Source organism: Candidatus Venteria ishoeyi (genome assembly GCF_030378065.1).
In the GTDB taxonomy this organism is placed as follows: Bacteria; Pseudomonadota; Gammaproteobacteria; order Beggiatoales; family Beggiatoaceae; genus Venteria; species Venteria ishoeyi.
The window spans coordinates 1-57,671 of sequence record NZ_JAUCGJ010000023.1 but is presented as its reverse complement, the minus strand read 5'-3'; the positions used below and the strand labels follow the sequence as shown (position 1 = coordinate 57,671).

Genomic DNA, 57,671 nt, shown 5'->3' with positions numbered 1-57,671 from the left:
CCAGTCGGCGGTGAGTTTGCCTTCGATGGCTTCTTGTAAGATTTGCTGGCGTAGCTTTTTTAGCAGGGTTTGTTGGTGGGTGAGTTCTTGATTAATAAATTCAGTCGTTTTTGATTTTCTCTCAAAAGAGGTTAGAACTAATTTTTGTTCTTTTATATCAGGAAGGTATATTCCTGTATTTAGAAATTCTTGTTCGTTGAGATATTTTCTGTGAGTAACTCCACTACTTGCTCGTTCACAAATATTATAAAAAGTTGCTGAATTGGTAAAATTATTCAGCCAGCTAATTGAAATGATATTTTCATCAAAATCATATGCCCAAAAGTTACCTGTGATTATTGCCTCATTGACTTCTTCCGGTGCAATTCCAAAAGCTCCGTAACGAGCATCAATTTTTGACAAGACAAATTGTCCAGACTTCAAAATAAATTGCTTTTTTGTACCAATTTTTGCACCTATCTCTGTATTTCTAATCGAGACTCCACCGTGCTTAGTTTTAATGGTTACTCTTTTATAATTCTTTTCGTTTTCTAACAAGATTGGAATTTTAGATCTTTTTAAAAAATCAGAGAATTTATATTTCTTCCATATTCCCATCATTCCACCCTCTCAATCAGCCGTTTCTCCCTTTCAATCTCGGCAATTAACTCCGCTTCAGTGGGTAGGTAGGGCATATACTTACTGGCAAAAAGCTGTTTACTTTCATTCAATACTGAGTATTTGGCGATCATTTTGTCTGTTTCAGTACACAGTAATATACCGATGGTGGGATTATCATTTTCATTTTTTTGAAGATCATCAAACATGCGTACATACATGTCGAGTTGTCCAACATCCGTATGTGTGATGGCATGGGTTTTAAGCTCGATAATTACAAAACATTTTAAGTGATAATTATAAAATACCAAGTCGATATAAAAATCAGACGTTTCTGTTCTGATCAAGCGTTGTCTGGCAACAAAGGCAAACCCTTTCCCTAATTCGAGTAGAAATTTTTGCAGATTATCCAGCAATGCTTTTTCTAGTTTTTTTTCTGTATAACTGGCATTAGCCGGGAGCTCTAAAAACTCTATGACATAGGGATCTTTGATAAAATCAAGGTGGTCAGCTTGCAGTTGAGCGGTCTTTTCCCGCATCTCTTTTTCCACTTCTGCTTTAACTTGTGAGCTAAGCAAGCGTTCATGGTAAAGCGTTTTATAATTTCTTTCTAAAGTTCGATAGCTCCATTGCTGTTCTGCCGCTTCGTTGAGGTAATAGCTACGTGCTTTTTGATTGGATACCCGAATAAGCAAGCGGTAATGGCTCCAACTCAATTCGGGGCGCACTGTGTCCCATTTTGGAAAACAGAGGAAAAACTGTCGAAGACGGCGTAACTCTCGCTCATCCAAACCTTTTCCAAACTCGCTTGACAACACCTGTGCCAGCTTTTTAATAATTTTCTTGCCATATTCTGCTCGTGTTTTGCCCTGTTGCTCTTCTTCTACAATACGTTTACCTATCAGCCAATAGGCTTCAACCATCGCGGAATTGATAGCCGTTTTTGCTTTGCTTCTAGCAGATTGGAGGATTTGCTTTATATCATCATGGAATGCGCTTAATCCTTCCCCCTCCGAGGCGAGTTTTGTTTTTTTGTTCACGACACCAGCTCCTTGCGCAACTGCGCCAACAACTCATCCCCTTTCATAAACGACTGATGCAACATATCCAGCAATTCAGCACTGCTGTGCTGCTGTTCTTCTTCAGGCTGGTGCGGGTTTTTAATGTCGAGGTTGTAGCCATTGTTTTTGATAGCGTCAATATCCACTTGCCATGCGTGTTCGCTTTCTTCGCGTCCTGCTCTATTTTGACCGCCCCACCACTGTTTTAAGCCATCAAATTCAGCTAAGCGTATGGGTTTAGTTTTGGAGTAGGCTTTGTAGTTTTCGGGTAGTTTGTGTTCGTAATACCAGATAGTTTCAGTCGGTTTGCCTTTGGTGAAAAACAGCAAATTGGTGGCGACTGAGGCGTAAGGCTGAAACACGGAATTGGGCAAACGCACGATGGTGTGCAGGTCGCAGTCTTCCAGCAGTTTCTGGCGGATACGTTGCTTGACACCATCACCAGTGAGGGAGCCATCGGGCAGGACAATGGCTGCGCGTCCTTCTTCTTTGAGCAGGTGGATCATGAGAATCAGAAACAGGTCAGCGGATTCTCTGGTACGGTAAGTCTTGGGAAAGTTGTTTTCGTTGTTGTTGGAAACTACGCCGCCAAAAGGGGGATTGGCAATAATCGCGTCTACACGGTGTTTGCGGGTGTATTCGCTTAACGGATGCTGCAATGAATCGCCGTAACGAATATTGGGCGAGGTAATATCATGCAGTATCAGGTTGGTGTTAGCCAGCATATAAGGCAGCGGTTTATACTCCCAGCCGCGCACATTTGCACCGATGGATTCATGTTGCGTACCCGTGCTGGCTTCAGCTTTGAGGTATTCGATTACGGCAGTCAGAAAACCGCCCGTACCACAGGCGGGATCAAGGATGATTTCATCATGCTGCGGATTGAGCATTTCCGTCATGAACTGGGTGACAGCGCGGGGCGTGTAAAATTCGCCCAATGTACCTGCACTTTGCAGTTCGCTTAAAAAAGTTTCGTAAATTTGCCCAAACAGGTGCAGCTTTTTATGGTTGTTAAAATCAATTTCGTTCAGTTTATTGATGACCTGGCGCAGGTGAATACCTGACTTCATATAGTTGTAGTTGTTGGCAAAAACTTCGTGTACCAGGATGGCGCGTTTACCCGCCGTAGCATCGGGGTCGGCGGTGGATAGATCAATATTTGCCAAGGTGGGAAAGAGTTTTTCATCTACAAACTCACGGAGCTTGTCGCCAGTGATACCTTCGTCATCAGCAGCCCAGGTGCTCCAGCGTAGTTCTTCGGGAATGGGTGACTCATAGTCATCCTCCATCATTTCGAGTTCTTCATCTTTGTCGCTGAAAATTTTAAGAAACATCATCCAGCCAAGTTGCAGGATGCGTAGCTCATCACTACCCGTGCCTGTATCCTGACGCATGATGTTACGGGCAGATTTTACGATGCCTGAAATATTACTCATTACTATTGGTTTTCCTGTTTATTATTATGCAGCCGCATAGATAACTTGTTCGAGTTGGTTTACGGCTTTGTTATAACCTACTTTGCCGCCAAAAAGTTTAACAATTTCCATCGGGGTGCCGATTTGGTTAAAGGGGGCAATTTTAAGGACTTTGATGTCTTCAATGTTTTCTATGCCTTCGTTGGCGTATTTATCGAGTAAGGCATTAAGCACTTGTCGTGCTTGCTCACCATATTGGTTGAATACATCACGTTTTTTGACTTGTCTGGCGCGTTCTGTGCGCGTCAGTGGCGGTTGGTCGAAAGCAATATGGCAGATCATATCGAATAAATCCAGGTCTTTGCTAATCGCTTCTTTGAAGTGTTCAAGAATGATACCTTGTTCTTCAAGTTCCTGGATGATGACCTGTTTTTTATCTGCGCTGTTCCATTTATTGAGAAAGTCGTCAAGAGATTGGTAGTGCTGATGGACTTTCTCGCAAGTGTAGTCTTTGAGACTACTGGTGATGAGCTTACCATCACCATCAAGGTATTGTACACGCTCGTTGAGAATGCTGACATTCACGCCGTTGACGTAGTATTTTTGCGGTGCTTCTCTTTGTATATCGCCACTGTCAATAATACCGGGAGGTCTTGGGTCAGAATAATCATCATCTGAGTCAAAATCCACATCTTCATCATTTTCATCGGTAATTGTGGTGTCATCCTGGGCTTCTTCTTCAGGTGTCTCGAAATCATCATATTGGTTTATTTCCTTGACACGCACGGGATCGCCATCGAAATCGGGATCAGCAAAGAGATCAGTGACATTACGGAAATCGAGAATAGTGAAGAAGTGTTTACCGTATTCTTCATTGATGCGTGTGCCACGTCCGATGATTTGTTTGAACTCGGTCATTGAGCCGATATTGCTATCCAGTACGATGACTTTACAGGTTTGGGCATCCACGCCGGTGGTCATGAGTTTGGAAGTTGTAGCAATCACTGGGTAGTCTTGTTCGGGGTCAATAAAGTTGTCCAGTTCACGTTTACCTTCTTCGTTGTCACCGGTGATCTGCATGACGTATTTGGCATTTTTTGCTATTAAGTCGCTGCTGGCATTGGCTAGGGCTGCTCGCATAATTTCGGCATGTGGAATGCCAACACAAAATACAATAGTTTTATCAAAGCGATCTGTTTTTTGTAAAAACTCGGTGATTTTATTGGCTACAGTCTGACTACGTTCATCAATAAATATATTTTTATCATAGTCTTTGGTGTTGTAGAGGCGGTCTTCTACAACTTGTCCGTTTTTGTCGATTTTACCTTTTTCGGGTCGCCAACCTTCCAAATCAATATTGATTCCTACCCGCACGACCTTGTAAGGTGCAAGAAAACCATCTTGAATACCTTGTTTAAGGGAATAGGTGTAGACCGGATCGCCAAAGTAATCGGTACTCGATATGGTTTTGGTTTCTTTGGGGGTCGCGGTCATACCGATGTGGGTGGCACTGCCAAAGTAGCCTAAGATTTCCCGCCATGCGCTGTCATCAGCGGCGCTGCCTCGGTGACATTCATCCACTACGACTAAATCAAAGAATCCACGACTGAATTTTCGGTATGCGTCTTTGTCTTCGTCATAGTTGGTCAAGCCCTGGTATAGTGCCAGATAGATTTCATAGGATTTATCAATTTGCTTGTTTTTGATGACCGTCATTTTGTCTTTGAAGTGCCGAAAGTCACCGCGTTTAGTTTGGTCAATCAGAGCATTGCGGTCGGCTAAAAACAGGATGCGTTGTTTTGCACCTGCTTTCCATAAGCGGTGGATAATTTGGAAAGCAGTGTAGGTTTTACCTGTGCCTGTCGCCATAGTGAGCAAAATACGTGATTGCCCTTTGGTGATAGCTTCAACGGTTCGGTTGATGGCTATTTGTTGATAGTAGCGTGGAGAACGTCCACTACCATCAAAGAAGTAATCTTGGGTGATGATTTGTTCAGCTTCTGGGGTTTTGATACCTTTGTGTTTTTTGTAACGCTGCCACAGTTCTTCAGGGGATGGAAAATTATCTAGTGGTAGTTCACGTTCTATTTGTCCAGTGGCGCAGGTGCGGTCATGTTCGTGAAAAGCATCACCGTTACTACTGTAGACGCTGGGAATGTCGAGTATTTCTGCGTAGTTGATGGCTTGTTGTATACCTGCTTTGACTGTCTTTGTATTTTTTTTAGCTTCGATAATGGCTATCGGGATATTGGGTTTGTGGTAGAGGATGTAGTCAGCACGTTTGCGTTTGCCGCGTGTAGTGAGATTGCCTTTTACATAAATGCGCCCATCAGTAAAACTGACTTCTTCCCGTACCTGTTTATGCAAATCCCAACCTGCTTTTTCGATAGCGGGGGTTATAAATTTAGTGCATATATCGCGTTCTGATAATTCTTTTTTATTAGTCATTTTATATCCGAAGTCAATTACATAATTTGACTAAAGAATACCACGCAACGCCCTAAGAATCCTATTCGCTAATTAAAGGAATTAAAGGGGACACTTCCATACGCCATTTGTTATATGTGGCTTGCACCCGCGCCCGTGAGCATTTGTTGATCACCGCTTTGGAACCGGGTTCTGAGTTTTTGGAGGATTTAGTTTTTGATTAGAGATAAATCTGTTCGCCTGAAAGGTGAGGATTTTAATCTTGTGCATGGAAAATAAAAATCCTGCGCCCGGTTCCTGCACTTATTTCATCCTCACTCCTTACCTTATTCCAGCGTTTCTAACTGGTCGTGTATTTCCAGCCAGGTTTCTTCCAGTGCTTCCAGTTCCACACTGATGTGTTCCCGTTTATCGGCATATTTTTGCGCTTTTTCCCGATCCTCGTACAGCGCCGGGTCAGCCAGTGTATTTTCCAGCTTTTCTTTTTCTATGGTAAGTTTTTCAATTTCCCGTTCCAGCTTTTTAACCTGATTTTCCAGTTGCTTACGCTGCGCCCTGAGTTGCTTGTTTTGTTTTACCCGCGTTTGCTTGTCCTGCGCCTGCGGGTTTGCTGTTGTATTCGCCTGGTTTTGCTGGCGGCTTTCCTGTAATAACCATTGCCGATAATCATCCAGATCGCCATCAAAGATTTCCAGTTTTTGATTCGCCACCAGATAGAGTTGATCAGTGGTAATTTTCAGCAAGTGGCGATCATGGGAGATAATCAACAAAGCGCCAGCGTATGCCTGTAGCGCCACGCCTAAAGCATGACGCATTTCCAAATCCAGGTGATTGGTCGGCTCATCCAATAATAATAAATTGGGTTTTTGCCAGACTAATAAGGCTAATGCCAGGCGCGCTTTTTCACCGCCGGAAAACGGTGCCACGATTTCCGTGGCGCGATCACCAGGAAAACCAAAGCCACCCAGAAAATCCCGCAGTTGTTGTTCTGTGGCCTGTTTATCCAGACGCTGTAAGTGTTCCAGCGGTGTGGATTGCAAATGCAGGTGTTCCAGTTGGTGCTGGGCAAAATAACCAATTTTCAGCCCTGAGTGGGCTTCCAGTTTGCCCTGCATGGGGGCTAAATCACCGGCTAATAACTGGATGAAAGTGGACTTACCCGCACCATTTGCACCTAATAAACCGATACGGGCACCGGGAGGCATCCGCAGATTCAGATTTTTTAAGATCGGTTCATCACCATAACCCGCATCGGCTTGTTCCAGTGTAAATAAAGGATTTGGGCAGGTTTCCGGGGGTTTAAATTGAAACCCAAAAGGTGAGTCTATATGCGCGGCCTGGATGGTTTCCATTTTTTCCAGGGCTTTAATACGGCTTTGTGCTTGCTTGGCTTTGGTGGCTTTGGCGCGAAAGCGGTCGATAAATTGTTGTAAATGCGCTTTCTGGCGTTGCTGTTTGTCAAAAGCGGCCTGCTGTTGTAATAACTGTTCACCGCGCTGGCGTTCAAAAGCACTGTAATTACCGGCATACAAGTGTATGTTTAATTGATGCAACCAGGCAATCTGATCCACGGTATTATCCAGAAAATCCCGATCATGAGAAATCAGCAATAAGGTTCCACGATAGTTTTTCAGCCATTGTTCAAACCACAATAAGGCATCCAAATCCAGGTGGTTGGTTGGCTCATCCAGCAATAATAAATCCGAACGACACATCAAGGCCCGCGCCAGATTCAGGCGCATCCGCCAGCCGCCAGAAAATTGTTTCACGGCATGTTGATGTTGCGCTTCGCTAAACCCCAGGCCATGCAATAAACGTCCGGCGCGAGCATGGGCGCTATAGGCATCAATATGCGCCAACTGCTCATGCAATTGCGCGCTTTTCATACCATCATCTGTTTGCGTTGCCTGTGCCAGTTGTTTTTCCAGATCCCGCAGTTCAACATCACCATCCAGGACATAATCCAGCGCTGAGCGTTCCAAGGCCGGGGTTTCCTGTGCAACATGGGCAATCACCCAGTTTGATGGTAGCTGCAAGTTACCGCTGTCGGCTTGTAATTCACCCAGTAATAAACTGAACACAGAGGATTTACCGCTGCCGTTTGCACCGGTAATACCGACTTTCCAGCCCGGATAAATGCGTAAATTAACATCCTGAAGTAAGGGTTTATAACCGCGTTGCAGGGAAAGTTCTTGAAATGCAATCATGAATAAAGTCTTTTTAATTGGGGAATGAGTTCAAGCAGGTAATCTTGCTGTAGATAAAACCATATAATAAACGGGGTTAAGCCGGGTAAAATAAGGCTGCTGAATTGATTGATTAAGGCCAGTATATTACGCCCGGTTTCGCTGTCAGTTACCTGCATGGCAACGCTAACGGGCATTTCAAAAACCAGCGTATGTAATATCGCCATCACCACGCCAAACACTTGTATGGGTAATAACAGGCATAACCAGACCCAAAATAAATTACCCAGCGGGCCGGGGTTCAGGCCAGCCAGCATCAGCGCGACCAGTAGTGGTATTCCATAACCGTATAACAGCGGGTTCACCGTTAACACCAGCAAACCCTGGTTTGAAACATCAATATGCTGGCTATCAATCCGGGTTATCACGTCCAGGGTGTAAACTTGTTGTACGACTTCGGCAATCAAATCCGGGTAAAACAGTTTTAACAGGCCATCACTTAACCAGGCGACCGGTGCCAGCAGCGGCAGAGATAATAAAAACCACAAACCAAAGCAGAAGGGCAGCAGTAGTAAAATCCGTAATACAAAGGCATCAATACGGGGTTGGGCAGCTATTTTCTGAGGTTTGGGCATAATTTTTCAAAAGACCTTCCAGGTTTTTAAAAACCTGGAAGGTCTCCACAAGGCTACGAATTTTTATAACCTGGATAATATCCATGCCTTGTCTTCCTTATATCGATTGAATTTTAGAAGTTTTATGCAAAAGATTGTACACCAACCTGAAACAAGCTAAACAAAATGTTCCATATATTTCAGATAATCGGCTCTGGACAGAACTTTGCCCGGATCAATATATAAATTAAAGGGCGGTTCTCCCAGGCGTTGGATTAAGCTGTGTTGCCAACGAGGCAAGGGCGAGTGGCTGTGTTTAACCGAGGCTTGCGCGTTTTGTTTGCGAATTGCGGCAAGGCTGAAGTGGCTGGCTTCATAATTCTGTAAACCTTCTATGGGCATGTCCTGATAAATCCGCAATTGAAAAGAGTGAGTGCCTTCTAATAAATGCACGCCTTGCAAATTCAGATAAATCAGTGAAGTGGCAGAACTGCCCAGTTGCGCAAGTCCGGTTAAATCACGCTGATCAAACTGGGTACGGATATAGTTTTCCGCCTGTTTGCCCAGTAATAAACGTGATTCCACAATCAAACCCTGTGCCTGCAAACCTTCCAGAAAACGCTTTCGGGCTGGAAACATACGTAATAAATCAGCGCGGTTGTGGGTGTGTGCCACATCCTCCAGAATGTTGAGAAACAGTTTTAAGTCCAGTTGCGACAACCAGTTGCGCATGGCGGCGGTATATTTATTGTCCAGCCGCCCCCACCAGGTTTGAAAGCGCGGCGCAGCACGCGGCACGCGGGGATCACCGAGTATGCCTAAAATCGTGTGCCGCCAGTTTTCCGGCAGTGCCAGACCATTATCCAATACCTTGTCCATCAGAATTTTAGCGGCATGATGTCCCAGTAATAACTGTTCTTCCATCATGGAATTTTTAACCGCATCCTGCTGCAAGACTTGAAACAGATGTAATGTTTTACCGACATCTTCCACCTGCAAAGCTTCAAGTGGTTGCAAATAATAAAGACGTTTAATGTGCTGTGCAAAACGTCCGGTTTCCGGGACATGCCAACGCTTGAGCAGGGGCAGAACATCGGCTTGCAGTGCTTGTGTCGCCTGTATAAAAGCCGCGCCGGGATCGGGAGTGAACAAAATCTCACTTTGCTGGCGATAGATTTGTAATTCCGCTGACTCACTGCGGCGCGGTGGCAAACTTTGGCATAAATCGGATAACCAACTTGCCAAGGCTTGATGGGCAGGCAGTTGATCCCAGACTTCAAAATAGAGTTGAATTAGTTGCCAGAACAGCAGACGTGAAGGGGGATCGAGTTGCTGGCGCAGTACGTTTAATAATGCCTTATCCAAAGGCAGATGTTGCAAAAATTCTGGCTTTTCCCGCCATAAACGTATCATTAAACGAATATCACCGGGGCCTTGTAAAAAATGGCTGGGCTTTTCTCCTGCCAGAATTTGTTTAATCAGGAATTCACGGCGTTGCTGCCAGCGCGGGTTATCATCGAAGGTTCCAGACTCCGCCAGGGATTTCAGTTGCGCGCTGAGTTCAGAAAACAACTCGATATGCTGCAAGCCACAATCTTCCGGCAGTTCCAGTTGCAACGGTGCAAACAATTTGCGACGGCGCTTACTGGTTTTTTTTAGTGATTTTGTTTTTGCTTCAGCCACGTATATTTAAAACGAACATAAGGTTTTTAAAAAAATAGCGTGAGGTGGAAGCGGCTTTCAGCAGCTTTCGCGCTGAATGAAGCTTACGCCGAACTCAGGTTTATTAACGATCCACTTCCGGCGGACAGGCATCCAGCGAGAACATAATTTGCGCAACATCTTCAATACGCGCTCCAGTACACATTTTTTCCAGCACCTGCACCGCATGCATACTGGAAGGCCCGCGTACATGTACGCGATAAGGTTTAGTGCCGCCGTTAGAGACAACAAAAAAGCCCAGCTCACCTTTGGAGGATTCGGTACGGGCATAGGCGCTGCCTTCGGGAATATTCCAGGCCAGCGGATTTGGCAATGGACAGCGAATCGGCCCTTTGATGTCCGGCAGGCGTTGAATCACCTGGCGCAAAATACGAATGGATTGAGTGATTTCAGCGCGGCGTACCTGGGTGCGGGCATAAATATCCCCTGCACTTTCTGTCACCACATCAAAATCCAGTTCCTGATAAACCAAATACGGATCATCACGGCGCAGATCAGATTGGAAGCCACAGGCACGCAGGTTAGGGCCGGTTACACCCCACTCTAATGCCTGTTGTTGCGTCATCGCGCCCACATTTTGAGCGCGGCGCTGAAATACCGGATTGTCAAAAAATAAATCGTCATATTCCGGCAAACCCGCTTCAATTCTATCCAGCACGGTGCTTAAGCGTTGCAGAACGCCATCTGGCAGGTCGCGGCGCACACCACCGGGGGTGATATACATATGATAAATACGCCCCCCCGCGATTTCTTCAAACAAATCCAGCATTAAGTCACGATCTGCCACGCCCCAGAACATGGTGCTGTATTGTCCGATAGTGGCGGAGTTGCCGCCAACAGTGAAAATATGTGCACAAATACGCGACATTTCCAGCATCAGCACCCGTATCCACTGCGCGCGCTCCGGTACTTCCAGGCCGCCCAGCATTTCTACAGCGCGGGCATAGGTTTCTTCCATCGGCACCGGATCCGGCACACAAATACGTGGTACCAGCGCCACGTTTTGTATCCATAAACGTGTTTCCATCAGCTTTTCAAAGCCACGATGCAAATACCCGCCATCAGCGCGTGCAGAGATGATGTGATCACCGGTAATCCGTAATTGCAGCGCATAATTACCCTCAATCCCCGGATGATTGGGGCCAAAGTATAATTCATACTCATGGCTGGGGGCTTGTTCAACAGGTTGGTAGTTTTCAGGATACATCCACGTCTCCAATTCAAACTAAAATTTTACAGGCCGCTATCTAATGCAATAACCTGAATGACAGGTCACGCAATGGGATACAGGTATTTGTTCATTCTCAGGCTTCTGCTACGCCGTCAACTTTATAATGGCGGGTGTGCCTTAGCGAGACCTTCCAGGTTTTCAAAACCCGGAAGGTCTAATACAGGTCAAAACAAGACTGATGCTGTACTGCTTAAATAAGTTGCAGACTTAATATGCCTTCCATTTTTTCCGCTGTTTCTGATTTACCAGTACGACTATCACCCACCAGTGCAACGGTAATACTGACTTGATCAATCTTGCCGCCGGAACGCTTGCGCTTATCCAGTGCTTTTTCCTTGATCAGACCAATTAAGTCTTCCGCCAAACGCACTGGTGCTTTTTGCTCGACCTCTTCCCGGTTGGCATAACCGCAGCGGGTGATGTCTTCATCGCCATTGTCTTTATAAGCGCCCGCCATTAATTGACTATAAGCAACGCCCAGTATCATTTCTTTATTATTAACCCGGTTTTTCATTTCCGCAATAAAGAGGGTTTCATTTTCCTGGAATTTTTCATATAAATCAGGATGCAGCACCTTACCATCACCGTCTTGTAACAAGGGGAAAGGATTGGCCCAGTAGCTGCTTTCCTTGCTGCCGCGATGGGTTTGGGTACTGCCCGCAGCAACGCGCTCACCCAGGCGGAAGCTGTCTATCGCTTCATCCACGCTCATGTCAATGCTAATGGTACAACCATCTTCTTCGATCAGCGTGAAGTTATTCATGTATAACAGGATGTCCAGTACGTCGCCGTCCTGCACTTCTTTAGCTTCCGCAACCGGTACAATCTGTCGGGCATTGGAGCCGGTTGCCTGATTATAACCAACTTCCCGGCCTTGCATTAACAGCTTGGCCTGTTCACTAAAACCGTCCAGACAGGCAAAAGCACCAGTTTCCGTGCCGTAAAAAATCGGGCGCACGGTATCTTTTTCATCGGTTTCCAAAACAACGCGGCCCATATCATCGGCTTTGACCAACATATCCGCAATATAAGGAGCACCGCTTTTTTCGCCAAAGCGCATCACATAGCGGGTACAACCGCAGTGCAAGGGGATTTCACCATTACGAATTGCCAACACATTATGCAAAGTCAGAATCGGTTTTTTCGCGTAACCAAAGTATTTCAGCGGATCGCGGTTGGGTACAGTGCCAACCAGTAGTTGATTCTCATCATCCCAGTAATAACCTAAATCTTCATCCCTGGCATTGGGATCGCCAAAAATAAACACACCATCCGGGCGACGTCCCTGTTGCAATTCTTCAATATTGCCAAAGGGGAACAGGTTTAATAAACCCGCTTCCATTTCAATGCAGCCGCGTGATTTATGCAGGTAAGCCACAATTAATGATGCACCAACCTGCAAGGCCACTGAAACCCATTGTTCCGGATCAAATTCGCTGCTCTTAAAGGGATTATGCGCTAATTCATAAAATGGCAAAGCACGTTTATTAGAAGGGGTATTGTAATTAACGCCGGTTTGAATATCGGCGGCAATTGTTAATGGCACATAAGCCAGAGAAACATAATCAGCAGGCAGGTTCAGATAATGCCCGGAAATTTCTCCAGCAGTGACGTTAGGCGGAACCGTCATACTCTGAGTACGGCGCACGCCCATATCCAGGCCCACTTTTTGTAACATGCGGCGACGGGTTTTTAAGATCAGTTTGGATAAACGTTGCGCCTTGCGGGTGATTTTATCTTTAACGCTCTCAGGGGTATCCTTGCCATTTGCGACTACGCTATTTTGCAGACGCACCAAACGCGAATAAGCGCTACCCCGGTAGTGATGAAAAGCGCCATCCAGGAAACGCACTAAATCCCGATCCCGCTCATTTTTAGCGCGCGTATTTTTTCCGCTATGATCGAGAATCGCGACAATCTCCCGCATTTTAACACTTTTAATAAACTCGATTTTAGGCTGAGCCTCATGCTGGCGACTGGCTGGACGCGATTCCAGGTTCTTAATGAAAGTCGTTTTATAGATTTTTAAGTAACGGGCAAAAGTCAGACTTTTTAATAGCTGCTCAGGGGTGCTACAGCCGTCACGAATTTCCAGAATTTCTTCCATGTGGATGGTACTCTTTCTTATGGGTTTAGCTGATAAAGCTGAGTTTCAGGTGGCTATCCGAAATAGAAAGCACACCATTCTAACTGCTGGCAGTATTCCTTACGCTGCCAGCAAGCCGAATGTCACGACAAATCTGCCGCACTCAGATGGATAAAAAATGCCGAAGAGTATAACAGGAGGAAGCATTGAGTCCAAATTGTGATGGGCTAAGGCAAGTTTATTATGATACCGCTTCCTCATCCAGATTAAACTGGCTGTGCAGCGTTCTTACCGCCAATTCCAGGTATTTTTCATCCACCACCACGGAAATTTTAATTTCCGAGGTTGCAATCATTTTAATATTGATGCCTTCTTCTGCCAATGCCTGGAACATTTCACTGGCAATGCCTGCATGGGAACGCATACCCACACCCACCATGGAAATTTTGACAATTTTGTTATCAAATGTGGCTTCTTTAGCCCCCAGGCTGGTAACCAGTTGATTCAGAATTTCCTTAGCCTGCGGGTAATCATTACGATGCACCGTAAAGGTAAAGTCAGTGGTGTTATTATCCGCCCCCATATTTTGAATAATCATATCCACTTCAATATTCGCATCGGCAACAGGACCCAGTATTTTATAGGCCACCCCCGGCTGATCCGGTACGCCTTGCAAGGTCAGTTTAGCTTCATCGCGGTTAAATGCAATTCCGGAAATTAAAGCCTGTTCCATTTTGTTATCTTCCTCTTCTTCTGCGGCAATTAAAGTGCTGTTTTGACTCCCAGGCTCATCAAACGATGATAACACCCGCAGAGGTACATTATATTTACTGGCAAATTCAACAGCGCGAATCTGTAACACCTTAGCGCCCAGACTGGCCAGTTCCAGCATTTCTTCAAAAGTAATTTTATCCAGACGACGGGCTTCAGCTACGATACGGGGATCGGTGGTATAGACGCCATCAACATCGGTGTAAATCTGGCATTCATCGGCTTTTAAGGCGGCTGCCAGTGCTACGGCTGTGGTATCGGAACCGCCGCGACCCAAAGTCGTGATATTGCCTTTGGCATCCACCCCCTGAAAACCGGCAACAATCACCACGCGCCCAGCATCCAGATCAGTGCGCATATACTGGTTATCAATGTCCAGAATCCGGGCTTTATTATGCGCGCTGTCGGTCAGAATATGTACCTGGCTACCGGTATAAGAGCGTGCGGAATAACCTCTGGACTCTAGCGCCATCGCCAGCAGTGCAATCGTAACCTGCTCACCGGTAGAGAGTAATACATCAAATTCACGGGGTGTGGGCGGGTCGGAAATTTCTTTAGCCAGAGTGATTAGTTTATTGGTTTCTCCGCTCATTGCAGAAACCACAACCACCAAATCATGCCCGGCATCACGGAACTGGATAATCCGCTCCGCAACATTTTGAATCCGCTCAGTCGTGCCAACGGAAGTACCGCCATATTTTTGTACAATTAATGCCATGTGGAAACTTATCCTGAGTTAAAAAAAAAGGGTGCTGCTGACCCAGCCGGGTATTATCCGCTGTTTTGCATGATTTTTAAATGTAGAAGCTTGGTAATATTCAAAATTATTTGATAAAAAGTGGTACATCACCATCATGACAGGGATAGCTGCTATACTTCGGTTTTTTAAATAAAAGCATTAGAGATTAACTTTATGTTCGAATCTGAGTCTGTTTTATATGATTTTCCTATACCAGACCCCATCCCGGCAGACGATGCCTCAATTGGTGAATTATCTTCATTTCTGGAGCGTTACGGCGATGCGCTGCTGGATGTGGTTGATCCTCAGACCAGCCGCCGTAGTGGTGTCAATCTGTTTGATCACATGGAACGTGATTTTTCTCAGCGCCCTGTTTTATTAAAACGTCTGCGCTCCATCTTATAAGCGGTGTTACGTAAAAGCTTCTTTTTTGCAGGTTTTAAAGACTTGCAATGCGAAAAAACCGCTTTTACTTCACGCTGATTTTTAGAAGCGAAGGTTACGCAAAGGCTTCTTTTTCGCAGGTTTTGAAGATTTGAATGCGAAAAAACCGCTTTTGTTCCATGCTGGTTTTTATTTCAAACTACATTATGATGAAAAAACATGTCTAATCAAAACTGGATAGAACGCGATCTTTCGGTGTTGTGGCACCCCTGCACCCAGATGAAAGATCATGAAAACACCCTGCCGCTGATTCCGATTAAACGCGGGGAAGGCATCTGGCTGGAAGATTTTGAAGGCCAGCGTTATCTGGATGCGATCAGTTCCTGGTGGGTCAATTTATTTGGTCATGCCAATCCACAGATTAACGCTGCGCTAAAAACTCAGTTAGACACGCTAGAACATGTGTTACTGGCGGGTTTCACGCATGAACCTGCCCTCGCCCTGGCTGAGCAATTGGTCAAAATTACCCCACCGGGTTTGGATCGCTGTTTTTACGCAGATAATGGTTCCGCTGGTGTTGAAGTGGCGCTGAAAATGAGTTTTCATTACTGGCGCAACCAGGGTAAAACTCAAAAAACCCGTTTTATCACCCTGGAAAACAGTTATCACGGCGAAACCCTCGGCGCACTGGCCGTAGGCAATGTCGAGCTGTATAAGGAGACTTACGCGCCCTTATTGATGGAAACCCTGGTCGCGCCTTCCCCGGATTGTTTTAATCGGGAAACGGGCGAATCCTGCGCGGCTTATGCTTTGCGCCAGTTGGAAAAAATGCGTCAACTGCTGGAGCAACACGCGGAAGAAGTTTGCGCCGTGATTGTGGAGCCACTGGTGCAATGTGCAGGTTACATGCGCATGTATGACCCGGAATATTTACGCGGCTTGCGCAAGCTGTGTGATGAATATCAAGTACATTTAATCGCCGATGAAATTGCCGTAGGTTTTGGTCGCACCGGCACCCTGTTTGCCTGTGAGCAGGCTGAGATTACACCGGATTTTATGTGTTTATCGAAAGGGCTGACTGCCGGTTATCTGCCGTTATGCGCGGTCATGACCACGGAAGATATGTATCAGGCGTTTTACGACGATTACACCAAGCTCAATGCCTTTTTACATTCCCACAGTTATACTGGCAATCCTCTGGCCTGCCGCGCCGGATTGGCAACTATGGAGATTTTTGAGCAGCAAAACGTCATTGCCAATAATCAAAAATTAGCTGAAGTCATGCGCCAAAGCTGCGCCCATCTCAATGATCACCCCCATGTTGCAGAAGTGCGTCAGCACGGCATGATTTTAGCCATTGAAATGGTTCAGGATAAAGCCAGCAAAACCCCCTACCCCTGGCAACAAAGACGTGGTCTGCATGTTTATCGCCATGCCTTAAAAAATAATATGTTATTGCGCCCATTAGGCAATGTTATTTATTTCATGCCACCTTATATCATCACACCCGAGCAAATCCAGGATTTAGCCAGGATTGCCACTGAAGGCATTGATATAGCCACTTCAGAGGCATAGCTAATCAGCACTAAACCAAAGCGCCATCATGCAGGCGAATCAAACGTTTAGAATAATTCATCACCAGCGGATCATGGGTTGAAAACAGAAAGGTCATGCCATGCTGCTCATTCATGCTTTGCAATAACTGCATTAATGATTCAGCAGTTTGTGAATCCAGATTAGCGGTGGGTTCATCAGCCAGAATTAATTCGGGTTTGGAAGCGATGGCGCGGGCGACAGCAACGCGCTGTTGTTGACCGCCGGAAAGATCGGCGGGGCGACGCTGCTCCAGGCCTTCCAAACCCACTTCCGCCAATACGCTGTTGGCTTGTTGCCGACATTGTTTGGCAGGCACGCCCTGCAATTGCATGATTAACTCAACATTTTCCCGCGCACTGAGTACCGGCACCAGATTATAAGCCTGAAACACAAAGCCGATACGGTGCAAACGTAAATCAGAAAGCTGGGTTTTGGATAATTGATCCAGGCGCGTGCCGCCAATCCGTACCTGCCCTGTGGTTGGCTGATCCAGGCCACTGATTAAATTCAGCAGAGTGCTTTTACCCGAACCCGATGGCCCGGATAAACACACAAAATCCCCTTTAGGAATATTAAGCTGCACCCCTTTCAGGGCAGGAATCTCCTGATTGCCCTGATAATAGGTTTTACCTAAATCGATACATTGAATGGCACCTGACATTTTTTTATTTTCCATGCACAAGGTTAAAACCTTCGCCTTTCAGGCGAACAGATTTATCTCTGATGTTTAACGGTAAAACTTAAAATATGGGTTTTAGCACTAACACCCCAAAGGGGTATTTTAATATAGCTTGGGGCAACGCCCCAAGGTAGAGAATGACACGTTTACGCCCTGAAAGGGCAGGTTAAAATGATTGCAATATTTTAATTTGCCCTTTCAGGGCGTGAATGGCACGGATACAATTCCAGGGGTGTTACCCCTGGCTATATTAATGCGCCCCGTTGGGGCTAAACAACAGGGCTTGTCCGCCCTGTATCTCGGCTTTCAGCCGCCAAATGCTCTAATCCACCCGTCTTTTAGCGGGTGGTTGTTTAGTCTTTTAAAGTTGATGTTATCTCATTATCTCATTACGAGATATAATTTAAAAATCAGGCGAGATGCCTGATGTTAGTCATTTTCAGGTGAGGCACCTGATGTTGCATACTACAAAGGAAATACACAATATTGCAGCAATTCACTATAATTCTAAAAAAGTTTTCGTCCGGCATATTTTAACGCATTCAGAATATGATCGGGGTAAATGGAAACAGGAATGCCAGCGAATAAGACACTGAGAACCAGAATGACTAAAATATTACAAGATGCATCCCGGCAATGGGCAAATTTTTCTGTTCTGTTGTCTGTTCCGCAAAATGAACAGGCATACCAACAGCAATCTGCCTGGATTGATGAATTAGTGGATGAGATTGGCGAGGATACAAATCACCCCTTGGCAGAATTGCTCAATACACTCGGCACATTATTACATGCCTATGAATTAGAACACTACCCGGAACCACAGGCAGAACCGGCAGATATATTACGCTTACTGATGTCTGAACATGATCTGAAACAAAGTGATTTACCGGAAATTGGCAGCCAAGGCGTAGTTTCCGAAATTCTTAATGGAAAACGGCAATTAAATATTCGCCAAATCCAGCGACTGAGTAAAAAATTTCATATTTCTGCTGCAACTTTTTTACCCTGAGAAGCTGTTGGTAAAACGTCATGAGCGAAGGCAGAGCAAGGCGCAGCCAGTACGAAAAACCGGAGTGTACATGAAGTACATGAGGATTTTTTGTACTGGCTGCAACGCCGCTATGTCAAGCGCAATAGGTTTACCAACAGCTTCTGATGTCAATCAGGGTAATGATGCACATCCCCGGCTTTCAATATGCCGTAAAACATATTGTCTGGGATTTCCGGTGGCTGATCATAATGATATAACAGGCATTTTTTCTGAATATCCGCATCCATATCATGAATAAGATTGGAAATATGTGGATGCACCCCCGTTGGAAACGGACTGGTTTCACAATCCATATAAATGCGATCAGCTTTACGATAATGCGAAACCAATTGTTGTGGAATCATATGCTGGGTATCGGTGGGCATTAACACGGTATAACCATTGCTATATTCCAGACTGATACCATAGCTGGGCATTTCTTCAGAACTGGAAATCACATGCATGGCAAAAATTGGGGTCATTTTCCAACGCCCTTCACCATCTTTGAAAAAATGCGTTGTAGTGGTACCGTCTTCCTGTTTGCCTACGGTATGCACATCAAAATAAGTATCAATAGTGACATCAGGCACGCCCTGTACGGTATCCATACCGGGGCCTACCGCACGCTTTAACGGCTCTAATACTTTTTTATGTACAAATAAATCCGGTTTGGCGCTGGCAGGAGGAATTGTCCATAGATTCTGCTCTAAAAATAGCTTTTCGGCAATAAACTGCTCGCCTAACCAGGCTTTTTTATTCGGCGTGTAATAGGGATTAAATAGAGTGGTTAAAGCCAGATATTCCATGCCACCAATATGATCGGCATGGGGATGGGAAATATAAACCCCGTCAATATCTGCCGAAGTTAAGTCAATGGCTTTTAAGGCATGGCGAATATCACCACCGGCATCCACCAATAAACGATAAGTTTCTCCCCCGCGTTTATTGGGCATATCAAATTCCAATAAAAAATTGGAATGCCAGCGCGGTTGATAGCGCAATTCACTGATAGCTTGTAACTGCGAGCGAATATCCGCTTCTGACAATTGTTTGCTATCCGCATCCTGATACAGTTTAAGGAATAACGCGCTCGCCTTCTCAACGGAGACGCAGTCTTGATAATCCCCGGTTGAAAATGCAGCATTTACGCCAATGGCAGTGATTTTCATTATCGTGCCTTTACTATTTTTTTATACTGAATTTAGATTAAATATATCAGAAAATAAAGATAAATGTTACAACACAGAAAGACCTTCCAGGTTTTCAAAATCTGGAAGGTCTGAAACCCTGCCAAAAAAAGTATATCCGTGTTACTTTGCCAAAACCCCATTTAGCCCTGCAAAAAACCAAAAAAATCATTCAGCATTTGCAGACGTTGCTCAAATTCTGCCAAATCCTGATTAATACGCAAATTATTATCACTGTCCAGACTGAAAACATGGGGCTGCTGTTGTATCAGTTGAATCACTTTCATGGGGTCAACCGGGGGTTCCGGCACAAATTGAATTCTGCCGCCACTGTCACCCAGTTCGATTTTACGCACACCTAAAGGTGAAGCCTGAAGTTTAACACCACTTAGCTTAAACAGATTTTTAGTCACTTGCGGTAATAAGCCAAAGCGGTCAATCAGTTCAGCCTGCAATTCACGCAACTCACTCTCATCACTGACATTGGCAATGCGTTTATATAAAATCAAACGATTATGCACATCGGGCAGATAATCTTCCGGCAGCAATGCAGGCACTTTTAAGTCAATTTCTACGCCATGATCCAGCGGTTTATCCAGGGATGGCTCCTTGCCTTGTTTCAAGGATTCCACAGCGCGTTCCAACAACTCGGTATATAAGTTATAACCGATTTCCTGCAAATGTCCGCTTTGCTCATCACCGAGCATTTCGCCAGCACCGCGAATTTCCAGATCGTGGGTTGCCAGGGTGAAACCCACGCCCAATTCTTCCAGCGAGCTTAAGGCATCCAGACGTTTTGCCGCGTCTTTAGTCATGGATTTTTTTGACGGCGTGATTAAATAAGCGTAAGCGCGATGATGCGAGCGCCCGACCCGTCCGCGCAACTGGTATAACTGCGCCAAGCCAAAACGGTCGGCACGGTTGATGATAATGGTGTTGGCGGTGGGGATGTCGATGCCGGTTTCGATAATCGTGGTACATACCAGCACATTAAAACGGCGATGATAAAAGTCCTGCATCACCCGCTCCAGATCGCGCTCCGGCATTTGCCCGTGGGCGATGTCCACCCGTGCTTCCGGTACCAGTTCCGCCAGTTCCCGCGCAGTTTTTTCGATGCTGTCCACCGCGTTATGCAGGAAATAAATCTGTCCGCCACGGCGCAGTTCACGGTGTATGGCTTCGCTGATCACGGGTGCGCGCCATTCCTGGATGAAAGTTTTCACCGCCAGACGCTTCAATGGCGCGGTGGCAATAATTGATAAATCACGTAAATCTGCCAGCGCCATGTTTAAGGAGCGAGGTATCGGTGTTGCGGTCAGCGTTAAAATATCCACTTCACTGCGCAGGGATTTAAAGCGTTCTTTCTGGCGCACGCCAAAGCGGTGTTCTTCATCAATAATCACCAGCCCCAGGCGTTTGAACTTAATATCGCCCTGAATCAGCTTGTGAGTGCCAATGACAATATCCACATCACCACTTTCCAGCCCAGCCAAGGCGGTATTCACTTGTTTGCCACTACGAAAACGCGACAATTGCTCGACTTTCACCGGCCAATCGGCAAAACGATCCAAAAAATTCTGATAATGTTGTTGTGCCAGTAAGGTGGTGGGTACTAACACGGCAACCTGCTTGCCATCTTGCACCGCAACAAAAGCCGCACGCATCGCCACTTCAGTCTTGCCAAAGCCCACATCGCCACAAATCAGGCGATCCATCGGGCGTGGGCTGTGCATATCCGCCATCACCGCATCAATCGCCGCCTGCTGATCGGGGGTTTCTTCAAAGGGGAATGCCCCGGAAAACACCTGATAAGCTTCCGGGTCATGCTGGAACACATGACCTTTACGCGCTGCTCTGCGGGCATACACATCCAGCAGTTCCGCTGCAACATCGCGCACCCGCTCTGCGGCTTTGCGTTTGGCCTTATCCCATTGCGGACTGCCGAGACGGTGTAACGGCGCATGTTCGGGATCAACGCCGGTAAAACGGCTGATTAAATGCAGGGAAGTGACTGGCACGTAAAGCTTATCGCCACGCGCATATTCCAGATATAAAAATTCCATGGGAATATCGCCCATGTCCAACGTGACCAAGCCATGATAACGCCCCACGCCATGATCTTCATGCACCACTGGCGCGCCAAGATCCAATTCGGTGAGATTGCGAATCACTGCATCCGGGTCTTTGGATGCCGCTGAACGCCGTCGCCGCTGTGCAACCCTGTCCCCGAATAACTGCGCTTCACAAATCAGGTGAATGCTCTGGTGAGCATCGGCATCTTCCAGCACCAGCCCCTGCTCTAAAGGCGCAATGGTCATGCCTAACACAACTTTACTGCGTAAAAACGCGGCCCAGTCATCAAATAACTTGGGTTTAACTCCGTGCTTACCCAGCACTTCCAGCAGGGTTTCGCGCCGCCCGGTGGTTTCTGCGGTAATTAACACCCGCCCCGGCGTTTTTGCCAGAAATTCTTTAAGCCGTGCCAGCGGCTCTTCGGCACGGGCATTGACCGGAATTACCGGCGGTACATGGGTGGCAAAATTAAATACCCCGGCTTTTTGTTCTATTTCGCTGTGACTGAGTTGTAATAAGGCATGTTGTTTAATGCCGCCAAACACCTGATCCACCGTCAGAAAAATATCGGCAGGTGGCAATAAAGGACGCTCAATATCATGTCGCAGTTCTTCATAACGGCTGTTGATTTCTTCCCAATATTCGGTACAGGTCGGCATTAAGTCACCCACACTGGCAATCAGGGTGTTTGCCGGCAAATAATCGAACAGGGTCTGCACCTGCTCAAAAAACAGGGGTAAAAAATATTCCGCGCCCGGTGGCGCAATTTGATGAGTGGCATCCTGGTAAACGCTGCAACGTCTGGGATCATTATCAAAGCGGTTACACCATTGCTCACGAAAAAAGTTAACTGCATTTTTATCCAGTGGATATTCCCGCGCCGGCAATAAACGCACCTGCTCCACTTCACCACGAGAGCGCTGGGTTTCCGGGTTGAGTACGCGCAAGCTGTCAATGTCATCGTCTAATAAATCAATACGATAAGCATTGACGCTGCCCATCGGGAATAAATCCATAATCGAGCCACGTATAGAAAACTCGCCATGCTCCATCACCTGATTCACCGCCCGATAACCACTGCGCTCCAGACGCAGGCGCAGTTTTTCCCGATCCAGTCGCTGACCCCGTTCCAGCAGCAGACTGTTAGCCTGCACATAAGTCTGCGGCGGCAGGCGTTGCATCAAGGTGGTGACAGGCAGTAATAACACCGCCTGCTGACTGTCCGGCAGTTGATACAAACTTGCCAGACGCTCAGACACGATATCCTGATGCGGGGAAAAAGCATCATAAGGCAGGGTTTCCCAGTCGGGGAAACTCAATAATTCTACTTTATCAGCGCTGAAAAAACGTAATTCATCCGCCAGCCGCTGCGCGCTTAAGGTGTCTTTGGTCAACACCATCAGCAGACCCTGATGCCGAGATAAAACCTGACTGAGCGCCAAGGCTGCGCTGCAACCTTGTAACTGTCCCCAGCTATGACGTAATCCTGGTTTCTGAGGAAAAGCAGGGGAAAAGATAGTGTTATTTTGTGACATGGAAAATCCGGTTGTTGCGTATTGTTTGTTTCTTACTTGCTATCCAGGCTCCACCAGCATTGATAAATCGGGACATGGAAACCGGGCTAAATAGTCTAAAAAAATAAGTGAAAAACAGGCCTTGTGAACAGCGTTTATTCAGTATACTGGAATATAAGGCTGTATACACGACTTGGTAATTTTTTATACCTCCCGCAGAGGCACAGAGGTGTGGAGAAAAAATGATTCTAAAATCTCTTAGGAGTGAGGATAAAATAAATACAGAAACTGGGTGCAGGATTTTTATTCATTTTCAAGGCGTGAAAACAGGCGCATAGCAAGCTATGTAACTGTTTTCGCAACGCAGAAAATGGAGAAAAAGACCAGCCAGGTTGCTGAAGTTATAAAATTCTCGCTCCTTAGGAGTGAGGATAAAATAAATACAGAAACTGGGTGCAGGATTTTTATTCATTTTCAAGGCGTGAAAACAGGCGCATAGCAAGCTATGTAACTGTTTTCACAACGCAGAAAATGGAGAAAAAGACCAGCCAGGTTGCTGAAGTTATAAAATTCTCACTCCTTATTGGCAAAGGTATGGTGATATGAATCAAGATAAGGTGCAGGGTCTGCTGTTGGGGCTGGCTTTAGGCGATGCTCTGGGTTTACCGGCTGAAGGTTTGTCCCGCAAAACTTTACAAAGGCGCTGGTCGGGGCGTTGGCGGCATCGCCTGTTGTTGTCTTGCGGCTGGTTTAGCGATGATACCGAACAGGCTTTTTTTGTAACGCAGGCATTATTGACACACCCTGATAATGTGGATGCCTTTGCAAGGCGTTTGGCCTGGAGTTTGCGAGGCTGGTTCCTGGGCTTGCCTGCGGGGATTGGGTTTGCCACCTTACGCGCCATTCTCAAGCTGTGGCTGGGTTTTTCACCCAGGCATAGCGGTGTGTTTTCAGCAGGAAACGGCGCAGCAATGCGGGTTGCACCAATTGCTGCGGCTTTTGCCAGGAATAAAAAGCAGCGCCAATCCTATGTTTTAGCCGCTTCGCGTTTAACTCATAGCGATCCAAAAGCTGGCGTTGCCGCACTGGCGATAGTGGAAATCTGCGCCTGGATGCTGCGTGAGGCAGAAAATACGCCACACCTGCAAAAACCGGAAGCAAGTGAATTGTTATTGTGTTTACGCAGCTTAGCGGATGTTGATGCCGCTTGGCTGGACTGTATCACACACATGGAAACGGCAATACAACAACAGGATTGCGTGAGTGATTTTGCAGATCGCCTGGGGCAACATCAGGGGGTTAGTGGTTACAGCTATCATAGCGTACCCGTTGCCATTTATGCCTGGTATCATCATTTTGGCGATTTTGAACAGACCTTAAGCGCCGTGTTTCGTTGTGGCGGGGATACCGATACGGTGGGGGCGATGGCAGGCGCAATGGCGGGTTGCGTGTGTGGTTATAGCGCCCTGCCCGATGACTGGCTTGCAGGTTTGTGTGACTGGCCGCGCAGCCATCATTTATTATTAAAAGCTGGCGCTAATCTGGCGCAACAACAGCCGGGGCAGCGTTTACCAGCCTTATCTTATGCCTGGTGGTTTTTGCCCCTGCGTAATTTTCTGTTTTTGCTGGTGGTGCTGGGGCATGGTTTTTTACGTCTATGGCGCTGGTAGTTTAAGCCGCAAGGGTTGAAACACCCGCCCCTGTCCGCTGAAAAACCGCGTAAAACCTTCGTAATATTCCAAACGCAAGACTTGAATCAGCACCACTGCACCTTCCAGCACCAAAATAAACAAATTGCCTAAGACCACCGCCAGCCAATAACCCGTACTTTCCATACCCTGGGCGATGGTAAACACTGCCAGGGCTAGTGCCGCGTGATTTAAGCTGAAAGCAGCAACACGCATGAAAGATAAGGTATTGGAAAAAAAGCCAATCAAGCTTTCCAGGCTTTCCACGATTACGCTGATTAAACGCTCGGTGAAATCCACAGATTTTAGCTCAAGCCACTGATAAATAAATAATATTGATAAGGGCAATGCCATCCATAACACATCCTGGTTATGCAAGTTGGCCTGAAAATATTGATACACCAGATTAATGCCTGCCAGATATAACAACATGCCGTTTAAGCCCTGTGTATCAAACAGGGCTTTTTTGTATTCCTTAAACAGCAGCAGGTTATAAATTTTCAGGCTACAGGCCAGCAGGATAAATGTAATCCCCCAGAATAAAGCCACAACCAGCATCAGCACAGGATTGCTTAAGGGGGAAATCCACAGCGCAGGCAACAGGTGCTCATTACTGAAAACGCTGCCGTATAAAAAACCAAAAAACAAGGAAGACAGGCCAATGCTAATCGCCAGCGCGCTGAATTGTTTGAGCAGCCTGCGTCCATAAAATCCAGCCAGCATGAGTAGCGCGCCATGCCCAACATCACCAAACATCATGCCAAACATTAAGGTAAAAGTCACAGTGAAGATTAAAGTGGGATCAAGTTCACCATAACGTGGTACACCAAAATTTTTAATCAGCGCTTCTGAAGCCTGGAAAATACGCGGATGCTGCAACAGGCTGGGTACCTGTTCACGTTCGCTGTCAGTGGGATTGCGGCTGCTGAGTTGAAAACAGTCACCTAATTTTTCCCGTAACTTGTGTTGCAGAGCTGGTACTGCTTTACGTGGCATCCAACCTTCCAGCAAGCTCAGTGAACCCGCGCCTGAACGTAATATATCGGCAATACCCGCATAGGGCGCAGCATAACAGAGTTGTAATTCATAGCTTTGCAGCGTTTGTTGATAACATTGCGCAGTTTTTTGTATTTCTTGTTCCAGTGCCTCAATCTGAAGTTGTTGATATTGATTTTGCTGCATCAGATTCATACGGATTTTATGCGGACGTTCAGAAAATTCTGCTGGCAATTCCAGTGCATGAAAATTTGCCGTGCTTAATAACTTCAAGGGTTTATTATCTGTTTGTACCGGCCCGGCCAACATAATGTACGCCTTATCTTTACTGCGATAAAACGTTTTCATGAAATACAAAGATTCTATAGAAACTGCTGTTTCAAAGCGTTTGAGGTCGGTCAGTGGCAAACTACCCACATGTAAATCCAGAAAATTTCCCGACTTTTTCAAATAGGATAAATCTATATCCAGATCAGAAAAGATTTCCAGCAATTGCCATAAATGTTTAATTTGTTGCTGGGTTTCCAACCAGTTCTGGCGTTTTTCTTCCAATACGGAAAAACTACGCCAGATTTTTTCCAGATGTTGATTAATTGCCTGCAATTTATCCAGGCTGGGCAAAAACGGAATTTGTATCGCCTGCACAGTTTCATCAGTCGGTGTGTCTAAGCGCAGCAAATAAGGCTTTATTTTATCAAAGCGGGTTTGTGCACTGCGGTAGATTTTTTGATAAGGCGCTGCCGGATATTCCGGCAGAATATGCGTGGGCAAATCTGCCTGTTCAGGATTAAACAAGCCTGATTCCAGCAATACAAAAAGTGCATCAGGAATGTCTTTTTTCATCAGTTTCAGGCTGACACGTTGCATAGGGGCTGGCCTGAACATGGGGAAACTCCTTCTATAATTTGTGTTCGCTGCAGTAAGTAGGGATAACCCCCCTTCAAGGGGTGTTATCTCTCGTACAGCACAAAGCATCTTGTATACTTTGTGGACTGAGCTTGAGGGTATGGCCTTTATATAAGGTCAGAATATTTTTCATCTGATATTCATATAAAATCAGATAAGCCAAAGCGCGGGACAAAGGCGACTGACTGCGCCTGATTCTGTGTTTAATATGCTTTTGCACCTTCTCATGCATCGCTTTTTCAATACACACAATATCTTCACAGTCTTTAAGTGTTATCGGTTCTTGTAATTGCTCAAGCACAGCACTGATGCTGTTAAGTCCTGCCAGTTCACGCCACGGTCTTTTTAACAGCCATTGGTACGCACAGGGGATCAGCAGAAAATAGGTCTCAGAAGCGGAGCGTTGATAGACAAAACGATAACGTAATAACCAGATCAGATTAATGCCACTGAGTATTTGATTGACCAGCGATACCAAAGCTTCACGCTCAGATTTGGACACTGCCAGGGCATGTTCCAGCACGCCCGCATAATAACGACGCTCCAGAGTCATTTCCAGGGAAAAATACTGGTGCTTTTTTTCATAAGCGGCATAAGAGTGAAACGCAATATTGGCAAAAATACGCGAGTGCTGCTCTAAAATATGCAAGGTTTCGGCAATACTTTCAGCATGTAATAAATCATCAACCGGCAGTGCGGTAAATTGATTCAAATCTAACAACCAGGGTGTGGTTTTTTTACTGTCCTGATGACCTAATTTTCCGCGTAAAATGGCTTTGAGATTATTCACATCGTGCTTATACAGCCAATACAGCAGAAAAGCCCGATCAGTATTACGCAAAGGCCGTAATAAAATGACAAAATGTGCCAGCAATTGATTAAATAAATGCTGTTGCACATGGTTTTGTTGAATATTTTTTGAATAACCGGCTAATGCGGGTACCACCTCAAACAAGGCTTCAACGGGTTTATCAACCAGCCCCTGAATATCTTCTGAGGACAGCAAATTCTGTAGAAACAGATGAATGCGTGTATTCAGGTAAGGTTTAATTGCAGATAAACTCATGACTCACCATTGCCTTTAAGCATAAAGGCAATTGCCGCATCCAGCGCCTCCTGCTCATGCGCCTGACTGATCGCTTGCAATTGCTCAACACGCTCAGTATAACGGCGTTGCATTTCGGCAATTTTCTGCTTTGCGTTGGTTTTTGCCTTGTGTAAAAACTCAGCCTCAAGCTCCGGTACATGCGCCATGAAATGTGCTTCATCTTTTTTGCTTTGTTCTATCGCGTGTTTAATGGCCTGTTCGCGCGTGGCTTTGGATTTTGCCAGCAAGGCTTCGGCTTTGGCTTCCGTTTCCAGCAGTTTTTTCAACACCGTATCCATGATATTGATTCTCTTTGAGCTTGGGAAGGTGAAGAAAAAGCAGTTTTTTGCGTTTTATACTTTCAAAACCTGCAAAAAATAAGCTTTTACGTAACACCCGTTTATAAGTAACAGCTTATCTTTAAGTATAGTCAATAATACGAATAAAGTTGTTATGGCTGTTTGTCCACTGTTGATAAGGCCATGCGGGTCACGCCAGCAAGCCGTACCTGATCCATGACCGCGCTGAGTTGACCGGTGCGGGTTGCTTTATCAGCCTGGATAATCACCTGACTATCGGGTTGTTCATGATGTAATAAGCTCATTTTACTGCGCAGGCTGCGCAAATCAACCACTTGTTTTTCCAGCCATATTTCCCCCTGGGCATTAATTGCGACCAGAATATGACTGGCTTCTATGGGGCTGGCGCTACTGGCAGCCGGACGATTGATTTCAATACCACTTTGTTTTTCAAATGAAGCACTGAGTATGAAAAAAATTAATAAAATAAACACCACATCTATCATGGGTGTCAGATTAATATCCAGGCGTTGTTCCTGAGTGTTGCTGTGATTACGTCGCATAATGTGTTTAACCTGGATTCGATGTAAGTTTAGAAGCTGTTTGCTGAATTTGACTCGTTTTCATTGAACACGCACCACGCGAAAACCCAGTTCATTACTGCGCGCAGTGGGTGGATAATGTTTGCGCCGGGTTAAGCGTAAATCGCGTTTTGAGGTTCGGTAAGAACCACCGCGTACAGCACGTTTAGTACAATTCCCTCCCTCATAAATATGGCCTTGTGGTGGGGCTTGCCGATAATTATCATGCTGACAAGTCAGCGTCCACTCCAGGATATTGCCCTGCATATCGTGCAGTGAAAATGCATTCGCTGCAAAGCGCCCCACGGGGGCGGGTTGTTTGCCATCCCATTGACTACCGCAAGATGCGCAATTAGCCTGATTTTTACCGATTTTTTTACCCCACCAATAAGCTGTGCTGACACCTGCTGAAGCGGCATATTCCCATTCTCTTTCACTGGGCAGGCGGTATTGATGTCCCGTTTGCGCAGACAGCCATTGGGTATAAGCCTGAGCATCGTTCCAGGAAACGTTAATCACCGGTTGCAGGCCACGTCCCCAGTCATTATCTTTAGGGATTTTTCTATTGGTATCCATTGCAAACTGTTGATACTCAGTGAAAGTAATTTCATAGACGGAAATTGAAAAACTTTTTAATATCACACGAAACTGTACATGTTCATTTGGATAAGGTTTGCTGGCAGGGCTGCCCATGTTAAAGCTACCTGCTGGCAGTTGTGCCATGAAGGGGGCATTTTGTCCATTATTCAGCTTGTCCTGAAAAATACGCAAAGCGCGCGCGGTATCAGGATTAATTAATGGTACTGTTAATTTTTCAGGTGTTTGTGGCGGTTCGCTTTTTGCTTCAGGGAGTGAGCTTGATAGCTCTGTGACCGGTGTTTCTGGCTGCTTTATTGGTGTGTTGGATTTTGTCAGTAATAAGGGGTTGTCTGGCCACAGAAAAAAAGCCAACACGGCAATACCAACAAATATCAAGCCACCGCCAAATAACCAACCCGATAGATGGGAATGTACAAAATGATCATGCCTGGATTGTTCCAGTTGTTGATTGATTAAAGCATCTTTTTCTTGCGCCGTGGCAACAGCGCGTGCTGCCTGCAACTGTACTTTTAATAATTCTGCCTCCGTTTCAGCGTGTTCCCGTGCTTTTTTTGCAGCCTGCTCACGTTGTTGACGTTCTTGTTTTTCCCGACTCAAACGCTCATCTAATAGTGCTTGCTGTTTTTCTATTTCAACATGAGTTTGCTCTTTAACTTCTGCTATCTGTGCTTTGAGTTGTGACTTGAACAACTGATGCAACTGCCGTCTTTCATCCTGCTTTTTCTTATCAAAATGATTTTGTACCTCTTGAAGGCGGTGTTCTTGTTCGGCTTTGAGTTGCTGTTCTAACTGTTCACGTTCTTTGCGCACCGTTGCCAGGTGACGTACTTCTTCTTCTGCCTGCTCCAGCAGTTGCGCAGAATGTTTTAACATCGCATCCTGCTGTACCTGTTCCGGGGTTTTTGGAGGCAGGATTTTTTTATTGACCGTCGCGAAATGCTTGCTATGTTTTTGCTGATGCGTTAATTCAACGGGTAAAACGCTTAAACCACCTTTTAGGGCGCTGGCTGCAATCCCTTGCTCCAATAAGCGAAAGACTGCTGCTTTGGATCGGTTTTCATGATTGGAATAAACCAATATGGTTTTATCAAAACGCAGTTTCTTAAAATGTTTTTGCAAACGCGCAACAGGCACATGTAAAAATGGCAAGGGTACATTCAAGCTGTCAACCAGGTGGCCCTTATGATATTCCTTGGGCAAACGCACATCAAGCCATTGCGTATGTCCTTCTGCCACGGCTGCCATGCCTTGAGGATAGGTAATACTTTTTAATTTCAGTGGTGCCAGCACCCAGGCCATAAAATTCTCTGACGATAAACGCATGACCTCGCCAGGTGCTGACATTAAAACACTGGCAGAATAAGGCGTGCCTGATAGCAAGGCCATACCGCCAAAACAATCCCCCGACTGCATCCGGTCATAAATTTGATTGCCTTTGCTATCTTTACGCAGCACAACGGCCTGTCCCTGCCGCAAAATAAACCAATATTTAGCCTCATGGCCCTGTTGCACGATGAGTTTGCCTTTAATTAAAGGGACAGGTTCCAGCGTACTTAATATTTTTTCAATTTGCTCATCCGGCAATTGTCGGAACAAAGGGGAAGGTAACAGGCGGGATAACCAGAAATTAGGATCGGTGTTATGACCTTTAGTCTTCAAGCTCAGTAACTTGCTTAATGCCACTTGCAAGTAGGAACTGCCGGTCTCGGCACGAAACGCCAAACTATTTTGATAAGGGCGATTAAGCGCATAACGCGCATCAAAATCATCTTCATCAATTTGATCGACGACCTTATTATCCGCCAGAATAGAAATTTTACCCTTCAGTAAATAATATTTTTCATCCGTTTCATTGAGTGAAACGACCTGACCAGCCGGCAGGAAACCCACTTGGCTGTATTGCGCAAGGTATTCCAATTGCGTATCCGACAGCGTATCCAGCGGCACAAATTGCCGCAACTGGAGTGGGTTAATCGCATCAACAGGATTGCTCATAAAAAATATCTAAAAAATTTGATAGGTTATAAAAATTTTCCACCATAAAACCACTTGATGTGCAATTCAAAGTATACAATATAGCGCCTTTTCACACACTACTTGAATCTGTCTTATGCACTTTACTGAAATTACATATTTAGCGGCTTTTCTCACCGGCTTATTAGGTTCGGTGCATTGCATTGGCATGTGCGGCGGTATTGTTGGCGCGCTGACGCTGCAACTACCGAAAGTAAATCACCAGCAAACGCTGTTCCAACTTTTACCCTGGCTGCTTAACTACAACGCCGGACGTTTATTCAGTTATGCAGTGGCAGGTGCCCTGGCAGGCTGGTTTGGTGGACAGTTTCGTGCCGTATTACCCCAACCGCATATTCTGGGCATGATTTTCGCGGGTGGCTTTATGATGCTGCTGGGTTTATATCTGGCAGGCTGGTGGCCGGGTTTGGTACACCTGGAACGTTTTGGTGGTCTATTATGGAAACGCCTGGAACCGGTGGGCCGGATTTTTTTACCAGTACGCCATCCCATGCAGGCTTTGGGCCTGGGTCTCATCTGGGGCTGGCTGCCCTGTGGTCTGGTCTATACCGCCTTGGTCATGGCGATAGTTTCTTCCGATCCACTGCGCGGTGCTTTACTGATGCTGGCTTTTGGTATCGGTACCCTGCCCATGTTATTAAGCCTGGGAACTGCCGCCAGCAGTTTGCGGGAGATTACTCGTAACCCCACGGTGCGTAAAACTGTGGGCTTGATTATTTTATTGCTAGGCGCTTACACCTTGTTTGGCCCATTGTATTATCAACAAACCGGTTTGCAGGTGCCGGGGCTGTGTGTTGCGCCAACGCTCTAAAAATCAATGTGAAGAAGTGTTTGCGTAACACCCCAATCATATATCAGCGTGAAGCAAAGGCGATTTTTTTGTGTTTCAAAACTTCAAAACCTGCGAAAAAGAAGCGTTTGCGTAACACCTCTTTAACTGACGCGCAGCAGTTCTTCTATGCTGGTATCACCTTGCAGCACCCGGCGCACGCCATCCTGTTGAATTGGCATTGCCTGTTGATGTGCATATAAGGCCATATCCTGCTGACTGGCACCATCATGAATCATACTGCGCAGGCGCTCGTCAATTTCAATAAATTCATAAATACCGGTACGCCCTTTATAACCAATTTGATTACATTGCTCACAGCCCTGCGCGGCATATAAAGCCTGTGGCTGTTCTTTGCTCAAACCCAGAATTTCAGTTTCATTGGCATCCGCGCGATAGGCTTGCCGACAACTGGGGCATAGCAAACGCACCAGCCTTTGCGCCATGACCCCAATTAAACTGGAGGCCAGTAAAAATGGCTCTATGCCCATATCCCGCAAGCGGGTAATTGCGCCAATGGCGGTATTGGTATGCAGCGTGGATAAGACCAAATGACCCGTTAAACTGGCCTGCACGGCAATCTGTGCAGTTTCCAGATCACGAATTTCACCCACCATCACCACATCCGGGTCTTGTCTTAAAATCGCCCGCAAGCCTCTGGCAAAACTCATGTTCACCTTGCTGTTGACCTGCGTCTGGCTGATGCCGTCCAGATAATATTCAATGGGGTCTTCCACTGTCATGATATTACGCTGGCGGTTATTCAGATGATTGAGCATGGCGTATAAACTGGTGGTTTTACCAGAGCCGGTTGGCCCGGTAACCAATAAGATGCCATGTGCTTGTTGTAATTGCCCGCGCAAGGCCGTCAAAGCCGAGTCTTCCATGCCCAGGTTATCCAGATTTAAATGTCCGGCCTGCTTGTCCAGCAAACGTAACACCACGCGCTCGCCCTGACCGCTGGGAATGGTGGAAACGCGCACATCCACAGCGCGTCCGGCGATGCGCAAAGAAATACGACCATCCTGGGGCAGACGTTTTTCAGCAATATCCAGTTTTGCCATGACCTTAATGCGTGAGGCCAACAAGGGGGCTAATACCCGTTTTGGTTGCAATACTTCCCGCAGTACGCCATCCACCCGAAAACGTACGACCAGGCGGGTTTCATAGGGTTCAATGTGAATATCTGAGGCATTTTCCTTAATCGCTTCAGATAACAGGGCATTAATCAGACGGATAATCGGCGCATCATCCTCGCTTTCTAACAAATCTTCCGGCTCTGAAGAGAGTTGCTGCGCGACTTCAAACAAATCCAGGTGCTCATCCAGGCCTTCCATCATTTGCATGGAAGGATGTGCGCTGGCTTCATACTGCGCGGTTAAACGCTGGTCAAAATCATGACTGGAAATCTCTTCCAGTTCCAGTGGTATGCCCAGATAACGCCGGATTTCGTTTAAAGCTTGTAATTGCACACCGGGACGATAGCCAAGACGAACAGACTGGCTCTGGTGCTCCAGTAATAAAATACCGTGACGTTTGGCAAATCCAAAGGGTAAATTACCCGCTAAAACAATTTCAGGTTCTGTGGTGACGGCTTTATCCTGCACAGTTTGTTGCAAATTCAGCGCGCGCGCCGTTTCATCCATTGCTGTTTTGCCTTTGCATCTGATTGATGTGAATTGTGGAATAAGGATGAATAATACCTATAGTTTGACCAACCCGGAAAATCCCATAAACGCCATAGACATAATGCCCGCAGTGATGAGATTAATCGGCGCACCCTGAAATAAGTCCGGTACATCAGCAACGCTGATACGTTCGCGCATGGCTGCAAATAAGGTCAGTACCAGGGAAAAACCAATGGCGGCACCAAAGCCAAATACCGCAGATTCCAGCAAGCTGTGACTGGCTTGTACATTTAACAGGGCAACCCCTAATACGGCGCAATTTGTGGTGATTAATGGCAGAAAAATACCTAACACCTGATGCAACATGGGGCTGGTCTTTTTAACCACAGTTTCGGTAAATTGCACCACGGCTGCAATGACCAGAATAAAACTAATCGTGCGTAAATATTCCAGCGCAAAAGGTTCCAGCAAATATTGATTGACTAAATAACTGCAAATAGAAGATAAGGTCAGTACAAAACTGGTAGCCAAGCCCATGCCCATCGCAGTTTCCAGGCGGGTGGAAACGCTCATAAACGGACACAGACCCAAAAATTTTACCAGTACAAAGTTATTTACCAGTACTGTACTGATAAAAATCAATACATATTCAGTCATTGCATACCTTCACTTTTTAATTCGATATCACATATTGAAAGACCTTCCAGAATTTTTAAATCCTGAAAGGTCTGATTCCATAAAAATAGCTTTGATGCGGTGCCAGATTTCAACAACCAATATTGGCACTTAAGCCCAAACTGGGTAAAGCGGGTAAGCTCAGACCCAGATTTGCATTGGCACTTAAGCCTAAACTGGGTAACGTGGGCAGCCCTAAACTGGCGCTGGCATTTAAGCCTAAACTTGGGAGTGCGGGCAAACCCAGGCCGAGATTGGCATTTAAGCCTAAACTTGGGAGTGCGGGCAAACTCAGGCCGAGATTGGCATTTAAGCCTAAACTTGGAAGTGTCGGCAAACTCAGGCCGAGATTGGCATTTAATCCCAGGCTGGGTAGTGCGGGTAAGCAACCTGCCTGGGCAGAAAGTGGCATAGTAACAGATAGCATAAAAAATAAAGCGCCTAAATAGACTGTTTTCATGATCTCATCTCCTGGCAAAAATATTTTGCCCTGTTTCTCTATAGATTATAGGTTACTTTTTCTTTAGGAGTGAGGATGAAATAAGTGCAGGAACTGGGCGCAGGATTTTTATTCATTTTCAAGGCGTGAAAACAGGCGCATAGCAAGCTATGCAACTGTTTTCACAACGCAGAAAATGGAGAAAAAGACCAGCCAAGTTTCTGAAGTTATAAAATTCTCGCTCCTTAGTTTTTAGTGCCACCAATAAAATGGGTAGAGGCATTGAGCCAGAAACTTTCTCCATCGTCGCTGGATTGACCTAATGCTGAAATTTCTTCACTGTGTCTGGCAATTAAATTGGACTGCACCGATGCAGGTAAATTATCAATCAAAGCCTGCCAGGGGCTGGCAGCAATGATTTCCCACCAGTCCTGAACCTGTGTTAAATGATAACCTAAAGGGCGACTATGTACGGCAACATCATCAAGTCCTGCCTGTTGCAACCATGTTTGTATGGTATTGCTATCACTGAATAGTTGCAGGTCTTGCCGATGTTTTGTCAATTGCGCTGTCAATTGTGCCTTTGCAGGTGGCTGTAGCGTTTCTGCTGCGGTTTCCAGTTGTATGAATAATTTTTCCAGCAGCGGTTGAAAAGCCGTTTCAGCAAAGCAGGCAAGTACTAATTTGCCACCGGGTTTCAAGACCCGTACCCAGTCATTAATCGCAGCCTGCGGTTCTGGCAGTTGTCCCACTCCATAAATACAAATCGCCACATCAAAATACGCGCTGCGAAAATCCAGACTGGTGAGATCCATTTCATGGATATCAATGCCTTCAATCCCGAGTTGCTGCTGCTTTTCAAACAGTATGTCCAGGTGTGCGGCATCTTGCTCAACCACATGCACGCGCCCATCAGGTTTAACCGATTGAATGGCACTTATCGCCATATGTCCCGTGCCTGCTGCAATATCTAATAGTTTTTTGCCACGTAGCGGTTCCAGGGCGTTAAGCACCTGATCAGAAGCAAAGGCGTAAAAACGTAATGCTGGGCTGTCCATGCCAGTGGTGACGATGGCTTCATGGGTTTCGTTACTACGGGATTGATAAAAAATGGGTTGTTGGGAAGTGCTCAATTAAGTTACCAGTTCAATCAGTTGTGAGATGGAATCCAGGCTTTGCAATTTACTGATCTGATTATAATTAATCAGTTGTGCATCACGCTGCGTATGTTCGGTATTATCAATAACGGCGATACAGACGATATTACCGTTGTGTTCAATCTGTATGGGAATAGACACCCAATGACCATGACTGGCGCTGACTTCAAGATGAATATCACTGCCTGTAAAACGGGCATCCAGGCCTTTTTTTAATTGTTCATAATCCCAGCAGAATATCCAGATTTTGTCGATTTCATCCAGACGCGAAATTTCCAGTATTTCTTCTTTTAATGTCTGGGTTTCGGATAAACCACCAACACCGTCATCATCGCTTAATTGCATATACGGCGGACTGTCCACATCACCTAGATCAGCAAAATAAATTAAACCATAATCAGCATTTTTATTAAGGTATAAGGCCGCCAGGTCAAAATCAACAGGGCTATGCCACTGCATCCGCAATTTAAGGCGTTTAACCGGAATACCCGTTTTCGTACCGGGTTGATCAAGTTTCATTTTTAGATAAAAAACCTCATTTGGAAATCTTAATTTCGTTAATCGCGGCAACTGCCGGATTGATTAAGTTGCCACTGAATTTTTCGCCATGTGCGGTGATCACATCTTGAGTGAGCATGTGATACAGCAACTCGGTACGAATCAGATAGACCTTATCCCGTGGCAAGCTGTAGTGTAATTGGCGTTTTTCAAAAGCCTGAAAGCGGGTATCTTTTTGTACCTGACTGGCTTGGTAGGCCATCACAGGTTTGCCATTTTTATCTGCAAGCTGGTAGGCGAAGACAGCTTCAGGCGACTGGCTGAAATCTGGTGGATAATTGCTGTAGTTGCTCCATACCAACTCACCATCTTCCGCGTAAGCGGTAACTTTCAAATATGCCTGACGAAAGGGGCTGCCCGTAGGAAAGCGGTGGGGCATGGTATTACGTAAATCAATTTTTAATTGAATACTTTCCTGTTTCAACTCTGGTGATAAATTAATCACAATGGCACGGGTCAATACCGCATCATTATGTGCTGCCATAATCTCGTGATTGGTTTCACCATTGGTTTTGGGCATATGGCAGGATTGGCAGGTGGCTTGATTTTCCCCGCCTGCCAGATATTCTTCTCCAGTCTGATACAGTGCAACGCCATCTGCATTTTTATAGGCCCCATGACAGCCCAGGCAAACCTGACTGGTGCGCAACATGCCAGGGTTGGGCTTGATCGGAAACGGATGCTGGGCATCTTCCCTGGGGGATAAATAACGTCCTGACGGGCCTTGCAGATGGGTCGCTGACACCTGATACGCATCCAGCCCATATAATTGTTGGCCTTGTTTATCCTGCATACCATGAAAACGCTCTAGTACGTGACAGGTCACGCAGTTGACGCCTTCTGCATAATTAAACTGGTCGAGTTTGGTTTTCTGTTCTTTGGCGGCATTAGGTGCGTGGCATTTTAAACAGGCGGGGTATTCACCACTCAAGCGCAGACCTTCTTGTTCAGGGGAACCCACCATCTCCTGATAAATTGCGCTAACAACCGGATCCTGACCGGGCGCGCTACGTGAATGCATAGACGCTTTCCACTGTGCATAAATATTTTTATGGCAGGCTGCACAGGTTTGTGCAGGCACATGTAAAGGTGTGGGAAATTCAGATATTGTCTCAGTTGCAAGCACATTAGCAATTGTGATAAAAAATATCGGCAGTATTATTTTTATACTATTTGCTATTTTCATGAGTTCAGATCTTTTGTTCATGAAGCAGGGAATTTAAATATTTTTTAAAGGCTTCGCGCAGATTCTGGTGCTGCAATGCATATTCCACGGTTGCTTCCAGATACCCCAGTTTGCTGCCACAGTCATAGCGTTTACCCTGAAACTCTTGAGCCAGCACGGGATGATCTTTTAATTGTCTGGCAATGGCATCGGTTAATTGCAATTCACCCCCTGCACCTTTTGGAATCTTTTCCAGATAATCAAAAATATTGGGGGTCAGCAAATAGCGTCCAACAACGGCTAAGCAGGAAGGGGCGTCTAGTGGCGTGGGCTTTTCCACAATATTACGTAATTGATGCACTCTTTCATATAAGGTTTGTGGATCAATAATGCCATATTTGCTGGTTTCTTCTTCGGCAACTTCTTGTATGGCTAAAATAGAAGCTTCATGCTTGGCATATAAATCAACCATTTGCCCCAGACAGCTTTGTTCACCGCCATCAATCAGGTCATCTGCCAATATTACCGCAAACGGTTCATCGCCAACCGCAGGTCTGGCGCAGAGTACAGCATGTCCCAAGCCTAAAGGCTCGGGCTGGCGAATATAAATACAACTGACACCTTCCGGGATGGTATGGCGCGCCATATCCAGTAAATCAAATTTGCCGCGCTGTTCCAGTTCCTGCTCCAGCACCGGGTTACGATCAAAATGATCGGCAATGGAGCGTTTGCTGCTGCTGGTAATAAAAATCATCTGCTCAATACCCGCATCCAGAGCTTCTTCAACCGCATACTGAATCAGCGGCTTATCAACCACGGGCAGCATTTCTTTAGGGCTGGCTTTGGTTGCAGGTAGAAAACGGGTGCCTAAACCGGCAACGGGAAATACGGCTTTACGGATTTTCTGCATGATTTTTTCTTAACCTATAGTTGTTATTATTAATTTTATAATTCCAGAAAAGGGAGCGTCCCAGACTGACCAAAAATCAGCGTGAAGCAAAAAGCTTCTTTTTATTCATTAAAAACGCTCAAACTGGATTTCCAGTCTCAGGATCAAACCCCAGATACGTTCTTGAATTAAAGTGTCTTCATCCCGTTTCCAGCGAATTTCTGGCTCTATTTCATAAAATAACCAGGGACGATAGAAATTCTGCCGGTAGCGAATACCCAGCCGGGTTTCATCCACATGATTTTCCTGCGTATTACCACGCACATGAAAATCATACGACAGCGCCTTTTTTGTACTCAGTTGATGAAATATGGAAGCACCACTGCCTAATTCTGTGTTTTTAGTAATTTCTGAAATTCTGGCATCGCCCCATAAACGTATCATAGTTTTTGGGGTAAATAAATGCTCCCAATCAAGGCGGGCACTGATGCCAAAACCATCTTCTTTCTCCCAGAATACGGTGCTGGTAAAGCGGGTCTGGGTTTGCTTGCTAAGTGGTCGAATATAACGATAACGCCCGCGTATAAAAGGCTCCAGTGGATTTCTGAAATGCAGGCCACCACTGATACTGAATTTGGATTGTTTTTTATCTAACACATTATAGCGCAGGCCGAGACGAAACTTTTCCTTGGTATCACTTTTGGCGATAAGATCATCACGGGGATCATCACCGCGCATAGGATCGATGTCAGTTAATAATAAACGTAATTTACGCGTGGCATTCGGTACTTTAATATCCGCATGAACCCGTAAGCGGAATTTTAGCTGGTCTTTTTCATCCCAGCGCAATTCATTACGTACCCGCACAAAACTCCCGACATTACGTTCATCATCGGCAATATGTTCTCCAAAAAAACTATCAAACCAGAATACTGGCTCACATAACTTGCGGGTGAGATAATCATGGCTTTGATCCAACCAATGCGGGTTAATCTCATGTCGGTTGCGACAATATTCTTTTGCCGTTGGCGGCGATATGCTCGGTTCCTCGCTGCTGGCAATACTGCTGGTCAACAGCAGCAGAGGTGCAATCAAAAACAAAGCTTTCATAGACTAACCCTGGCGTGCAAAATCAAGCATACGTTGTAGCGGAACCATCGCTTGTTGACCAATGACGGGATCGACTAGAATCTCATTATTGCCAGATTCCAGTGTCGTGGCTAAGTTATCCAGTCCATTCATGGCCATCCACGGGCAATGTGCACAACTGCGACAAGTCGCGCCTTCCCCCATTGTTGGTGCTTCGATAAAAGTTTTTTCTGGTGCTGCCTGAGACATTTTATAGAAAATCCCCTTATCTGTCGCGACAATAAATATTGGATTTGGCATTTGTTGCGCAGCATTAATCAATTGCGTGGTCGAACCCACCACATCAGCCAGTGCAATAATGCTGGCAGGTGATTCTGGATGTACCAGCACGCCAGCTTCAGGATGTTTTTCTTTTAACATTTCCAGTGCCTGCGTTTTAAATTCCTCATGTACAACGCAAGACCCTTGCCAACATAACATATCCACGCCCGTCACCTGTTCTACATAATTTCCCAGATAACGATCCGGAGCCCAGAGAATTTTTTTACCCTGTGCTGCCAGATGTTCTGCAACTTTGACTGCAATACTGGAAGTCACCACCCAATCTGCCCGCGCTTTCACTGCCGCAGAGGTGTTGGCATACACCACAACCGTGCGTTCCGGGTGCAGATCGCAAAATTTGCTAAATGATTCTGCCGGGCAAGCCAAATCCAGAGAACAGGTGGCTTCCAGCGTTGGCATTAATACCCTTTTTTCAGGGCTGAGAATTTTTGCAGTCTCCCCCATAAAACGTACACCGCAAACCACCAGTGTGGTGGCTTCATGCTCCTTGCCAAAACGCGCCATTTCCAGAGAATCTGCAATATAACCACCACTTTCTTCAGCCAGAGATTGAATGTCCGGATCTGTATAATAATGTGCGACCATTACTGCATTTTCCCGTTTCAGCAAATCCCGGATGCGCGCTTTTAAGGCATTTTTTTCTGGAACAGTCATCAACGCTGGCATAGATGTCGCTGGTACATCAAAAAGGGGGATATTCATCACGTTCATTTGTGTTGTATTTGCATTCATGGCTAAAACTCCTGTCTACTTAGTTGCATTCCTGTACTTACTAGTATAATACAAATTAAGTCCACTGTATTTGGTATTCTAAAAAATTTAGCAAGCTTACGGACAATAAGCCCTGGTCGTTAATTTAAGTGCAGCTTCCCCCAGTTGGAGCCACTGGGTACAGCTTAAACGCGGAGACGCGGTTTCCACAAAAGCTTGCAAAGCCACGCCTGAAATACCGCTGGGTAAAGGCTCTGGCATATTAAGCAGCCAACTGATTTGTCCATTCTCATCGCTCATACCCTGTAATAAAGGATGGGCTGGCAAGGATAAATACACCTGCCCCAAAATACCAGGAATGGATAAGTGGTTTTCTGCCTGCAATGCGCAATAAACCGTCACTGGCGTATTGGCGTGGGTATTAACCTGAATATTTAAGGCTTCAGCGGCAATGCTGCTACCTTGTACTGATAAAATGGGTGGCACATAAAGGGGGATTTCTAAAGCTGTCAGCAAACCTGGCAACAATTGTTGAAACAAGGGTAAAATACGTTCAGGTTCTGGCCAGAAACCATCTGCCTGCGTGCCAACTTCCACGGTATATACCAGCGTGCCATAGGTATCGTATAAATAATCATCCGTAGCACCATTACTGGAACCAAATAAATTCCAGGCACTGTCAACCCGGTAGTGATTATCTTGCGTCATGAGTGCAGCCTGTTCACGAAACCAGATCTCATCGACAATGGGGGCAGGCTGAAATCCCCAGGGAAACATCCAGTATTCGCCATAACTGTGCAGGCTCAAAGCCAACTGTGGATGTTGTTGTGACCAGAGTTGCGCCAAAGCAGCAGTTTCCGGCTCGGAAAACGCCATTTCGCCACGATATTGCGTACTTTGTGGATTACCGCTGGAACCCGCCCAGGCATCACCCCAGGCGGTGGCATAATTGCGGTTTAAATCGACCCCAAAACTACCATCAGCATTAGCGCTGCGGTTTTTTCGCCACAAACCACCACCCTGTGGTGCAATTTGTTGGTTATACGCATAACCATCGGGATTCACGCAAGGCATTAACAACAGATTGCGATTATTCAGCAAGTCCTGAATCTGACTGTCCTGCGCATAGGCAGTAGCCAGATAATCTGCCAGTTGCAGCAGTATTTCCCCCGTAATCACCTCACGCGCATGATGCAGCCCATCCATCCATACCGTAGGTTCTTCGGCTTCATACTGCTGCGGATTATCCGAGAGCCTTAGCACCCATAAAGGCCGTCCCTCATGACTATATCCCGCGATAAAAGCATGAATTAAATGCGGATAGCTTGCTGCCAGACGACTGATTTCTGCATCCAGTTCTTCAATGGTGCGAAACCCTGCCATAGAACCCACGCCCAGAGGCATATTACTACGCCGCTGCGCGCTGCTTGCGCGTTGTTGATAATAGTGGCTTAAGTTCTGAATTTTCAGTTGCACATCAAAACCAGCATTGAGCAATGCCTGCTGGGTTGTTGTGTCTGCATAAATATCAACCAGCCCTGAAGGCTGGCGACGGACATCATCAACAAGCTGACTAAGCTGCTGCCATTGCTGTGGATTGTTGATTTGCACCTGTAACCAATGCTTGATTGGTAAATCAGAGGGTGCGGCTATTGCGAGCAGTGGTATGCCAAATAATAAAAAAACAAGCAAGCAGTAGTGCTTGTTTTTAATCATTTTTATACGCCCATTAAAAAGGAATATCATCATCAAAATCCTGCGCGGGTGGTGTGCTGCCACTGGGTGGTGCCACGCTGGTGGTTGCAGGTGCCGGCGCTGCGGGTGCTGGCGCTGATTGAGGGCTGGCAGCAGGAGGGGTATACCCCACATTATCACCTCGCGCATCCAGCATTTGCATTTCATGGGCAATGATTTCGGTAGTCCAACGATCCGCACCACTTTGATCCTGCCATTTTCGGGTTTGCAAACGACCTTCGATATAAACCTGACTGCCTTTACGCAGATATTCTCCGACAATTTCTGCAAGTCGGCTAAAAAATACTATGCGATGCCATTCTGTGCGTTCCTGCTTCTCCCCACTTTGTTTATCCGTCCAGACATCATTTGTAGCAAGTGTGATATTTGCCATTGCAGAACCGCTTGCCGTGTAACGCACTTCCGGGTCTTTACCTATGCGTCCAATTAAAATAACCTTGTTTACGCCTCTTGCCATGTTTTATATACTCCTGATTTTTTAGAAAAATTAAAGATTTTTCTAAAGTTAAACTGAATAAGCGTCCAGTGCTGAAAAATTGAGTTTTTTAGAATCAATTTTCAAATATGCAACTTCATCTTCGCAAATGACCACCGCTTGCGCAACACCTTCTATCGCTATCAGTTGTTGATGCAAAACTGTGGCCTCTTGCGTGTTCATTGGTGCAATTTTCAGCAGATAACTGGTGAAATAAGTGGGTTGCCTCATAGTAACAGCCAGCAGCAGCCAAATCAGATTAATCCCTGCGCAAAACCAGAACACGGCGGCAAAACCGCTGTGGTGATACAACCAGCCACCACAAAGACCACCGATAAAAGCCCCAAGAAACTGGCTGGTGGAATACATGCCCATTGCCGTGCCTTTGTTATCCGGCGGCGCAATTTTACTGACCAGCGAAGGCAAAATGGATTCCAGCACATTAAAGGCGGTAAAAAACAGCCACAATAAAAGACCCATAACCCATAAGTCATTATGGAATCCTGAAAATGCCAGGCTAGTTACTGTCAGCAGCGCAATCATGGCACTGAATACCAGTTTGATATGGCGATATTTTTCGGCGTAAATCACCAATGGTATTAAACTAATAATGGATAATAACATCACGGGCAAATAGACTTTCCAATGCTCGGCAACAGCCAGCCCGACATTGTTATGCAAAGCCAGTGGAAATACGACAAATAAGGCTGTTAATTGTGCGTGTAAAGTTAAAATACCGACATCCAGACGCAATAACTGTGCATCTTTTAAGACCTGCCCCAGTTGTGCAGGTACGGTTTCCGCATCACGATGTACCCGCGTGTGCAGCGGCGTAGGCACTACCCAGATGACGATGCCGATACCGCCAATCGCGCCAGCGGCAATCAACCAGAAAATACCCGGCACGCCTATCCATTGGTTAATAATCGGGCCGGCAATCATCGCCAGCAAAAATGCCATGCCTATGCTCATGCCGATTGTTGCCATCGCTTTCATGCGATGTTCTTCGCGGGTGAGATCGGCGGTTAAAGCCATCAATGCAGCGGCAATCGCGCCTGCACCCTGCAAGCCGCGCCCTACAATAATCATCCAGATGTCTTGCGCCTGTGCCGCCACCACGCTACCCAGCGCAAAAATTAATAAACCACCGATAATAACGGGTTTGCGTCCAATGCGATCAGATAACAGACCAAAGGGAATTTGCAACAGACCTTGGGTCAGGCCATAGATGCCAATCGCCAAACCGATTAAAGTGGGTGTTACATCAGGTAGTTGCTGCGCATATAAGGAAAAAACCGGCAAAATCATAAACAGCCCAAGCATACGCAAGGCCATAATGCCGCTTAATGCGGTGCTTGCCCGTTTTTCTATGGGCGTCATGTTGGTATCCATGGTCTGGAAAAATCATCCTTTTTGATAAAAAAAGCGGCAGTATAACAGACTCCTATTAGACAGGATTTACAATTATTTCAGCATAAGCTTTCAGGTCGCTCAATAGCTGTTTTTTTGCTTTGGAGAGTGTGGAATCTGCTTGTTGTTGTGCCAGTTCTGTTTGATATTGCTCATAATTCAAGCTGGCACTACCATCAGCTTCTGTCAGACGTCGGCTGCGATAAATTTCCCAGCGTGCACGTTCAGTTGGGTTCAGGGTTTCCGGATAATTGCGGGCGCGGTAGCGAAACAGCATTTCCGGCAGGCGTTTGTCTGCAAAATCAGGTGATGCTGTTGCCAGTTTTTGTGGTGACAGGCGGCGTACTTTTTCCAGTTGGCGTTTATCCTGCGAGCTGAGAAAACCACCGCTGTAAATCATGAGGTCTGGATCGCTTGGGGCTTCAAATTCATGGCTTGCAAATACTTGTTGTAATTTACTTTTTAATGTTGCGCTCGCTTCTTGTAACTGCTCGGCATGGCGTTGGCATTGTTGCATATCCAGTTGAATGCGCTCAGCATTGCCTTCGCGTAAGACATTCAGCGGAGCCAATACCGGACATTTATTGCTGTGCACGGTTTTCAAGGCGATATGCGGGCTGTCTTCCGGCAAATCAGCTTTGCGGGTAAACAATAGTGTGGTAATTTTTTCTGCATCCAGCTCAAATAAAGGCGCGGGATCATAACGTAAATCCCAGCAGATAATCTGGGTGCGGATGCTGGGATGGGCACATAATGGGATGATCATGGTAGTGCAGCCATATTCCGCCGGAAACATGCGCGAAGTATGCAACACGGGTTTTTGCTCATGCAAGTCCAGTAAGTTTGCGACAGCAGTTTTGCCACGATTATCAAATACCCATTGGTATAAACGCGGCTGCCGAGTTTTAATCAGTTTAGCCAGTTCTATGGTGGCCTTGACATCCACCAAAGCATCATGCGCGCCTTCCTGCACAATGCCATTAGCTGCGGTTAAGTGCTCCAGCCTGAAACTGGGCTTTCCGTCTTCACGCAAGGGCCATTCAAAACCTTCCGGGCGCAGGGCGTAGGTCAGGCGCACCATGTCGATTAAATCCCAGCGCGAGTTGCCATTTTGATATTCCCGGGTGTAGGGATCAAACAAGTTGCGGTATAAGGTATTGCGCGTGACTTCATCATCAAAACGCAGGCTGTTATAACCCAGGCCACAGGTGCCAGGTTGACTGAATTCGGCATGAATACGGCTGATAAAGTCTGCTTCACACAGCCCTTTTTCCAGACAGATTTGCGGGGTAATACCGGTTAATAAACACGCCCCCGGTTCCGGCAGAAAATCATTGGCGGGTTTGCAATACACCATCAAAGGCGCACCGATAATATTAAAATCCATATCGGTACGAATGCCGGCAAATTGCGCTGGCCTGTCCCGCTGTGGGCTGCGACCAAAGGTTTCATAATCGTGCCAGTAAAAAGTTTGGGATGTCATTTCGTTTTTCCGTTATTTTAAGGTAACTCGCAGCGAATACCCCTCCATTTCGCTGGTCTTTTTACCCGTTTTCCGCGTTGTAAAAACCGTTACATAGCTCACTATGCGCCGGTTTTCACGCCTTGAAAACAGATAAAAATCCTGCGCGCTACGGGGGTGTTATTTCTTGTGAGTTACCTAACCTGGATTTGATGAAACTTAGCACTTTATGGTTATCAGTTGCCAATAAGCAGTTGACAACACCTGAAATTTCTAAAAATATAACCGTAAACCGTAAACCGTAAACCGTAAACCGTAAACCGTAAACCGTAAACCGTTTAGGATAATAGCGGATCGCTCAGACCTAATTGTTTAAAACCGCGCTGACGCAGGCGGCAGGCTTCACATTCCCCGCAGGGTTTGCCATCTGCTTGTGGCGCATAGCAGGTGCTGGTTTGTCCGTAGTCCACGCCCAATTCCAACCCTTGTTGAATAATTTGCGCTTTGCTGAGCTTAATCAGCGGGGTATGAATTTTCAGCGGCATCCCACTTTCAGTACCCAGGCGCGTTGCCAGGTTCGCCATATGTTCAAAGGCTGCAATATAATCCGGGCGGCAATCAGGATAACCACTGAAATCCAGTGCATTAACGCCAATAAAAATATCCTGGGCCGGTAAGACCTCCGCCCATGCCAAGGCATAGGATAAAAAGATGGTATTGCGTGCAGGCACGTAAGTAATGGGGATTTTTTGCCCAATCTGCTGCGCGGCAGCAGTTTTCGGTACCTCAATATCATCAGTAAGTGCAGAGCCGCCAAATAAAGCCAAGTCTAACTGAGCAGTGCGATGCTCCACGACATTTTGCTGTTTGGCAATGTGTCTGGCGCATTCCAGTTCCTGTTGATGACGTTGCCCATAAGAAAAAGATAAGGCGTACACCTGAAAGCCCTGTACTTTTGCAATGGCTAACACGGTTGTAGAATCCAGGCCACCACTGAGCAAAACAATGGCATTTTTGCCTGTTGCGCTGACTTCGTGGCTCATGGTAATTGCACAACGGGCGCTGCTTGCCAATTTGGCGCGTGGTGTTCCACCACAACACTGGTATAAACGCCGCCACGCACGTTAAATTCTGAGCGCAGACGCATAAAACGTGGCTGACAGGCTGCGACCAAATCCTGCAAAATTTGATTGCTCACCGCTTCATGAAACGCACCTTCATCGCGGTAAGACCAGATATAATTTTTCAGCGCTTTAAGTTCCACGCACAGCGCATCCGGTACATATTCCAGATGCAGTTCTGCAAAGTCAGGTTGTCCGGTTTTTGGACATAAGCAGGTAAACTCCGGCATACGAATACGGATGGTATAGTCTCGATCAGTTTGAGGATTGTCAAAGGTTTCCAGGGCTTTGGAAGGGGTTGAGGGCATACCAGACTCCGTTGTTAATAATAATCAAAAAATATTTTTGGCAAATCAGCCAAAAATCAGCGTGGCGTAAAACGCGGTTTTTTGTACCTTAAAGCACATTGTGAAGCTTTTGGGTAACGCCAGATTTTAACAAGCTGCATTTAATACGGCAAAAAAATTATTAATAATTGTTTCATATGGCTGGTATGACTGGCATAATGAAGGGCTTTTGTTTTTTCAGGATGAGGGGTATTGCGTTATGAATTTAGATCGAGTCAGTCCAGGAAAACTGGTACCAGAAGAAGTTAATGTCATTATTGAAATACCCGCGCACAGCGATCCAGTAAAATATGAAGTGGATCACGATACTGGCGCGATGTATGTTGATCGTTTTATGAATGCCGCCATGCATTATCCTTGTAATTATGGTTATATTCCCCATACCCTCTCTGAAGACGGTGATCCGGTTGATGTACTGGTATTAACCCCCATTCCTGTTATCAGTGGTTCCGTTATTACCTGCCGCCCTTTAGCCGTATTGAAAATGACGGATGAATCCGGGCCTGATGCTAAAATTTTAGCTGTGCCGATTGATAAGGTTTGTACAGATTATCGTGGCGTTAAAACAATTGATGACCTGCCGGAAACCTTGTTAAAGCGCATTGCCCACTTTTTTAATCATTATAAAGATATTGAAAATAACAAATGGGTTGAAATTCAAGGCTGGGATGGGCTGGATGTGGCAAAACAGGAAATTTTAGCCAGTCTGGAACGTTTTCAGAAAACGCCAGAAAAACCACATTTTTAAGGGCATTTAATGCGTATTTGTATTCTTTCCGACAGCCATGACAATATCCCCGTGCTATGTGCAGCAGTTGCCAGCGCCAAAGCACAGGGCGCGGAAGCTGTGTTGCATTGTGGCGATGTGGTTGCACCAAGTACGCTGGCAAAAATTCAAAAATTTGAATTACCCGTTCATGTGATTCACGGCAATAATACCGGGGATTTGTATGCTTTATCCAGGCTGTCTCATAAAACAGACAGCCTGATTCACTATTATGGGCAGGATGCCTCGCTAGAACTTGCCGGACAACGCATTTTCCTTGTACATTATCCCCATTACGCCAAAGCCATGGCTGTGACCGGGGACTATGATTTAGTTTGCTGCGGACATAACCACCGTGCAGAAATCCGTAGCATTGAAACTATCAAGGCAGGCACCTGCATATTATGTAATCCAGGTACGGTAGGTGGTATAGGTGCTCAAGCTACTTTTGTGTTGGCTGACCTGGAAAATATGCACCTTGATATTCAATCTTTACAGGCAGAGGGTAAATAACGGTAATCCAATGCTTCATTAGCATCAATATCTTCCACGGTACAATCCCAGTCACGCGCTCCTGGCAGGTAAATCATTCTGACTTTCTTGCCACCAATGCTTGTAGAAGAATCACCCCGCATTGTCGCTTCCGCATAATAAACGTTTTTACTATCCTTAACATATTTTCCTGATACAATACTTGTGGTGTATTTACCTTGCCCTTTAGCGCCAACCGTCTCAATACTGGGCCAGGTTCCGCGCTCGATTAAATACTCCTGCAAGGGTATGCGTACGCCGGATAAGAGCTGCATCGCCTCAGAGACCTTACCACGATCAATATAATCCCGGTAAATAGGAATAGCAATACTGGCTAGTACACCAATTACTGCAACAACAACCATTAATTCGACAATCGTAAATCCTGTTGGTATTTTTTTCATATATTGTTTCATCAGGGCTCTCCAAAACACTAATTGATATTTTATTAACTATTTTGCGTTTCAAAGCGCATATAACATGCCAGCCATTACTTTATTGTAAATTACTGATAATAAAAGAGTCTATCTGGTATTTTTTATGCCTTTTCTCATTTCAATAAAAAACATTGTTGACTTTCAACAGAATCTGCTCAAAATCAACAGGTGTCTAACATATATTTTCAGGCTTTTGTGTGCTTGATAGGCTGGCATTTATGCGTTTAATGGTTAGTTGCGCCAACACTTCTGGAATGGCCGTGGCAGCGCCCAAGTGCGGTATAATCTGAATGTCCACATCAGGATACAGTGCTTGTACTTCTTTGATGATAGCTGGAATATCTGTACTGACATGTCGACCCGCAGAAAGAAAATAAGGTAACACCGTTACTTGTTGAGTACCTGTTTCAATACAGTGCTTGAGTCCTTCAGCAATAGAGGGGGATGCCAGCTCCAAAAAAGCGCAATACACCTCAATGTCTGGTTTATTCAATTGTTGCTGCAATTGCATGGCAACATGCCGAACTTCATCATTGGAGCTTTCACGTCGGCTCCCGTGAGCGACGAGTAACAGACTATTGGACATTTTTTTAATCTTCAGGTTATATAATAAATAAACAGATACGGCACCGACAATCCCAGATACATGAGGCTACCACAAAAAAATACAAGTTAAATATTCTGGCTATTTGGTGAAAATGCCACAAAATCTTACGTCAAACTCAGATTAACTTATTTTTTTGTACCTTAAAGTACAAAAAAATAAGCTTTAATTTCACTTTCTGCTCATTACCTTAGAGGTACACAGATATGCGTTTTTTTTATTCCTTGCTCTTGACCTGCGCGATAATGTTAAGTGGCTGTACCAGCACAGTGCAATATGGCGATCCTACAGCGGTGGAAACCGTGGATATTCAATTTGGCTCCACTGATTTACAACAAATTGCTGCTAAAATGGTGGATTCACTATTGACATTTCCAGTGGTGCAACAAATAACAACACAGCAACGCCCGGTTTTATTTGTTGATACCGTGCGCAATAAAACCACTGAGCATATTGACATGGAATCCATTACCGACAGCATTGTGAATAAATTGCTGCGTTCCGGTAAATTTCAGTTTCTTGATAAAGCAAGCCGTGATGCCGTCCGCAAAGAACTGGCTTATCAGCATGGCGGCGGCATGGTCAATATCAATACCGCTACACCTAAAATGCGTCAACTTGGTGCGCAATATATGATACACGGCAATCTCAGCAGCATTACTAAAGGCAGCAAAAGTACCCGCGATGTTTATTATAAATTCACCCTAAAACTGATTGATTTGGAAACCGGCCTGCTCACCTGGCAGGATGAAAAAGAAATTCGTAAAAATATCAAACGTACTATTTTTGGTCTGTAATAAAATTTTTCAGCGTGCTGCGCTGAAAAATTTTATATATAACGATGATTGAAGGCTTATGATTCAAAAATACCTCACCCGTTTAGTTTTATTTATTTTATTGTTCAGTACCACAGTATCTGCAACTGAACCCGTTTTTGAGCATCAGTTTATTACCCATAGCAATGGTATTTTTGTACCCGTGCAGTTACAAGGCAAAGAATACCTGTTTCTGCTTGACAGTGGTTCCACGCTGGTGGTGCTGGATGAAAGCTTGAAACCTTTGCTGGGAGAAAAACTAGCACTTGAGGCAGTTGCAAAACAACTGGGCAGCACAGTGGATAAGCTGAAAGCCAAAACCCCAACCGGAGAAATCGACCTCGACTATTACCCGGCAAGCCCCATGCAATTAGGTAAACTGGAAATTGCCAACCCCTATCCTTACAGCACCTTGGATTTGGAAAGTCTCTGGCCTTTTGTGGGGATTGAATTTCATGGTTTACTAGGCAGCGCCTTCTTGCATCAGTATCGTTGGGAATTGGATTTTGAAAAGCACCGCATTCGTGCTTTTTCCGCCAAAGAAAAACCACCGGCATTTGCTGCGGATGTGACATTACCCATACGCTGGTCTGCAAGAAAACGTCCACAAGTACCGGTTGAGTTATTAGGTTCAAAATTAGCTTTTGTACTGGATACCGGTGATCTGGGTACGGGACAAATGCGGCAATTACTGATTGGGCAATTAAAACAACAAAACCTTATCGCCTCTAAAAAATCATCAGAAGTTGTCACCTTAAATGGGCGCAGTGAAACCCGTGATATTCGCCTGAAAAACTTGAAACTTGGGACATTGGCATATCAAAACCTGGTTTTTTCTGAAACCGAAGAAAATGCACTGGGTATTGGTTTTCTCCGGCGGCACCATGTTTTACTGGATTTTCCTAACTTACAAATTCGATTAAAAAAATGTGAACATTGTGAGCAGCGTGATGAAGCGAATAAATCAGGTATGCGCCTGGTTGCGCATCATGACAAACTCTGGGTATTTGATGTCAAACCGGGTACAGCTGCCAGTCAAGCCGATATCAAAGCCAGTGATCAGCTATTACAAGTCAATGCTAAAAGTGTCACAACTAAAGATTTGTTTTGGGTACGCAGGCAGTTGCGCGGAAAAACAGGCAGCCCGTTTCAGTTGCAATTACAACGTGGCGAAGACATAAAATTGGTTAACTTTGTATTGGATGCCGATCCACTGCCTTAGGAATTGAGTTGAATTGCCTGGAGCTAAATGCTAACGTTTTACAACCCACATAAAAATAAAATTTGAGCACATATCCATGATAGTGATTCCAAACAATATGCGACAACAACAAAGCTGGCTGCAAAGCATAAGTTATCTTGGTGTCGTTATGGGTTTGCTGTTATTGCTGTTACATCCAGCCATCGTATCTGCCACCTCTCCACCACCTGCTTCTGAAGCCGTTAAAAGCGCATTATTGAAAAGTATTTATGCTTCGGGTCTGGTGCACTTTAAGGCCGAAGATCTGGAAGTACGCCCGGCGACAGACTTAATTGAAGCCTACGAAACCGTGGTAGGGCCTTATATTTTTCAAATTACGCAAGATGCCAGCATGTCAGTGCGTGATGATTTACTATTTAACGCAATAGCAGAAAAATTTTCTCCCGTACAATATGCGCAGGTGCGCCAGCAAACACTCCATTTGCTGGATGAAAAGGATATGATTATTTATCCGGAAATCGGTGAAAAACGTTATACTTTAACGGTTTTTATTGACATTAATTGTGAATTTTGCGCCATGCTACATAGAGATATTCCTAAGCTGCGTAAAGCGGGTATTCGGGTACGTTATCTGGCATTTCCCAAAAATGGCCTGGAAGGCATGGATTATGAACAGACTTTAGCCGTGTGGTGTGACAAAGATCGTAAACAAGCATTAAACGATGCCAGAGATGGGCTTTTATTAGACATACAAACCTGTGAGCATCCGGTTGATCAACAGTTTTTTTTAGGGGAAAGCCTGAAAATACTGGGTACACCCACTTTAATCTTTGAAGATGGCAATGTATTTACGGGCTATTTTTCATTTAAGGACTTACTTGAACGCTTAAAAAAACACAACCCTCTGCATAAGCAAACAGAGAAAGAGAGCAACAAGCTTGAACAACCCGTTGTTACCGATTCAACTTTTACACCGCGCACAGCAGAATAAAATTATTGTGTATTTTTTTCTTATTCGCCTGTTCTGGTTTCTTTAATGTCTTCAGCAACCAAGCTTACGCCTGATGATTCAGTCGATACGTCTCCCCATTTCAGCAAGCCGCAAGCGTGGCAATGGTCACATATCCTGCACATCGCGCTGCAACATAAAAAACCCTTATTACTGGCAAATCTTATTGCCATTTTTGCAACACTATTAAGTGTCCCCGTTCCCCTGCTGATTCCTTTATTACTGGATGAAGTTGTTTTAAAACAGCCCGGCGCGCTTGTCGCCTGGGTAGAGGTATTTTTTCCGGAAAGCTGGCATAGTGCAACGCTCTATATTGTGTTTATTACCGCTTTAACAGTGACCTTACGTTTTAGCGCAATGTTGCTGGGCGTTGCGCAAATGCGCCAATTTACCATCATTTCCAAAACCGTAGTCTACCGGATTCGCAAACAATTAATCGGCCATTTACAACAAGTAGCAATGAGCGAATATGAGCGCCTGGGCAGTGGCAAGCTCACCGCGCACCTGGTAACGGATTTAGACACCCTGGATAGTTTTATTGGCAGCAGTATCAGCAAACTACTGGTCGCCATATTCAGCATTATTGGCACCGCAATGGTATTGCTATGGTTAAACTGGCAACTGGCGCTGTTTATTTTATTGTTTAATCCCCTGGTGATTTACAGCACAACGGTATTAGGGCGTAAAGTCAAACACCTGAAAAAAAAGGAAAACAATGCTTATGCCTTGTTTCAGGAAACGCTGAGCGAAACCCTGGAAGGCATCCAGCAAATTCGTGCTTATAACCGTGAACAATATTATTTGCAACGTCTGGCGCGTAGTGCTAAAAAAATCAAGGATCACTCCATTGCCTATACCTGGAAAACCGATGCCGCCGCACGTTTTTCATTTAATATTTTTTTATTTGGTTTTGATACTTTCCGTGCTATCGGCCTGCTGATGATACTATTTTCCGATCTCACTATCGGGCAAATGATGGCAATTTTTGGTTATCTCTGGTTCATGCTCGGCCCCATACAGGAAGTATTAAATATTCAATACGAATATCATGCGGCAAAAGCAGCATTGCAGCGCGTGAACCAGTTATTTGAACTGCAATGGGAAAAGCATTATCCGCAGCAGCAAGACCCTTTTCAACATGATTCAGCGATTGCCATTCGTCTGGAAAATATTCATTTTGCCTATCACCCGGAACAACGTGCTGAGAATGAATGGACGCTACACAATGTATCATTAGATATCCGTGCGGGAGAAAAAGTTGCACTGGTGGGTGCCAGCGGTGCTGGTAAAACGACTTTGGCACAAATATTACTGGGTTTATACCCTATACAAAAAGGCCAAATTTATTTTAATGACACGCCTGTTACCGAAACCGGTTTTGAGGCAGTGCGTGAACAGATGGCTACGGTATTGCAACACCCTGCCATGTTTAATGACAGCCTGCGCATGAATTTAACACTGGGAAAACAGCATTCCGAAACCGCATTATGGGAAGCCTTGCGTATTGCGCAACTTGAAGATTTTGTCTTAGCCCTGCCCCAAGGATTGGAAACCATCTTAGGGCGTCATGGTATGCGCTTATCCGGCGGACAACAACAGCGCGTTGCCGTTGCGCGTATGGTATTAGCACAACCCAAAGCGGTTATTCTGGATGAAGCAACCTCTGCATTGGATGCTGATACAGAGCAGCGTTTACACCAAGCATTGCAGAATTATTTACAAGATAAAACCACCTTGATTATTGCCCATCGCCTCAGTGCCGTAAAACAAGCAGATCGTATCATTGTCTTTGAAGCGGGGCAGATCATTGAAACCGGCAGCCATCAGCAATTATTAGAAAAACGTGGTGTGTATACGCATCTGTATGCCAATCAGATCTAAACTAAGGAGTGAGGATGAAATAAATACAGAAACTGGGCGCAGGATTTTTATTCATTTTCAAGGCATGAAAACAGGCGCATAGCAAGCTATGTAACTGTTTTCACAACGCAGAAAATGGAGAAAAAGACCAGCCAAGTTGCTGAAGTTATAAAATTCTCACTCCTATGGACAATGGGCATTTTTGCTATACTCATAAACCGATGAAACAAAGGGGTGCAGATGCAGCAAGCTATCAAACAAAACACCACCCGCGAAAATTATCTGGCGTGGGAGGAACAAAGCAATCATAAGCACGAGTTCTTTCAAGGTGAAATTTTTGCCATGTCAGGCGGCAGCTTTAACCATGCGCGGCTATCTGTCAATATTTTATCCAGTTTAAGTCAGTCTTTGCGCGGTAAACCATGTCAGCCTATGAATAGTGACATGCGTATTCAAACGCCAACAGGACTGGATACTTACCCGGATGTTTCAGTATTTTGTGGTGAACCGGAATTAAGCGACCAGCAACGCACTTTACTGAATCCTGTTGTGATTTTTGAGATTTTATCCCCCAGCACCCGCGATTATGATCGAGGCGATAAATTTGCCTCATATCGCAGTATCACAACATTACATGACTATATTCTGGTTGATTCAGAAAATATCAGGGTGGAGCATTTCCGCCGTGCTGATAATAAGGAATGGGTGTTACATGAATACAACGAAACCAAAAGCAGCTTATTTCTACCGATAATGAATACAGACTTAACCCTGTTGGAAATTTATCAGGGTATTGTGTTTCCTGATATTTAACCTGAGTTATGCTTAACATTAGAAGAAATAAAAATGGGACTGGTTTTTGCTTGTGGTGTTGAGAGATTTTCGTCATCCCAGTTACTGCCTAATGCTAAATACTCCGGCGTGGCTTTATCAGCTACGCCGGAATTTTTTTATATTGAACTCAGATTGTAATGCCCCAGCAAAGCCAGAAAAATCATCATGCCCAACCAATGATTATTTAAAAATGCCTGAAAACAAGCACTGGCTTTACGTTGATGAATTAAATATTGTTGATACAAAGCAAATCCTGCGGCACCTGCCAGACACAGATAATAAATCAGATTGGCCTGTAAATAAAAAATACCCAGAACAACAAAAGAAATCAGCAGTGTTGTCTGTAATAAGCCGATAATCAGGCGGTCTGCGTTGCCAAACAAAATAGCAGTGGATTTCACCCCGATTTTTAAATCATCTTCTCTGTCAGTCATGGCATATTGCGTATCATAGGCCACTATCCATAATAAGGTACTGAAAAAAAGCCACCATGCAACATCAGGCACAGTAGCAGTTTGCGCGGCAAAAGCCATGGGAATTGCCCAGGAAAAAGCCGCGCCAAGAAAAACCTGCGGCAAATGCGTGAAGCGTTTCATAAACGGGTATAAGACGGCTAAAAATAGTGCGCCAAAAGATAATAAAATGGTGAATAAATTTTGGGTGAGTACCAGTAAAAAAGCCAGCACGATTAATATCACAAATACGGTCAGTGCTTCTTCTGTACTGATTGCGCCACTGGTCAGTGGTCGCTCACGAGTGCGACTGACTTTATTATCGATATGTCGATCTGCGTAATCATTAATCACGCAACCGGCAGAACGCATAATAATGACACCCAACACAAACACCAAAACAATGCCCCAGTCAGGCCGCCCCTCACCCGCTATCCACAAAGCCCATAAGGTTGGCCATAATAATAAATAAATACCAATGGGGCGATTGAGGCGAGTTAATAAATAATATTGATATAAATGCCTGCGTTTAAAACTTGGAAAAGACATTAAAACTTGTCCTTTTATCAAAACCAGTCGAAAATAGAAAATTGTCTGGACAAAAAATGGAAATCATCATAACAGGAGCCAAGCCCATGTTAAAACTGCCCCGATTAAAAATACAATTTTTGACGCTCGCCGTGCTGAGTTTATTGCTCGGCGCTTGTGTCACTATTAATGTCTATTTTCCCGCAGCTGCGGCTGAACGCGCTGCGGATACCTTGATTCGGGAAGTCTGGCAACAGCCAGAAAGTGAGCAAGCACCGCAAACTTCCGGGGAAAAATCCTCAACACCCCCTGAAAAACCTGCACCACAAAGTCATTTGCCCACCACGCCCACAGTAGCCATTCGTTTATTAGATTGGATGGTGACAGAAGCGCAAGCTGCGGATGTCTATTTTAGTGTTTCTACACCAAAAATCCAGCGTATTAAAAATAGTATGGCACAACGTTTTAAGACCTTGCGTCCTTATTTCAGTAAAGGTGCGTTGGGTTTAACACATGATGGCCTGCTTAGTATACGCAAGCCTAATGCAATTCCACTGCGTGATCGTAATCGTATTAAGAAAGCGGTAACAGCAGATAATCAGGATCGCATGGCTTTGTATCAAGCCATTGCCAATGCCAATAAACACCCGGAATGGATAGTGCAGATTCAGGATACTTTTTCCCAGCGCTGGATCAGCAATGCGCAACGCGGTTGGTGGTATCAGAATAATCTGGGGCAGTGGCGGCAAAAGTAAATTTCATTCAGTGCTAAAGACGCTGAATGAAATTTAGAAATAGCTGTAGTGCTAAATGGAGTGACATCGAGTTCAGCTTAAGTAAATTCTATACACTCGATGTTCAAATTATGGAACTCTAATATTCCAGTATAGTAAGCTCAGTATGCTAATTTGAACATCGAGATACAAGGCTTTTCACTTTTCACTGGGTGCTAATTCTATAAGATGTATTTTATAACCTATTGATTTATATGGAGTGGTATTTTTATATTTTATATTAAACATGAATTTTAGTGCTTAATATTAAAAACATGCCATTTCAAGTTATAAATTTGAGCATTC

General features: G+C 45.3%; 51 protein-coding genes (1 of these 51 running past the window's edge). 15 read left to right on the top strand and 36 right to left on the bottom strand.

The window, feature by feature from the left end; all coding sequences use genetic code 11:
- The 10 genes from QUF61_RS09610 to QUF61_RS09565 form a co-directional block, all read right to left on the bottom strand.
- Positions 1–600: the 5' portion of a restriction endonuclease subunit S gene (locus tag QUF61_RS09610; protein ID WP_289681468.1), read on the bottom strand. 735 nt of this gene lie to the left of the window's left edge; 600 of the gene's 1,335 nt are visible here — the first part of the coding sequence; it begins with the start codon at positions 598–600; its stop codon lies off the left edge, out of view.
- Positions 597–1,637, bottom strand: coding sequence for a PDDEXK nuclease domain-containing protein (locus QUF61_RS09605; RefSeq protein WP_289681467.1), 1,041 nt, complete (start codon positions 1,635–1,637; stop codon positions 597–599). Before QUF61_RS09605 ends, QUF61_RS09610 begins: the two co-directional genes overlap by 4 nt.
- Positions 1,634–3,094, bottom strand: a complete 1,461-nt coding sequence (locus tag QUF61_RS09600; RefSeq protein ID WP_289681466.1) for a class I SAM-dependent DNA methyltransferase — start codon at positions 3,092–3,094, stop codon at positions 1,634–1,636. Before QUF61_RS09600 ends, QUF61_RS09605 begins: the two co-directional genes overlap by 4 nt.
- Before the next feature lie 24 nt (positions 3,095–3,118).
- Positions 3,119–5,521 (bottom strand): EcoAI/FtnUII family type I restriction enzme subunit R, encoded by a 2,403-nt coding sequence (hsdR, locus tag QUF61_RS09595; protein ID WP_289681465.1) that lies wholly within the window; start codon positions 5,519–5,521, stop codon positions 3,119–3,121.
- 305 nt (positions 5,522–5,826) lie between these two features.
- Positions 5,827–7,707, bottom strand: coding sequence for an ATP-binding cassette domain-containing protein (locus tag QUF61_RS09590; protein WP_289681464.1), 1,881 nt, complete (start codon positions 7,705–7,707; stop codon positions 5,827–5,829).
- Complete coding sequence (locus QUF61_RS09585; RefSeq protein ID WP_289681463.1) at positions 7,704–8,321, bottom strand: exosortase H-associated membrane protein; 618 nt, start codon at positions 8,319–8,321, stop codon at positions 7,704–7,706. The genes QUF61_RS09590 and QUF61_RS09585 overlap by 4 nt, the downstream gene beginning before the upstream one ends.
- Positions 8,322–8,477: 156 nt before the next feature.
- Positions 8,478–9,983 carry an EH signature domain-containing protein gene (locus QUF61_RS09580; protein WP_289681462.1) on the bottom strand — a complete coding sequence of 502 codons (1,506 nt, stop codon included), beginning with the start codon at positions 9,981–9,983 and terminating at the stop codon, positions 8,478–8,480.
- Between the two features lie 103 nt (positions 9,984–10,086).
- Complete coding sequence (locus tag QUF61_RS09575; RefSeq protein ID WP_103922137.1) at positions 10,087–11,229, bottom strand: NADH-quinone oxidoreductase subunit D; 1,143 nt, start codon at positions 11,227–11,229, stop codon at positions 10,087–10,089.
- A 214-nt stretch (positions 11,230–11,443) separates the two neighbouring features.
- Positions 11,444–13,360, bottom strand: coding sequence for a hypothetical protein (locus QUF61_RS09570; protein WP_103922136.1), 1,917 nt, complete (start codon positions 13,358–13,360; stop codon positions 11,444–11,446).
- Between the two features lie 220 nt (positions 13,361–13,580).
- Positions 13,581–14,828, bottom strand: coding sequence for an aspartate kinase (locus tag QUF61_RS09565; protein ID WP_103922135.1), 1,248 nt, complete (start codon positions 14,826–14,828; stop codon positions 13,581–13,583).
- Positions 14,829–15,023: 195 nt separating this feature from the next.
- On the opposite strand from QUF61_RS09565, the gene QUF61_RS09560 reads away from it, so the two are divergent.
- Together QUF61_RS09560 and QUF61_RS09555 are read left to right on the top strand one after the other, a co-directional pair.
- Complete coding sequence (locus QUF61_RS09560; protein ID WP_103922134.1) at positions 15,024–15,254, top strand: hypothetical protein; 231 nt, start codon at positions 15,024–15,026, stop codon at positions 15,252–15,254.
- A gap of 198 nt (positions 15,255–15,452) precedes the next feature.
- Positions 15,453–16,808 carry an adenosylmethionine--8-amino-7-oxononanoate transaminase gene (locus QUF61_RS09555; protein WP_103922133.1) on the top strand — a complete coding sequence of 452 codons (1,356 nt, stop codon included), beginning with the start codon at positions 15,453–15,455 and terminating at the stop codon, positions 16,806–16,808.
- A 10-nt stretch (positions 16,809–16,818) separates the two neighbouring features.
- On the opposite strand, the gene QUF61_RS09550 is transcribed toward QUF61_RS09555, so the two are convergent.
- Complete coding sequence (locus QUF61_RS09550; protein ID WP_289681461.1) at positions 16,819–17,505, bottom strand: ABC transporter ATP-binding protein; 687 nt, start codon at positions 17,503–17,505, stop codon at positions 16,819–16,821.
- 422 nt (positions 17,506–17,927) lie between these two features.
- On the opposite strand from QUF61_RS09550, the gene QUF61_RS18215 reads away from it, so the two are divergent.
- Positions 17,928–18,104 (top strand): type II toxin-antitoxin system HigB family toxin, encoded by a 177-nt coding sequence (locus QUF61_RS18215; protein ID WP_407080056.1) that lies wholly within the window; start codon positions 17,928–17,930, stop codon positions 18,102–18,104.
- A gap of 8 nt (positions 18,105–18,112) precedes the next feature.
- The gene (locus QUF61_RS09545) at positions 18,113–18,517 is read left to right on the top strand and encodes a helix-turn-helix domain-containing protein (protein ID WP_289681460.1); all 405 of its coding nucleotides are present in this window, start codon (positions 18,113–18,115) and stop codon (positions 18,515–18,517) included.
- 149 nt (positions 18,518–18,666) lie between these two features.
- Here QUF61_RS09545 and QUF61_RS09540 read toward each other — a convergent pair whose 3' ends face one another.
- Positions 18,667–19,707 carry an MBL fold metallo-hydrolase gene (locus tag QUF61_RS09540; RefSeq protein WP_289681459.1) on the bottom strand — a complete coding sequence of 347 codons (1,041 nt, stop codon included), beginning with the start codon at positions 19,705–19,707 and terminating at the stop codon, positions 18,667–18,669.
- 161 nt (positions 19,708–19,868) lie between these two features.
- Complete coding sequence (gene mfd, locus QUF61_RS09535; protein ID WP_289681458.1) at positions 19,869–23,333, bottom strand: transcription-repair coupling factor; 3,465 nt, start codon at positions 23,331–23,333, stop codon at positions 19,869–19,871.
- Between the two features lie 581 nt (positions 23,334–23,914).
- Between mfd and QUF61_RS09530 the strand changes: the two genes are divergently transcribed.
- Positions 23,915–24,982 carry an ADP-ribosylglycohydrolase family protein gene (locus QUF61_RS09530; RefSeq protein WP_289681457.1) on the top strand — a complete coding sequence of 356 codons (1,068 nt, stop codon included), beginning with the start codon at positions 23,915–23,917 and terminating at the stop codon, positions 24,980–24,982.
- Here QUF61_RS09530 and QUF61_RS09525 read toward each other — a convergent pair.
- From QUF61_RS09525 to QUF61_RS09505, 5 genes are all read right to left on the bottom strand, one after another.
- Positions 24,968–26,881 (bottom strand): V-type ATP synthase subunit I, encoded by a 1,914-nt coding sequence (locus QUF61_RS09525; RefSeq protein ID WP_289681456.1) that lies wholly within the window; start codon positions 26,879–26,881, stop codon positions 24,968–24,970. The genes QUF61_RS09530 and QUF61_RS09525 overlap by 15 nt on opposite strands.
- 55 nt (positions 26,882–26,936) lie before the next feature.
- Positions 26,937–27,968, bottom strand: a complete 1,032-nt coding sequence (locus QUF61_RS09520) for a V-type ATPase subunit (RefSeq protein ID WP_103922127.1) — start codon at positions 27,966–27,968, stop codon at positions 26,937–26,939.
- On the bottom strand, positions 27,965–28,288 hold the full coding sequence (locus QUF61_RS09515; RefSeq protein ID WP_103922126.1) for an ATPase: 324 nt from the start codon (positions 28,286–28,288) through the stop codon (positions 27,965–27,967). Before QUF61_RS09515 ends, QUF61_RS09520 begins: the two co-directional genes overlap by 4 nt.
- Before the next feature lie 152 nt (positions 28,289–28,440).
- Complete coding sequence (locus QUF61_RS09510; protein WP_103922125.1) at positions 28,441–28,851, bottom strand: ExbD/TolR family protein; 411 nt, start codon at positions 28,849–28,851, stop codon at positions 28,441–28,443.
- A gap of 60 nt (positions 28,852–28,911) precedes the next feature.
- A complete protein-coding gene (locus QUF61_RS09505; RefSeq protein WP_289681455.1) occupies positions 28,912–31,464 on the bottom strand; it encodes an SUMF1/EgtB/PvdO family nonheme iron enzyme in 2,553 nt (850 codons plus the stop codon).
- A gap of 115 nt (positions 31,465–31,579) precedes the next feature.
- Here QUF61_RS09505 and QUF61_RS09500 point away from each other — a divergent pair, with 115 nt between their 5' ends.
- Positions 31,580–32,314 (top strand): sulfite exporter TauE/SafE family protein, encoded by a 735-nt coding sequence (locus tag QUF61_RS09500; protein WP_103922123.1) that lies wholly within the window; start codon positions 31,580–31,582, stop codon positions 32,312–32,314.
- 122 nt (positions 32,315–32,436) lie between these two features.
- On the opposite strand, the gene gspE is transcribed toward QUF61_RS09500, so the two are convergent.
- The 13 genes from gspE to sbcB form a co-directional block, all read right to left on the bottom strand.
- Complete coding sequence (gene gspE / locus QUF61_RS09495; RefSeq protein WP_289681454.1) at positions 32,437–33,978, bottom strand: type II secretion system ATPase GspE; 1,542 nt, start codon at positions 33,976–33,978, stop codon at positions 32,437–32,439.
- A 57-nt stretch (positions 33,979–34,035) separates the two neighbouring features.
- Positions 34,036–34,617, bottom strand: a complete 582-nt coding sequence (rsxA, locus tag QUF61_RS09490) for an electron transport complex subunit RsxA (RefSeq protein ID WP_103922121.1) — start codon at positions 34,615–34,617, stop codon at positions 34,036–34,038.
- A 109-nt stretch (positions 34,618–34,726) separates the two neighbouring features.
- On the bottom strand, positions 34,727–35,095 hold the full coding sequence (locus QUF61_RS09485; protein ID WP_103922120.1) for a hypothetical protein: 369 nt from the start codon (positions 35,093–35,095) through the stop codon (positions 34,727–34,729).
- Positions 35,096–35,319: 224 nt separating this feature from the next.
- A complete protein-coding gene (locus tag QUF61_RS09480) occupies positions 35,320–36,207 on the bottom strand; it encodes a class I SAM-dependent methyltransferase (protein WP_289681453.1) in 888 nt (295 codons plus the stop codon).
- Entirely contained in the window at positions 36,208–36,750 is a 543-nt protein-coding gene (locus tag QUF61_RS09475) for a hypothetical protein (protein WP_103922118.1), read from the bottom strand.
- A gap of 16 nt (positions 36,751–36,766) precedes the next feature.
- Positions 36,767–37,975 carry a cytochrome c family protein gene (locus tag QUF61_RS09470; RefSeq protein WP_289681452.1) on the bottom strand — a complete coding sequence of 403 codons (1,209 nt, stop codon included), beginning with the start codon at positions 37,973–37,975 and terminating at the stop codon, positions 36,767–36,769.
- Between the two features lie 4 nt (positions 37,976–37,979).
- Positions 37,980–38,864 carry a UTP--glucose-1-phosphate uridylyltransferase GalU gene (galU, locus tag QUF61_RS09465; RefSeq protein WP_289681451.1) on the bottom strand — a complete coding sequence of 295 codons (885 nt, stop codon included), beginning with the start codon at positions 38,862–38,864 and terminating at the stop codon, positions 37,980–37,982.
- A 108-nt stretch (positions 38,865–38,972) separates the two neighbouring features.
- The gene (locus QUF61_RS09460; RefSeq protein ID WP_289681450.1) at positions 38,973–39,953 is read right to left on the bottom strand and encodes a hypothetical protein; all 981 of its coding nucleotides are present in this window, start codon (positions 39,951–39,953) and stop codon (positions 38,973–38,975) included.
- A gap of 3 nt (positions 39,954–39,956) precedes the next feature.
- Positions 39,957–41,006 (bottom strand): quinolinate synthase NadA, encoded by a 1,050-nt coding sequence (nadA, locus tag QUF61_RS09455; protein ID WP_286019564.1) that lies wholly within the window; start codon positions 41,004–41,006, stop codon positions 39,957–39,959.
- 96 nt (positions 41,007–41,102) lie between these two features.
- Positions 41,103–42,734, bottom strand: coding sequence for a M14 family metallopeptidase (locus tag QUF61_RS09450; RefSeq protein ID WP_289681449.1), 1,632 nt, complete (start codon positions 42,732–42,734; stop codon positions 41,103–41,105).
- Positions 42,715–43,197, bottom strand: a complete 483-nt coding sequence (ssb, locus tag QUF61_RS09445) for a single-stranded DNA-binding protein (RefSeq protein WP_289681448.1) — start codon at positions 43,195–43,197, stop codon at positions 42,715–42,717. Before ssb ends, QUF61_RS09450 begins: the two co-directional genes overlap by 20 nt.
- Before the next feature lie 48 nt (positions 43,198–43,245).
- On the bottom strand, positions 43,246–44,607 hold the full coding sequence (locus QUF61_RS09440; protein ID WP_286019563.1) for an MFS transporter: 1,362 nt from the start codon (positions 44,605–44,607) through the stop codon (positions 43,246–43,248).
- A gap of 55 nt (positions 44,608–44,662) precedes the next feature.
- Complete coding sequence (sbcB, locus tag QUF61_RS09435; RefSeq protein ID WP_289681447.1) at positions 44,663–46,108, bottom strand: exodeoxyribonuclease I; 1,446 nt, start codon at positions 46,106–46,108, stop codon at positions 44,663–44,665.
- Positions 46,109–46,230: 122 nt separating this feature from the next.
- Between sbcB and QUF61_RS09430 the strand changes: the two genes are divergently transcribed.
- Positions 46,231–46,392: a hypothetical protein gene (locus QUF61_RS09430; RefSeq protein ID WP_289681446.1), complete on the top strand. Its 162-nt coding sequence runs from the start codon at positions 46,231–46,233 to the stop codon at positions 46,390–46,392.
- 33 nt (positions 46,393–46,425) lie between these two features.
- Here QUF61_RS09430 and queC read toward each other — a convergent pair whose 3' ends face one another.
- Both queC and queF read right to left on the bottom strand, forming a co-directional pair.
- A complete protein-coding gene (queC, locus tag QUF61_RS09425) occupies positions 46,426–47,130 on the bottom strand; it encodes a 7-cyano-7-deazaguanine synthase QueC (protein ID WP_103922111.1) in 705 nt (234 codons plus the stop codon).
- Positions 47,127–47,516 (bottom strand): preQ(1) synthase, encoded by a 390-nt coding sequence (queF, locus tag QUF61_RS09420; protein ID WP_103922110.1) that lies wholly within the window; start codon positions 47,514–47,516, stop codon positions 47,127–47,129. The genes queC and queF overlap by 4 nt, the downstream gene beginning before the upstream one ends.
- Before the next feature lie 238 nt (positions 47,517–47,754).
- On the opposite strand from queF, the gene ppa reads away from it, so the two are divergent.
- Together ppa and QUF61_RS09410 are read left to right on the top strand one after the other, a co-directional pair.
- A complete protein-coding gene (gene ppa, locus QUF61_RS09415) occupies positions 47,755–48,303 on the top strand; it encodes an inorganic diphosphatase (RefSeq protein WP_103922109.1) in 549 nt (182 codons plus the stop codon).
- 9 nt (positions 48,304–48,312) lie between these two features.
- Entirely contained in the window at positions 48,313–48,834 is a 522-nt protein-coding gene (locus tag QUF61_RS09410) for a metallophosphoesterase family protein (RefSeq protein WP_103922108.1), read from the top strand.
- On the opposite strand, the gene QUF61_RS09405 is transcribed toward QUF61_RS09410, so the two are convergent.
- On the bottom strand, positions 48,807–49,268 hold the full coding sequence (locus QUF61_RS09405) for a pilin (RefSeq protein ID WP_289681445.1): 462 nt from the start codon (positions 49,266–49,268) through the stop codon (positions 48,807–48,809). The two genes, QUF61_RS09410 and QUF61_RS09405, sit on opposite strands and share 28 nt — an antisense overlap.
- Positions 49,269–49,461: 193 nt before the next feature.
- On the bottom strand, positions 49,462–49,875 hold the full coding sequence (locus QUF61_RS09400) for a sirohydrochlorin chelatase (protein WP_103922107.1): 414 nt from the start codon (positions 49,873–49,875) through the stop codon (positions 49,462–49,464).
- Between the two features lie 224 nt (positions 49,876–50,099).
- Here QUF61_RS09400 and lpoB point away from each other — a divergent pair, with 224 nt between their 5' ends.
- The 5 genes from lpoB (at position 50,100) to QUF61_RS09375 (ending at position 55,591) form a co-directional block, all read left to right on the top strand.
- The gene (lpoB, locus tag QUF61_RS09395; protein ID WP_289681444.1) at positions 50,100–50,690 is read left to right on the top strand and encodes a penicillin-binding protein activator LpoB; all 591 of its coding nucleotides are present in this window, start codon (positions 50,100–50,102) and stop codon (positions 50,688–50,690) included.
- A 58-nt stretch (positions 50,691–50,748) separates the two neighbouring features.
- A complete protein-coding gene (locus QUF61_RS09390; RefSeq protein WP_103922105.1) occupies positions 50,749–51,930 on the top strand; it encodes an aspartyl protease family protein in 1,182 nt (393 codons plus the stop codon).
- Positions 51,931–52,006: 76 nt separating this feature from the next.
- The gene (locus tag QUF61_RS09385; RefSeq protein ID WP_289681443.1) at positions 52,007–52,900 is read left to right on the top strand and encodes a DsbC family protein; all 894 of its coding nucleotides are present in this window, start codon (positions 52,007–52,009) and stop codon (positions 52,898–52,900) included.
- A 45-nt stretch (positions 52,901–52,945) separates the two neighbouring features.
- The gene (locus tag QUF61_RS09380) at positions 52,946–54,799 is read left to right on the top strand and encodes an ABC transporter ATP-binding protein (protein ID WP_103922103.1); all 1,854 of its coding nucleotides are present in this window, start codon (positions 52,946–52,948) and stop codon (positions 54,797–54,799) included.
- 219 nt (positions 54,800–55,018) lie between these two features.
- The gene (locus tag QUF61_RS09375) at positions 55,019–55,591 is read left to right on the top strand and encodes a Uma2 family endonuclease (protein ID WP_289681442.1); all 573 of its coding nucleotides are present in this window, start codon (positions 55,019–55,021) and stop codon (positions 55,589–55,591) included.
- A 137-nt stretch (positions 55,592–55,728) separates the two neighbouring features.
- Here QUF61_RS09375 and ubiA read toward each other — a convergent pair whose 3' ends face one another.
- Positions 55,729–56,613: a 4-hydroxybenzoate octaprenyltransferase gene (gene ubiA / locus QUF61_RS09370; RefSeq protein ID WP_103922101.1), complete on the bottom strand. Its 885-nt coding sequence runs from the start codon at positions 56,611–56,613 to the stop codon at positions 55,729–55,731.
- 86 nt (positions 56,614–56,699) lie between these two features.
- Here ubiA and QUF61_RS09365 point away from each other — a divergent pair, with 86 nt between their 5' ends.
- Entirely contained in the window at positions 56,700–57,347 is a 648-nt protein-coding gene (locus QUF61_RS09365) for a DUF1318 domain-containing protein (RefSeq protein WP_103922100.1), read from the top strand.
- Positions 57,348–57,671: the final 324 nt, after the last annotated feature.

Excerpts from the sequence above, each read along its gene's own strand:
- QUF61_RS09600 (WP_289681466.1), bottom strand. The coding sequence starts at position 3,094 with ATGAGTAATATTTCAGGCATCGTAAAATCTGCCCGTAACATCATGCGT.
- hsdR (WP_289681465.1), bottom strand. The coding sequence starts at position 5,521 with ATGACTAATAAAAAAGAATTATCAGAACGCGATATATGCACTAAATTT.
- QUF61_RS09590 (WP_289681464.1), bottom strand. The coding sequence starts at position 7,707 with ATGATTGCATTTCAAGAACTTTCCCTGCAACGCGGTTATAAACCCTTA.
- QUF61_RS09585 (WP_289681463.1), bottom strand. The coding sequence starts at position 8,321 with ATGCCCAAACCTCAGAAAATAGCTGCCCAACCCCGTATTGATGCCTTT.
- QUF61_RS09575 (WP_103922137.1), bottom strand. The coding sequence starts at position 11,229 with ATGTATCCTGAAAACTACCAACCTGTTGAACAAGCCCCCAGCCATGAG.
- QUF61_RS09570 (WP_103922136.1), bottom strand. The coding sequence starts at position 13,360 with ATGGAAGAAATTCTGGAAATTCGTGACGGCTGTAGCACCCCTGAGCAG.
- QUF61_RS09565 (WP_103922135.1), bottom strand. The coding sequence starts at position 14,828 with ATGGCATTAATTGTACAAAAATATGGCGGTACTTCCGTTGGCACGACT.
- QUF61_RS09560 (WP_103922134.1), top strand. The coding sequence starts at position 15,024 with ATGTTCGAATCTGAGTCTGTTTTATATGATTTTCCTATACCAGACCCC.
- QUF61_RS09555 (WP_103922133.1), top strand. The coding sequence starts at position 15,453 with ATGTCTAATCAAAACTGGATAGAACGCGATCTTTCGGTGTTGTGGCAC.
- QUF61_RS09550 (WP_289681461.1), bottom strand. The coding sequence starts at position 17,505 with ATGGAAAATAAAAAAATGTCAGGTGCCATTCAATGTATCGATTTAGGT.
- QUF61_RS18215 (WP_407080056.1), top strand. The coding sequence starts at position 17,928 with ATGCCTGATGTTAGTCATTTTCAGGTGAGGCACCTGATGTTGCATACT.
- QUF61_RS09545 (WP_289681460.1), top strand. The coding sequence starts at position 18,113 with ATGACTAAAATATTACAAGATGCATCCCGGCAATGGGCAAATTTTTCT.
- QUF61_RS09540 (WP_289681459.1), bottom strand. The coding sequence starts at position 19,707 with ATGAAAATCACTGCCATTGGCGTAAATGCTGCATTTTCAACCGGGGAT.
- mfd (WP_289681458.1), bottom strand. The coding sequence starts at position 23,333 with ATGTCACAAAATAACACTATCTTTTCCCCTGCTTTTCCTCAGAAACCA.
- QUF61_RS09530 (WP_289681457.1), top strand. The coding sequence starts at position 23,915 with ATGAATCAAGATAAGGTGCAGGGTCTGCTGTTGGGGCTGGCTTTAGGC.
- QUF61_RS09525 (WP_289681456.1), bottom strand. The coding sequence starts at position 26,881 with ATGTTCAGGCCAGCCCCTATGCAACGTGTCAGCCTGAAACTGATGAAA.
- QUF61_RS09520 (WP_103922127.1), bottom strand. The coding sequence starts at position 27,968 with ATGAGTTTATCTGCAATTAAACCTTACCTGAATACACGCATTCATCTG.
- QUF61_RS09515 (WP_103922126.1), bottom strand. The coding sequence starts at position 28,288 with ATGGATACGGTGTTGAAAAAACTGCTGGAAACGGAAGCCAAAGCCGAA.
- QUF61_RS09510 (WP_103922125.1), bottom strand. The coding sequence starts at position 28,851 with ATGCGACGTAATCACAGCAACACTCAGGAACAACGCCTGGATATTAAT.
- QUF61_RS09505 (WP_289681455.1), bottom strand. The coding sequence starts at position 31,464 with ATGAGCAATCCTGTTGATGCGATTAACCCACTCCAGTTGCGGCAATTT.
- QUF61_RS09500 (WP_103922123.1), top strand. The coding sequence starts at position 31,580 with ATGCACTTTACTGAAATTACATATTTAGCGGCTTTTCTCACCGGCTTA.
- gspE (WP_289681454.1), bottom strand. The coding sequence starts at position 33,978 with ATGGATGAAACGGCGCGCGCGCTGAATTTGCAACAAACTGTGCAGGAT.
- rsxA (WP_103922121.1), bottom strand. The coding sequence starts at position 34,617 with ATGACTGAATATGTATTGATTTTTATCAGTACAGTACTGGTAAATAAC.
- QUF61_RS09485 (WP_103922120.1), bottom strand. The coding sequence starts at position 35,095 with ATGAAAACAGTCTATTTAGGCGCTTTATTTTTTATGCTATCTGTTACT.
- QUF61_RS09475 (WP_103922118.1), bottom strand. The coding sequence starts at position 36,750 with ATGAAACTTGATCAACCCGGTACGAAAACGGGTATTCCGGTTAAACGC.
- QUF61_RS09470 (WP_289681452.1), bottom strand. The coding sequence starts at position 37,975 with ATGAAAATAGCAAATAGTATAAAAATAATACTGCCGATATTTTTTATC.
- galU (WP_289681451.1), bottom strand. The coding sequence starts at position 38,864 with ATGCAGAAAATCCGTAAAGCCGTATTTCCCGTTGCCGGTTTAGGCACC.
- QUF61_RS09460 (WP_289681450.1), bottom strand. The coding sequence starts at position 39,953 with ATGAAAGCTTTGTTTTTGATTGCACCTCTGCTGCTGTTGACCAGCAGT.
- nadA (WP_286019564.1), bottom strand. The coding sequence starts at position 41,006 with ATGAATGCAAATACAACACAAATGAACGTGATGAATATCCCCCTTTTT.
- QUF61_RS09450 (WP_289681449.1), bottom strand. The coding sequence starts at position 42,734 with ATGATGATATTCCTTTTTAATGGGCGTATAAAAATGATTAAAAACAAG.
- ssb (WP_289681448.1), bottom strand. The coding sequence starts at position 43,197 with ATGGCAAGAGGCGTAAACAAGGTTATTTTAATTGGACGCATAGGTAAA.
- QUF61_RS09440 (WP_286019563.1), bottom strand. The coding sequence starts at position 44,607 with ATGGATACCAACATGACGCCCATAGAAAAACGGGCAAGCACCGCATTA.
- sbcB (WP_289681447.1), bottom strand. The coding sequence starts at position 46,108 with ATGACATCCCAAACTTTTTACTGGCACGATTATGAAACCTTTGGTCGC.
- queC (WP_103922111.1), bottom strand. The coding sequence starts at position 47,130 with ATGAGCCACGAAGTCAGCGCAACAGGCAAAAATGCCATTGTTTTGCTC.
- queF (WP_103922110.1), bottom strand. The coding sequence starts at position 47,516 with ATGCCCTCAACCCCTTCCAAAGCCCTGGAAACCTTTGACAATCCTCAA.
- ppa (WP_103922109.1), top strand. The coding sequence starts at position 47,755 with ATGAATTTAGATCGAGTCAGTCCAGGAAAACTGGTACCAGAAGAAGTT.
- QUF61_RS09410 (WP_103922108.1), top strand. The coding sequence starts at position 48,313 with ATGCGTATTTGTATTCTTTCCGACAGCCATGACAATATCCCCGTGCTA.
- QUF61_RS09405 (WP_289681445.1), bottom strand. The coding sequence starts at position 49,268 with ATGAAACAATATATGAAAAAAATACCAACAGGATTTACGATTGTCGAA.
- QUF61_RS09400 (WP_103922107.1), bottom strand. The coding sequence starts at position 49,875 with ATGTCCAATAGTCTGTTACTCGTCGCTCACGGGAGCCGACGTGAAAGC.
- lpoB (WP_289681444.1), top strand. The coding sequence starts at position 50,100 with ATGCGTTTTTTTTATTCCTTGCTCTTGACCTGCGCGATAATGTTAAGT.
- QUF61_RS09390 (WP_103922105.1), top strand. The coding sequence starts at position 50,749 with ATGATTCAAAAATACCTCACCCGTTTAGTTTTATTTATTTTATTGTTC.
- QUF61_RS09385 (WP_289681443.1), top strand. The coding sequence starts at position 52,007 with ATGATAGTGATTCCAAACAATATGCGACAACAACAAAGCTGGCTGCAA.
- QUF61_RS09380 (WP_103922103.1), top strand. The coding sequence starts at position 52,946 with ATGTCTTCAGCAACCAAGCTTACGCCTGATGATTCAGTCGATACGTCT.
- QUF61_RS09375 (WP_289681442.1), top strand. The coding sequence starts at position 55,019 with ATGCAGCAAGCTATCAAACAAAACACCACCCGCGAAAATTATCTGGCG.
- ubiA (WP_103922101.1), bottom strand. The coding sequence starts at position 56,613 with ATGTCTTTTCCAAGTTTTAAACGCAGGCATTTATATCAATATTATTTA.
- QUF61_RS09365 (WP_103922100.1), top strand. The coding sequence starts at position 56,700 with ATGTTAAAACTGCCCCGATTAAAAATACAATTTTTGACGCTCGCCGTG.